Annotated in this window: 60 protein-coding genes, 1 tRNA gene, 1 pseudogene and 1 riboswitch (1 of these 63 only partly in view); of the genes and pseudogenes, 41 read left to right on the top strand and 21 right to left on the bottom strand. The window is 46.3% G+C overall.

The window, feature by feature from the left end; all coding sequences use genetic code 11:
* Nucleotides 1-81 precede the first annotated feature (81 nt).
* From QWY16_RS18415 to QWY16_RS18405, 3 genes are all read left to right on the top strand, one after another.
* Complete coding sequence (locus QWY16_RS18415; protein ID WP_300990690.1) at nt 82-639, top strand: cysteine hydrolase family protein; 558 nt, start codon at nt 82-84, stop codon at nt 637-639.
* Nucleotides 640-739: 100 nt separating this feature from the next.
* Nucleotides 740-1,480, top strand: a complete 741-nt coding sequence (locus QWY16_RS18410; RefSeq protein WP_300990689.1) for a class I SAM-dependent methyltransferase — start codon at nt 740-742, stop codon at nt 1,478-1,480.
* Nucleotides 1,481-1,547: 67 nt separating this feature from the next.
* The gene (locus QWY16_RS18405; RefSeq protein ID WP_300990688.1) at nt 1,548-2,708 is read left to right on the top strand and encodes a GNAT family N-acetyltransferase; all 1,161 of its coding nucleotides are present in this window, start codon (nt 1,548-1,550) and stop codon (nt 2,706-2,708) included.
* Between the two features lie 195 nt (nt 2,709-2,903).
* On the opposite strand, the gene QWY16_RS18400 is transcribed toward QWY16_RS18405, so the two are convergent.
* Nucleotides 2,904-4,205 (bottom strand): MFS transporter, encoded by a 1,302-nt coding sequence (locus tag QWY16_RS18400; protein ID WP_300990687.1) that lies wholly within the window; start codon nt 4,203-4,205, stop codon nt 2,904-2,906.
* A gap of 408 nt (nt 4,206-4,613) precedes the next feature.
* Here QWY16_RS18400 and QWY16_RS18395 point away from each other — a divergent pair, with 408 nt between their 5' ends.
* The 7 genes from QWY16_RS18395 (at nt 4,614) to QWY16_RS18365 (ending at nt 12,112) form a co-directional block, all read left to right on the top strand.
* Nucleotides 4,614-5,441: an undecaprenyl-diphosphate phosphatase gene (locus QWY16_RS18395; RefSeq protein ID WP_300990686.1), complete on the top strand. Its 828-nt coding sequence runs from the start codon at nt 4,614-4,616 to the stop codon at nt 5,439-5,441.
* 292 nt (nt 5,442-5,733) lie between these two features.
* On the top strand, nt 5,734-7,005 hold the full coding sequence (locus tag QWY16_RS18390) for an Nramp family divalent metal transporter (protein ID WP_300990685.1): 1,272 nt from the start codon (nt 5,734-5,736) through the stop codon (nt 7,003-7,005).
* 196 nt (nt 7,006-7,201) lie between these two features.
* Nucleotides 7,202-7,384, top strand: a riboswitch (cobalamin riboswitch).
* 156 nt (nt 7,385-7,540) lie between these two features.
* Nucleotides 7,541-8,026: an acyl-CoA thioesterase gene (locus QWY16_RS18385; protein ID WP_300990684.1), complete on the top strand. Its 486-nt coding sequence runs from the start codon at nt 7,541-7,543 to the stop codon at nt 8,024-8,026.
* Nucleotide 8,027: 1 nt separating this feature from the next.
* A complete protein-coding gene (locus QWY16_RS18380) occupies nt 8,028-10,310 on the top strand; it encodes a ribonucleoside-diphosphate reductase subunit alpha (RefSeq protein WP_300990683.1) in 2,283 nt (760 codons plus the stop codon).
* A 12-nt stretch (nt 10,311-10,322) separates the two neighbouring features.
* Nucleotides 10,323-11,369 carry a ribonucleotide-diphosphate reductase subunit beta gene (locus QWY16_RS18375; RefSeq protein WP_300990682.1) on the top strand — a complete coding sequence of 349 codons (1,047 nt, stop codon included), beginning with the start codon at nt 10,323-10,325 and terminating at the stop codon, nt 11,367-11,369.
* Nucleotides 11,350-11,820, top strand: a complete 471-nt coding sequence (locus tag QWY16_RS18370) for a flavodoxin domain-containing protein (protein ID WP_300990681.1) — start codon at nt 11,350-11,352, stop codon at nt 11,818-11,820. Before QWY16_RS18375 ends, QWY16_RS18370 begins: the two co-directional genes overlap by 20 nt.
* A gap of 46 nt (nt 11,821-11,866) precedes the next feature.
* Nucleotides 11,867-12,112, top strand: a complete 246-nt coding sequence (locus QWY16_RS18365; protein WP_300990680.1) for a hypothetical protein — start codon at nt 11,867-11,869, stop codon at nt 12,110-12,112.
* Between the two features lie 329 nt (nt 12,113-12,441).
* On the opposite strand, the gene QWY16_RS18360 is transcribed toward QWY16_RS18365, so the two are convergent.
* The 7 genes from QWY16_RS18360 to QWY16_RS18330 all read right to left on the bottom strand — a co-directional run bounded on the left by QWY16_RS18360 (nt 12,442) and on the right by QWY16_RS18330 (nt 18,618).
* The gene (locus tag QWY16_RS18360; protein WP_300990679.1) at nt 12,442-13,635 is read right to left on the bottom strand and encodes a thiolase family protein; all 1,194 of its coding nucleotides are present in this window, start codon (nt 13,633-13,635) and stop codon (nt 12,442-12,444) included.
* On the bottom strand, nt 13,632-14,771 hold the full coding sequence (locus QWY16_RS18355; RefSeq protein ID WP_300990678.1) for a muconate cycloisomerase family protein: 1,140 nt from the start codon (nt 14,769-14,771) through the stop codon (nt 13,632-13,634). Before QWY16_RS18355 ends, QWY16_RS18360 begins: the two co-directional genes overlap by 4 nt.
* Before the next feature lie 46 nt (nt 14,772-14,817).
* Nucleotides 14,818-15,462 (bottom strand): 3-oxoacid CoA-transferase subunit B, encoded by a 645-nt coding sequence (locus tag QWY16_RS18350; protein ID WP_300990677.1) that lies wholly within the window; start codon nt 15,460-15,462, stop codon nt 14,818-14,820.
* Nucleotides 15,459-16,145, bottom strand: a complete 687-nt coding sequence (locus tag QWY16_RS18345) for a CoA transferase subunit A (RefSeq protein ID WP_300990676.1) — start codon at nt 16,143-16,145, stop codon at nt 15,459-15,461. Before QWY16_RS18345 ends, QWY16_RS18350 begins: the two co-directional genes overlap by 4 nt.
* Before the next feature lie 20 nt (nt 16,146-16,165).
* On the bottom strand, nt 16,166-16,885 hold the full coding sequence (locus tag QWY16_RS18340; RefSeq protein ID WP_300990675.1) for a carboxymuconolactone decarboxylase family protein: 720 nt from the start codon (nt 16,883-16,885) through the stop codon (nt 16,166-16,168).
* A gap of 51 nt (nt 16,886-16,936) precedes the next feature.
* On the bottom strand, nt 16,937-17,770 hold the full coding sequence (locus tag QWY16_RS18335) for an alpha/beta fold hydrolase (protein ID WP_300990674.1): 834 nt from the start codon (nt 17,768-17,770) through the stop codon (nt 16,937-16,939).
* An 80-nt stretch (nt 17,771-17,850) separates the two neighbouring features.
* On the bottom strand, nt 17,851-18,618 hold the full coding sequence (locus tag QWY16_RS18330; RefSeq protein ID WP_300990673.1) for a dioxygenase family protein: 768 nt from the start codon (nt 18,616-18,618) through the stop codon (nt 17,851-17,853).
* A 198-nt stretch (nt 18,619-18,816) separates the two neighbouring features.
* Between QWY16_RS18330 and QWY16_RS18325 the strand changes: the two genes are divergently transcribed.
* Nucleotides 18,817-19,626, top strand: coding sequence for an IclR family transcriptional regulator (locus QWY16_RS18325; RefSeq protein WP_300990672.1), 810 nt, complete (start codon nt 18,817-18,819; stop codon nt 19,624-19,626).
* A gap of 37 nt (nt 19,627-19,663) precedes the next feature.
* Here the strand turns inward: QWY16_RS18325 and QWY16_RS18320 are convergent, their stop codons facing one another.
* Nucleotides 19,664-19,807 (bottom strand): hypothetical protein, encoded by a 144-nt coding sequence (locus QWY16_RS18320; RefSeq protein ID WP_300990671.1) that lies wholly within the window; start codon nt 19,805-19,807, stop codon nt 19,664-19,666.
* 401 nt (nt 19,808-20,208) lie between these two features.
* Here QWY16_RS18320 and QWY16_RS18315 point away from each other — a divergent pair, with 401 nt between their 5' ends.
* The 23 genes from QWY16_RS18315 to QWY16_RS18205 all read left to right on the top strand — a co-directional run bounded on the left by QWY16_RS18315 (nt 20,209) and on the right by QWY16_RS18205 (nt 39,452).
* Nucleotides 20,209-20,814: an anthranilate synthase component II gene (locus QWY16_RS18315; RefSeq protein WP_300990670.1), complete on the top strand. Its 606-nt coding sequence runs from the start codon at nt 20,209-20,211 to the stop codon at nt 20,812-20,814.
* Entirely contained in the window at nt 20,811-22,547 is a 1,737-nt protein-coding gene (pabB, locus tag QWY16_RS18310; RefSeq protein ID WP_300990669.1) for an aminodeoxychorismate synthase component I, read from the top strand. The genes QWY16_RS18315 and pabB overlap by 4 nt, the downstream gene beginning before the upstream one ends.
* A gap of 361 nt (nt 22,548-22,908) precedes the next feature.
* Nucleotides 22,909-23,106, top strand: a complete 198-nt coding sequence (locus QWY16_RS18305; RefSeq protein WP_300990668.1) for a hypothetical protein — start codon at nt 22,909-22,911, stop codon at nt 23,104-23,106.
* Between the two features lie 42 nt (nt 23,107-23,148).
* A complete protein-coding gene (locus tag QWY16_RS18300) occupies nt 23,149-23,565 on the top strand; it encodes a hypothetical protein (RefSeq protein WP_300990667.1) in 417 nt (138 codons plus the stop codon).
* 44 nt (nt 23,566-23,609) lie between these two features.
* The gene (locus tag QWY16_RS18295; protein WP_300990666.1) at nt 23,610-23,978 is read left to right on the top strand and encodes a GNAT family N-acetyltransferase; all 369 of its coding nucleotides are present in this window, start codon (nt 23,610-23,612) and stop codon (nt 23,976-23,978) included.
* Between the two features lie 137 nt (nt 23,979-24,115).
* Nucleotides 24,116-24,859 (top strand): SDR family NAD(P)-dependent oxidoreductase, encoded by a 744-nt coding sequence (locus tag QWY16_RS18290; protein ID WP_300990665.1) that lies wholly within the window; start codon nt 24,116-24,118, stop codon nt 24,857-24,859.
* Nucleotides 24,860-25,178: 319 nt separating this feature from the next.
* A complete protein-coding gene (locus tag QWY16_RS18285) occupies nt 25,179-25,916 on the top strand; it encodes an SDR family oxidoreductase (protein WP_300990664.1) in 738 nt (245 codons plus the stop codon).
* 156 nt (nt 25,917-26,072) lie between these two features.
* Nucleotides 26,073-26,834, top strand: coding sequence for a GntR family transcriptional regulator (locus QWY16_RS18280; RefSeq protein WP_367281347.1), 762 nt, complete (start codon nt 26,073-26,075; stop codon nt 26,832-26,834).
* 298 nt (nt 26,835-27,132) lie between these two features.
* Nucleotides 27,133-27,555 carry a phosphonate C-P lyase system protein PhnG gene (gene phnG / locus QWY16_RS18275; RefSeq protein ID WP_300990663.1) on the top strand — a complete coding sequence of 141 codons (423 nt, stop codon included), beginning with the start codon at nt 27,133-27,135 and terminating at the stop codon, nt 27,553-27,555.
* A gap of 36 nt (nt 27,556-27,591) precedes the next feature.
* Nucleotides 27,592-28,185: a phosphonate C-P lyase system protein PhnH gene (phnH, locus tag QWY16_RS18270; protein WP_300990662.1), complete on the top strand. Its 594-nt coding sequence runs from the start codon at nt 27,592-27,594 to the stop codon at nt 28,183-28,185.
* The gene (locus tag QWY16_RS18265) at nt 28,186-29,301 is read left to right on the top strand and encodes a carbon-phosphorus lyase complex subunit PhnI (protein WP_300990661.1); all 1,116 of its coding nucleotides are present in this window, start codon (nt 28,186-28,188) and stop codon (nt 29,299-29,301) included.
* Nucleotides 29,291-30,157, top strand: a complete 867-nt coding sequence (locus QWY16_RS18260; protein ID WP_300990660.1) for an alpha-D-ribose 1-methylphosphonate 5-phosphate C-P-lyase PhnJ — start codon at nt 29,291-29,293, stop codon at nt 30,155-30,157. The genes QWY16_RS18265 and QWY16_RS18260 overlap by 11 nt, the downstream gene beginning before the upstream one ends.
* A complete protein-coding gene (locus tag QWY16_RS18255; protein WP_300990659.1) occupies nt 30,150-30,989 on the top strand; it encodes an ATP-binding cassette domain-containing protein in 840 nt (279 codons plus the stop codon). Before QWY16_RS18260 ends, QWY16_RS18255 begins: the two co-directional genes overlap by 8 nt.
* Before the next feature lie 13 nt (nt 30,990-31,002).
* A complete protein-coding gene (gene phnM, locus QWY16_RS18250) occupies nt 31,003-32,184 on the top strand; it encodes a phosphonate metabolism protein PhnM (protein ID WP_300990658.1) in 1,182 nt (393 codons plus the stop codon).
* Between the two features lie 24 nt (nt 32,185-32,208).
* Entirely contained in the window at nt 32,209-32,937 is a 729-nt protein-coding gene (gene phnL / locus QWY16_RS18245; RefSeq protein WP_300990657.1) for a phosphonate C-P lyase system protein PhnL, read from the top strand.
* Nucleotides 32,927-33,742: a PHP domain-containing protein gene (locus tag QWY16_RS18240; RefSeq protein ID WP_300993521.1), complete on the top strand. Its 816-nt coding sequence runs from the start codon at nt 32,927-32,929 to the stop codon at nt 33,740-33,742. Before phnL ends, QWY16_RS18240 begins: the two co-directional genes overlap by 11 nt.
* A 103-nt stretch (nt 33,743-33,845) precedes the next feature.
* Nucleotides 33,846-34,889, top strand: coding sequence for a PhnD/SsuA/transferrin family substrate-binding protein (locus QWY16_RS18235; protein WP_300990656.1), 1,044 nt, complete (start codon nt 33,846-33,848; stop codon nt 34,887-34,889).
* Nucleotides 34,890-34,966: 77 nt separating this feature from the next.
* Nucleotides 34,967-35,749: a phosphonate ABC transporter ATP-binding protein gene (gene phnC / locus QWY16_RS18230; protein ID WP_300990655.1), complete on the top strand. Its 783-nt coding sequence runs from the start codon at nt 34,967-34,969 to the stop codon at nt 35,747-35,749.
* Between the two features lie 12 nt (nt 35,750-35,761).
* Nucleotides 35,762-36,550: a phosphonate ABC transporter, permease protein PhnE gene (gene phnE, locus QWY16_RS18225; protein ID WP_300990654.1), complete on the top strand. Its 789-nt coding sequence runs from the start codon at nt 35,762-35,764 to the stop codon at nt 36,548-36,550.
* Entirely contained in the window at nt 36,550-37,398 is an 849-nt protein-coding gene (locus QWY16_RS18220; protein WP_300990653.1) for an ABC transporter permease subunit, read from the top strand. Before phnE (QWY16_RS18225) ends, QWY16_RS18220 begins: the two co-directional genes overlap by 1 nt.
* 129 nt (nt 37,399-37,527) lie before the next feature.
* On the top strand, nt 37,528-38,226 hold the full coding sequence (locus QWY16_RS18215; RefSeq protein WP_300990652.1) for an aspartate/glutamate racemase family protein: 699 nt from the start codon (nt 37,528-37,530) through the stop codon (nt 38,224-38,226).
* 114 nt (nt 38,227-38,340) lie between these two features.
* Complete coding sequence (locus QWY16_RS18210) at nt 38,341-39,021, top strand: hypothetical protein (protein WP_300990651.1); 681 nt, start codon at nt 38,341-38,343, stop codon at nt 39,019-39,021.
* Nucleotides 39,022-39,248: 227 nt separating this feature from the next.
* A complete protein-coding gene (locus QWY16_RS18205) occupies nt 39,249-39,452 on the top strand; it encodes a thioredoxin family protein (protein ID WP_300990650.1) in 204 nt (67 codons plus the stop codon).
* 118 nt (nt 39,453-39,570) lie between these two features.
* On the opposite strand, the gene QWY16_RS18200 is transcribed toward QWY16_RS18205, so the two are convergent.
* Both QWY16_RS18200 and QWY16_RS18195 read right to left on the bottom strand, forming a co-directional pair.
* Complete coding sequence (locus QWY16_RS18200) at nt 39,571-40,389, bottom strand: squalene/phytoene synthase family protein (protein ID WP_300990649.1); 819 nt, start codon at nt 40,387-40,389, stop codon at nt 39,571-39,573.
* 174 nt (nt 40,390-40,563) lie between these two features.
* Nucleotides 40,564-40,920: a winged helix-turn-helix transcriptional regulator gene (locus QWY16_RS18195; protein WP_300990648.1), complete on the bottom strand. Its 357-nt coding sequence runs from the start codon at nt 40,918-40,920 to the stop codon at nt 40,564-40,566.
* Between the two features lie 135 nt (nt 40,921-41,055).
* Here QWY16_RS18195 and QWY16_RS18190 point away from each other — a divergent pair, with 135 nt between their 5' ends.
* Nucleotides 41,056-41,613, top strand: a complete 558-nt coding sequence (locus QWY16_RS18190) for an NADPH-dependent FMN reductase (RefSeq protein ID WP_300990647.1) — start codon at nt 41,056-41,058, stop codon at nt 41,611-41,613.
* A gap of 512 nt (nt 41,614-42,125) precedes the next feature.
* Here the strand turns inward: QWY16_RS18190 and QWY16_RS18185 are convergent.
* From QWY16_RS18185 to QWY16_RS18155, 7 genes are all read right to left on the bottom strand, one after another.
* Nucleotides 42,126-42,725 carry a polysaccharide deacetylase family protein gene (locus QWY16_RS18185; protein WP_300990646.1) on the bottom strand — a complete coding sequence of 200 codons (600 nt, stop codon included), beginning with the start codon at nt 42,723-42,725 and terminating at the stop codon, nt 42,126-42,128.
* Nucleotides 42,726-42,785: 60 nt separating this feature from the next.
* Nucleotides 42,786-43,556, bottom strand: coding sequence for a phosphonate ABC transporter ATP-binding protein (phnC, locus tag QWY16_RS18180; RefSeq protein WP_300990645.1), 771 nt, complete (start codon nt 43,554-43,556; stop codon nt 42,786-42,788).
* 14 nt (nt 43,557-43,570) lie between these two features.
* Entirely contained in the window at nt 43,571-44,326 is a 756-nt protein-coding gene (gene phnE / locus QWY16_RS18175; protein WP_300990644.1) for a phosphonate ABC transporter, permease protein PhnE, read from the bottom strand.
* A 12-nt stretch (nt 44,327-44,338) separates the two neighbouring features.
* A complete protein-coding gene (phnD, locus tag QWY16_RS18170; RefSeq protein WP_300990643.1) occupies nt 44,339-45,244 on the bottom strand; it encodes a phosphate/phosphite/phosphonate ABC transporter substrate-binding protein in 906 nt (301 codons plus the stop codon).
* Between the two features lie 70 nt (nt 45,245-45,314).
* Nucleotides 45,315-46,364: a selenide, water dikinase SelD gene (gene selD / locus QWY16_RS18165; RefSeq protein WP_300990642.1), complete on the bottom strand. Its 1,050-nt coding sequence runs from the start codon at nt 46,362-46,364 to the stop codon at nt 45,315-45,317.
* Nucleotides 46,365-46,421: 57 nt separating this feature from the next.
* Nucleotides 46,422-47,411 carry a glycosyltransferase family 4 protein gene (locus QWY16_RS18160; RefSeq protein WP_300990641.1) on the bottom strand — a complete coding sequence of 330 codons (990 nt, stop codon included), beginning with the start codon at nt 47,409-47,411 and terminating at the stop codon, nt 46,422-46,424.
* Nucleotides 47,412-47,594: 183 nt separating this feature from the next.
* Nucleotides 47,595-47,691 (bottom strand) — tRNA-Sec (locus tag QWY16_RS18155).
* A gap of 188 nt (nt 47,692-47,879) precedes the next feature.
* Here QWY16_RS18155 and selB point away from each other — a divergent pair.
* From selB to selA, 3 genes and pseudogenes are all read left to right on the top strand, one after another.
* Nucleotides 47,880-49,790 carry a selenocysteine-specific translation elongation factor gene (gene selB / locus QWY16_RS18150; RefSeq protein WP_300990640.1) on the top strand — a complete coding sequence of 637 codons (1,911 nt, stop codon included), beginning with the start codon at nt 47,880-47,882 and terminating at the stop codon, nt 49,788-49,790.
* Between the two features lie 76 nt (nt 49,791-49,866).
* Nucleotides 49,867-50,049, top strand: a pseudogene (locus tag QWY16_RS18145) (Rdx family protein); the annotation flags it as partial.
* 61 nt (nt 50,050-50,110) lie between these two features.
* A complete protein-coding gene (selA, locus tag QWY16_RS18140; protein ID WP_300990639.1) occupies nt 50,111-51,523 on the top strand; it encodes an L-seryl-tRNA(Sec) selenium transferase in 1,413 nt (470 codons plus the stop codon).
* 55 nt (nt 51,524-51,578) lie between these two features.
* Here the strand turns inward: selA and QWY16_RS18135 are convergent, their stop codons facing one another.
* Complete coding sequence (locus QWY16_RS18135; RefSeq protein ID WP_300990638.1) at nt 51,579-52,022, bottom strand: NUDIX hydrolase; 444 nt, start codon at nt 52,020-52,022, stop codon at nt 51,579-51,581.
* A 143-nt stretch (nt 52,023-52,165) separates the two neighbouring features.
* The gene (locus QWY16_RS18130; protein ID WP_300990637.1) at nt 52,166-53,203 is read right to left on the bottom strand and encodes a PTS sugar transporter subunit IIC; all 1,038 of its coding nucleotides are present in this window, start codon (nt 53,201-53,203) and stop codon (nt 52,166-52,168) included.
* 534 nt (nt 53,204-53,737) lie between these two features.
* Here QWY16_RS18130 and QWY16_RS18125 point away from each other — a divergent pair.
* Nucleotides 53,738-54,394, top strand: a complete 657-nt coding sequence (locus tag QWY16_RS18125; RefSeq protein ID WP_300990636.1) for a potassium channel family protein — start codon at nt 53,738-53,740, stop codon at nt 54,392-54,394.
* A 57-nt stretch (nt 54,395-54,451) separates the two neighbouring features.
* Here the strand turns inward: QWY16_RS18125 and QWY16_RS18120 are convergent, their stop codons facing one another.
* Complete coding sequence (locus QWY16_RS18120) at nt 54,452-54,787, bottom strand: SRPBCC domain-containing protein (RefSeq protein ID WP_300993519.1); 336 nt, start codon at nt 54,785-54,787, stop codon at nt 54,452-54,454.
* A 302-nt stretch (nt 54,788-55,089) separates the two neighbouring features.
* Here QWY16_RS18120 and QWY16_RS18115 point away from each other — a divergent pair, with 302 nt between their 5' ends.
* Nucleotides 55,090-55,749 carry a GntR family transcriptional regulator gene (locus QWY16_RS18115; protein WP_300990635.1) on the top strand — a complete coding sequence of 220 codons (660 nt, stop codon included), beginning with the start codon at nt 55,090-55,092 and terminating at the stop codon, nt 55,747-55,749.
* A protein-coding gene (locus QWY16_RS18110) for an MmgE/PrpD family protein (protein ID WP_300990634.1) crosses the window boundary here: on the top strand, nt 55,746-56,564 show its 5' portion. The gene runs 531 nt beyond the window's last position; only the first 819 of its 1,350 coding nucleotides appear in the window; the start codon lies at nt 55,746-55,748; its stop codon lies beyond the right edge, outside the window. The genes QWY16_RS18115 and QWY16_RS18110 overlap by 4 nt, the downstream gene beginning before the upstream one ends.

Here is a 56,564-nt window from a genome sequence, read left to right as displayed (position 1 = left end):
ATCCTGCTGCAGCCAACAAAAAGGATTTTGGCATTGAAAAGAAGAAAGGATAAAGCACTAAGCTTTTTAGGAGGAAGACAGATGGAAAATGAAAAAACCGCTTTGATTTTAGTCGATGTACAAAAAGCTTTTGACGATCCAGAATGGGGCCAGCGAAACAATCCGGAAGCAGAAGAAAATATGGAGAGAATTTTAAAAAGGTGGCGAGAAAAAGGTGGCTTCACAATCCATATTCAACACCAATCGGAAAATCCCGAGTCCCTCTTCCATCCGGCTAAAGAGAGTTTCGCTATAAAAAAATCGGTGCTGCCGGTTAATGATGAGCCGGTCATTACTAAAAAAGTGAACAGTGCATTTATCGGAACGGATCTGGAACAGCAATTGAAAGCGAACAGAATCACTGCTGTCATCATTGCCGGTTTAACCACGCCGCATTGTGTCTCCACCACGACGAGAATGAGCGGAAATCTGGGGTTTAACACCTACCTTGTTTCGGATGCCACGGCAGCATTCGCCATGACAGACCAAAACGGCGTTCACTATGACGCCGAAACGGTGCATGCCATTTCGCTGGCTACTTTGCACGAGGAATTCGCGACAGTTCTGACAACGGAACAATTAATAGAAAGGTTGGGCTAAATCAAGGTGAAATGAAGTTGGAAAGACGACAAAAGTGAACTTTTCCGTAAATCCTTTATGAACAGCTGCAAAGAAAAATAAGCTGAAGGAGCTTAATAAAATGACAGAACAAGAATTTTACGACAAAGTAGGCAAAACAAATGGGTGGGATTTCAGCAGCATCCAATGCCTTTCGGAAGGCATCGGCTGGGATTTTTATGAAGAGGTGGTGAAAAGGGCTTCAGTTTCAGACATTCTGCTCGATATCGGCACCGGAGGAGGAGAAAAGGTTCTGGACATCGCTTCTTCTTTTTCTTTGGTGATCGGCATCGACAATTCAAAGGAAATGGTTCAGACGGCCCGTGCTAATCTGGTGAAATCTTCTGCACAAAACGTCCGATTTTTCCAACAGCCAGCAGAAGATCTCCAGTTCCCGAATGGCTTTTTTGACATAGCATCAAGCAGGCATTGTTCGTTTGATTCCAGCCAAGTCGCCAAAGTATTGAAAAAAGGAGGCTGGTTCTTGACCCAGCAAGTCAGTGAAGGCGACAAATCAAACTTGAAGCAGGCATTCGGCCGTGGCCAATGTTTTGGAGAACAAGACGGAACCTTAAAAGAGAACTGCATAAAAGAGCTGCAGACAGCCGGTTTTTCCAAGGTTGAGGCCTATGATTACAATTCCGATGAATACTTCCGAACGCCGGAAGACTTAATTTTCCTTTTAACCCATACGCCGATCATCCCCGACTTTGGAGAACAAGAAGGCGACTTGGAATCTTTGAATGCCTTTATTGAAAATAACCGAACCGAAAAAGGAATCCGCACCAATTCCAAGCGGTTTTTGGTGATCGCGAAAAGATAAGTTGAACCAATCGTGGCTTTTACGGACAATAGGTTTCGCTGAAAGAAGCGGGGAAAGGAGTCGTCATATGAAAAAAGTCAACAAAGGGCGCTTTGCCTATTACATAGCAGAGCCCGCAGCGGGAAAAGGAACGGGATTGACTGTCATTTTCTATCACGGCTGGGGCACTTGCGCTAAAAATTATTTGGACTTAGCAGGGAAAATAGCTGAAGAAGGATATGTGGCCATTGTACCGGAGCTTGTATACCATGACACACGACATCCAGTGGAAAATCCTTTTCGGCAAGAAACCGTGCAAGAATACTTTTGGAAAACGATTTTCGAAAGCATTGATGAATTTGAAGAATTCATGCAAGAACTTGGCATTCTCGCATCGAAAACAATTGTTGCCGGCAATTCGATGGGCGGCTTTATCGCAGCCGGTATTATGGCACGGCATAAGCAGCTCGGCGGTTTAGCTAGCATCAACGGTTCCGGCTCTTTCCTGCTGATGGAAAGGGTTTTTCGGAAAAGAGACCGGCGGCCTGGCATAGCACTGGAGGCAGAGCGGTTATGGAAAAAATATGATCCGCTCGAACAGCAGATACCTACTGCGCCCGTCCTGCTTCTTCACGGAAAAGCGGATCAGACCATTCCAGTCGAAGGGCAAATGCATTATTATCAATACCTTACGGAAAAAAATGGATTTCAAAATGTACAGTTTAAATTATATGAAGGCGTGAATCACCAATTCACCGATGCAATGGCCGCGGATTTTTTGGCGTGGCTCGATAATCGGAACCAACATGAGCTGGTTTTGAAAGAACTGGTTTCTCCATGTATTTCCCAAGAAATAAAGGAATTATTGGGCTATGTGACTTCACTGGAAAAAATAGAATCCGAATACGTAAAATATTTGGATGCAGCTAACCGGAAGTTATATGGCTTTGAACTGGAAGGGGAAATTGTCAGCTGTCTGGGGGTAGAATTCCAAGACGGAAACCAGATTGAAATCAAACACATAGCGATTATGCCGGATGCAAGGGAGAAACTCATCGGCAGCTCTATGATCCAAGCGGTCTTCGACAAACATTCACCCTATGTCATGGTTGCGGAAACAGATCAAGATGCAGTGGGATTTTACCGAAAAAATGGTTTTACTATTGCAAGCCTCGGAGAAAAATATCCAGGCATCGAACGGTTTTGGTGTGAAAGAAAAATGGTAGTGGAACAAACGCCGATATCCTGACTTCCATTCGAATTGGTTAATTCCTGGTTTTTCTTACATTGAAAGAATTGCATTTTCAACATGCGACTGGTTTCACAGAGGGTTCGCTGAATTGTCAATTGGACCGGAACAAATGGAGTTCTGAATGCGTCAACTATATGTTGAATCGCTGCTTTGCGTTGCGGCAATTTTTAAGGGTTGATGTGAAAAACACCTTTACTTCAAAAGTAAAGGTGTAGCTTGTTCGGGAATCTTCAATTTTTCCTGCTGTTTTTGGCCGGTCTGCTTTACCGGTGGGCTCGCCGCTAAAGCAGCGAACATGCCCAGCACTGGGAAGAGCATGATTATCCACAAAATCCCGGTATAACCGCCGAACTGGTCGAACGCAATAGCAAGCGGCATCGGCCCCAATGCTGAACCGGTAACAATCATTGCGACTGAAATACCGCTGATGCTGCCGATATGCTTGCGGCCGAAGTAATTGGGCCATACAACTGCCATGACAATTCGCTCGATCCCCATGCTGACTCCCCAGATGATGCCGAAGACAATGGCGGCGGAAAGCGCGGAAGTGTTTTGCAGCAGCAGCAGCGACACAATTTCACCTGCAAATACGACTGCCAGCATATATTGCACTTTGATCTTTTCGAGGAGAATGCCGGTCAGGAAAGTGACCGGAAGACCAATGAGTGCCGTTAAACTTAATACACTTGCGGCTGCTTCAAGTGACAGGGATTTTTCAGAGAAAATCGAAACCAAATGGAACGTCAGGCCGGAATTGACAATCCCGGGAATTACAGCGCAGAGGAGAAGCAGCCAGAATGCTTTTGTTTTTGAAGCTTCTTTTACGGTCCAACTGGTTTCCACAATCGGCGTGCTATTTTTCCCGCCTTTTGCGGAGCTGCCGTTATCCGGCAGCAATCCCATGTCTTCCGGAGAGTTTTGGATGAGGAAGAAAGCAAGAGGAGTAAAGCAGACGACGATGATTACTCCAAGGATCAGCCACGAAGCGCGCCATCCGAAAGCATCGATTAGCCAAACATTTAATAACGGAAAAGCCGCGGAACTGACCAAGCCGCCAATTGCTGCAATGCTGATGGCTCGCCCTCTTTTTTTGACAAACCATTGAGGAATAAGCGAGCTTGAAATAAGGCCCATGGACCCCTGGCCGAGCAACCGGATGAAAAAGAAGCCGATAAACAGCATGACAAGACTGGTGACAAAACTATTGAAAAAACAAGCAACAGCCAGTGCCAGCGAAACAATGACCGCCATTTTTCTAGAGCCGTTTCTGTCAATCAGCCGGCCGATAAAAAACAGCAGAAACCCTGCTGCTAATGTGGCGGAGGAGTATACAGCAGTAACCGTTGAACGGCTCCAGCCGAATTCGCTTATATAGTAATCGATGAAAATCGCATTGGAATAGGTTTGTCCGGGACCTGAAAAAAACTGGGACAGCGCAGCAAGCGCGATGATTACCCAGCCGTAATGAAAAGAGTAGCCTGTCTGTTGTTTCATTGTGCATCTCCATTTTAAACCTCTAAATAAGGCCGTTTTATTGAAAGTGAAAGCCATAAATATATCAAAATCACAATTTATTATCATAACATAATTGAAATATATTAAAAGTATTTGATTTTATTTAAGATAAAGTAAAATGATTCAGAAATTTAATATTTTTAAATAACGTTCATATACTTCTTTAAAATATTTTTATAACATGCACATTTTGAGTTGCTCGATGTAAATGACTTTAAAAAAGTGTATGATTAAACAGATTAACCGTTTAAAATAATTATGAGTGAACACAGCGGCCTAGATTGGAAGCTTTGAGGCTTCCATATTTTTTCGGCAATTTTCCACCGGTTGCCTAGTTTCAGAGTTTATATACAACATTAATCATTTGATTTTAAAGGAGAAAAGAACATGCAGTTATGGGAATTAGTTGTTGCAATGATATTAGGGATTGTTGAAGGGCTGACAGAATTTGCTCCGGTTTCTTCAACGGGTCACATGATCATCGTCGATGACATTTGGCTACAGTCAAAAGAGCTGTACACAGAGCCGGTAGCGAATACATTTAAAGTAGTCATTCAATTAGGTTCGATTTTAGCGGTAGTCATCGTTTTTAAAGACCGATTTAAAGATTTGCTTGGACTGGATAGAAAAGCGACAGCAGGGAAAAAGCAGCGCCTTAGTTTAACAAAAGTGATTGTTGGATTAATCCCGGCCGGCGTACTGGGACTGTTATTTGAAGATTACATAGATGAGTATCTGTTTTCTGTAGAAACGGTTGTGATCGGACTTGTTGTTGGAGCGATTCTCATGTTGATCGCAGATTTTGTCACGAAAAAGAAACCTCATCATACTGAAACGGTTGATAAAATGACATACAAGCAAGCATTAGGTATGGGTCTTTTCCAATGTCTTGGACTATGGCCTGGATTCTCGCGTTCCGGTTCTACAATTTCCGGAGGTGTTTTGCTGAGAATGAGCCACCATTCTGCAGCTGACTTTACGTTCATCATGGCGGTGCCGATCATGCTTGGCGCCAGTGGGTTGTCGCTGATTAAAAACTGGCAATATTTCACCATGGACGCTTTGCCGTTCTTTACGGTCGGCTTTGTCAGTGCCTTCATCGTCGCGCTGGTCGTCGTTAAATTTTTCCTGAAGTTGATCGACAAAATCAAATTGGTGCCTTTTGCGATTTACCGCCTGGTGCTTGCAGCATTGATTTATATATTCTTTCTGTAAGGGCTGACGGACAACAGTCCTCTACGGCTCAAAAAAACCTAATCTTCTCTTTGAGAAGGTTAGGTTTTTTATTGCGAAAAAATTGAAGAAGCCCTCTCCTGTGGAGAGAAAGCTGCTCGCTTTTCCTTTCATATAAAATTTTTGAAAATTCTTTCAATTAAACACATAATTGTCTATAATGAATTCAATCAACCAACTGAATGTCTATTCATTACAAAAAGCCAACCAGTAGTATTTTCAGCTAAGGTATTTTTTATTTACTGAAAACTATAACGTATAGGGAGGTTTTTGAATGTCTACAGTTCAAAGCACTGAAAAATCAGCACCTGCTATACCACGTACGTTGAAAGAGAAAGCCAAAATGGTCGGGCCGGGATTTGTAACCGCTGCAACAGGAGTGGGAACCGGCGATTTGATTGCAGCTCTTGTCGCTGGGGCGGCTTTTGGCATGACGCTCGGATGGGCTATTCTGCTCGGTTCATTGTTCAAGTTTTATTTCACAGAAGGCATGGGACGCTGGCAGCTGGCCACAGGAAAGACCATTCTGGAAGGCTGGCATTCGCTTGGAAAGTGGGCAACGGGTTATTTCGGCGTCTATTCCATCATTTGGGGATTCAGTTACGGGGCAGCTGCGATGTCGACGAGCGCCATTATGATGGTAACGATGTTTCCCATTATGCCCCTATGGGCTTGGGCAGTCATTCATGGCTTAGCTGGACTTGCATTGGTGCTGTTCGGCCATTATGAACTTTTTGAAAAAGTGATGACGCTCATGGTCGGCCTCATGTTTGTCACGGTTGTCGGTTCAGCAGTAATTCTTCTGCCGGATATCGGAAATATCGTGAGCGGTTTTGTGCCGCGGACCGGCGGCAGTTCGCTGCTGCTAGTTTTAGGGCTGCTCGGCGGGGTAGGCGGAACGATTACGATGGCGTCATACGGCTATTGGATTCGTGAAAAGAATTGGGTGGGCAAAGCTTGGATTCCGATGATGAGAGTGGATTCCGCTACCGGGTACATCATTACCGCAATTTTCACCTTGTCTCTGCTAGTCGTCGGAGCGGAATTTTTATTCGGTACCGGCATTGAAATTAATGGAGAAGAAGGGTTAATAGCGTTATCCGGTTTATACAGCGAGCAGTTCGGTTCTTTTGCCCGCTGGCTGTTCTTGATTGGTGCCTGGTCTGCAGCGTTTTCATCTTTATTGGGTGTGTGGAACGGCGTGCCGTATCTGTTTGCGGACTTTGTCCGAATGGTAGGCAAAAAAGGTGCGGCGTCAGATGAACCGGTTTCTAAGAAAGATCCGGCATACCGTTTTTATCTTTTATGGCTGACATTTCCGCCGATGGTTCTGCTGTTTTTCGGCCAACCGGTGCTTCTTGTTATCTTATACGGTGCGCTGGGCGCTTTGTTCATGCCATTTCTGGCGATCAGCCTAATGCTTCTGCTCAATTCGAAACGGGTGGACCAAGGATTCAAGAATGGATGGGTCACCAATACCGTTTTAACAGCATGTGTCATTGTCTTTGTTTATTTGGGGGCCATTGAACTGCTTAAATTGTTTTAACTGAAAAACAGAATCTTGCCTCGAGTAGATTTTATAGATAGCGGTAAAGTAATTAAGAAGGCCCGAAAGCAGGAAAAGGTGCTGACGGGCTTTTTGCCATTCAGATTTGGAATATAGGCTTGTAAAAGGAAAAAATCTGGTTTATAGTTTATAAATACAGTATTTAGTAAATTGTATAAAAAACAACACTATATGTAGTGAAACCAATAACAATGGTGCCTGAAAAGGCTTAATAGGGAATCCGATGAAAAACCGGAGCTGTACCCGCAACTGTAAGTGCTGACGAACTATGGCAATCCACTGTCCAATCAATGGACGGGAAGGACATAGTGTAGGAAGACGCATGAGCCAGGAGACCTGCCATCGTTATAAGTTAATGACCTTCTCCGGGAGCTGGGAGGTATAACGAAGGTACTCTGCGCGGTGCAGCGGCTTTTTGCCTGTTTCCGCCTGATTATTTACGTTTATCCAACCCATCCTCTCGCCCGAGAAGATGGGTTTTTTGTTTGCCCAAATACCGACTGGAGGATGAAAGATGACACAGCAAATCACAGCAAGCAGATCGCGGACGATTCAGACTAAATTGGTGCTGCCGCCGGATACCAATCATATGGGAACGATTTTCGGCGGGACGGTGCTTAGCTATATCGACGAAATTGCCGCCATTACGGCCATGAAACACAGCGGAAAAGCCGTGGTGACTGCCTCAATTGATACGGTGAATTTCCTGTCGTCCGCACGGGTCGGCAATGTGCTGCTTCTGGAAGGGGTTGTGATTTCCACTGGGCGGACTTCGATGGAAGTTTATGTGAAAGCGGAATGCCAAAACATTGAAACAGGAGAGAAAACGTTGACGACGACCGCCATCCTGACAATGGTGGCAGTGAGCGAAGATGGAAAACCGACGCCGGTTCCCGGTGTAGTTCCGGAAACGGAAAATGAGAAGCAGCTGTTCCAAAGTGCGCAAGAGCGCAAACAGCGCCGCATGAAAATTAATGAATTTGCAAAGGAGCTGGTTTGAAATGAATTCAATAATTTATTCGAAAACAGATGCAGTCGCGAAAGCTTTATTGCGGGCGAGAGATGTCTATAAGTTGGAGACAGCCGATATGCTTGAGAAAGTGGAAAGCATGGAGTGGCCAGTTAAAGGGGAACAATCCCTGATTTATGCACTCAACCGCATCTCCATGGCGGAACCGGATTGGACATTCGTCGCAGCGGAACTTTATTTAAACAACTTATACGAAAAAGCTGCGAAAAATCGGGGTTTTCAGGCGGAACTGAAGTACGGAAATTTCTATGGGCTGGTGAAAACTCTTAGTGAAATCGGTATTTATTCAGGAGACTTGCTGAAGCGCTATTCGGAAGAAGAAATCGAAGTGCTCGGGAAAGAAATCAATGCGGAACGGGATCTTTTGTTTAATTACATCGGCTTGTTTTTACTGGCAGACCGCTATTTGGCGAAGGATTACGAAGGGAATTTGTATGAGCTGCCGCAGGAACGTTTTCTGGTCATTGCAATGACTTTGATGCAGAACGAACCAAAAAACAAGCGGCTGGATTTGGTGAAAGAAGCTTACTGGGCAATGAGCAATCTCTATATGACAGTTGCGACGCCGACGCTGTCCAATGCCGGCAAAAGTTTTGGACAGCTGTCGTCCTGCTTTATCGATACGGTGGATGATTCGCTTGACGGCATTTACTTGAACAACTGGGACATCGCGCGCCTCAGCAAAGACGGCGGCGGCATCGGCGTCTATTACGGAAAAGTGCGGGCGCTCGGATCCGACATCAAAAAGTTCAAAGGCAATTCGTCGGGCGTCATTCCGTGGATCCGTTTGGTCAACGACACAGCGGTCAGTGTCGACCAGCTCGGGCAGCGCCAAGGCGCCGTAGCGATTTACCTGGATGTGTTCCACAAAGACATCATGAACGGCTTCTTGGATTTGAAAACCAACAACGGCGACGAGCGCCGGAAAGCGCATGATATTTTCACAGGCGTGGCGATTCCGGATCTGTTCATGGAAAAACTGAAGGAAACCGACGGCAGCGGCCGCAGCACCGGTGAATGGCATACATTCTGTCCTCATCAGGTGAAACAGATTATGGGCTGGAAAGACGAGGCGGGGACGGCGCTTGGGTTGGAAGATTTCTATGACGAAACCGATGTGAAGCATTTCACGGAGAAATATGAAGAAGCGCTTGCCAATCCTTTATTGCCAAGGAAGACGTACCGGGCGATGGACATCATGGCGCGCATCATGGTGTCGCAGCTTGAAACCGGCACGCCGTATATGTTCTACCGCGACGAAGTCAATCGCCAGAACCCGAACAAGCACCTGCGCGGCAAAGGGCTTACGTCAATTTACTGCAGCAATTTGTGCAGCGAAATCGCTCAAAATATGTCAGCGACAACCATCAAGAAAGAATACACAGATGAAGACGGCAACCTTGTGATGATCCGCAAACCGGGCGATTTTGTCGTCTGCAACTTGTCGTCGATCAACTTGCCGCGCGCTGTGAAAGCGGATGTGCTCGAGCGGCTGATTCCGATCCAGATGCGCATGCTCGATAACGTCATCAACTTGAACACGATTTCCGTTGGTCAGGCCGATGCGACGAATAAAAAATATAGAGCAGTTGGTTCAGGAACTTTCGGATGGGCACATTTACTCGCGCTTGAAGGCATCCATTGGGAAACCGAGGAAGCTGTCATGTTCGCGGATAAATTGTACGAAGAAATTGCTTACCATACGATTCGCTCTTCGATGGAGCTCGCTAAGGAAAAAGGCGCTTACCGCGAATTTACCGGATCGGAATGGCAGACCGGTGAATATTTTGAACGCAAAAATTACACCAGCGAACGCTGGAATGAACTGCAAAAAGAAATCGCGGAAAACGGCGTCCGCAACGGTTGGATGATGGCAGTGGCGCCAAATTCATCAACTGCAAAAATCGGCGGCTCGACGGATGGCATCGACCCGCTGTATGCCGTTGAATACGCCGAAGAAAAGAAAAACTTCAAATTTAAAGTAACGGCACCGGACTTGGATCATAACACATACGATTACTACCGCCGCTCGCGCCACGTGCTCGACCAAAAGTGGAGCATCCGCCAGAACGCGGCCCGGCAGCGCCATATCGACCAGGCAATCAGCTTCAATTTCTATGTGCCGCATACCATCAAAGCGAAAGAATTACTGGGGCTGCATTTTGAGGCATGGCAGCAAGGCCTGAAGACGACGTACTACGTGCGCAGCACATCCCAAGCCGAAATCGAAGAATGCGAAGCATGCCAAAGCTAAGGAGGAATCATTATGTCGATACACGCACCATTACAGAAGATCAAACTGCTCAATCCCGAGCAGCCGAATAAATCCACCGGCATCCTGAACGGGGAATCGTCAGGGCTCTTGAACTGGAACGATATTGCCTATCCGCAGATGTATGATCTTTACCAGACGCTGCTGGCAAACTTCTGGAAGGCCCAGGAAATCAATATGCAGGACGACATCAAGCAATGGGACCACTTGACGGACGTTGAACGCGACGTCTTTCTGCGCATCAACACGCAGTTGGCGTCGCTCGACAGCCTGCAGACACCGACGATGAGCCAGGTCATGGACTATGTCACCGATTCCAGCTTCAAGGCGATTTTCGCCGTCATTTCCCAGCAGGAAGCGGTTCATAATGAATCGTATTCGTACATCCTGAGTTCACTTGTGTCCATCAGTGAACAAAATGCCCGCTTCAACCAGGCGAAAAGCGATCCGATTGTGCGAAAGCGCAATGAATTGATTTTGGATGCTTACGAAGCGTTCCGCCAGAACCCGACGCCGCAGACTTTATTCCGCTTGAGCGTCAATTCGATCAACCTTGAAGGCATTTATTTCTACGCCGGCTTTGCCTTTTTTTATCACCTGGCGCGCCAGCAGAAGATGCTCAAGACCAGCACGATGATCAGCTATATCCAGCGCGATGAAATGCAGCATGCGTATTTCATTTCCCAGTTTATCCGCATCATGCTGACGGAAAATCCAGAGTTGAATACGGAAGAAAATATCCAGTATGTATACGATGCGGTCGATCAGGCGGTGCAGCTGGAAAAGGAATGGGCGCATCATATTCTGGCGGATATCCCGGGGCTGGATCTGGTTGAGTTCGAAGGCTACGTGGAATACTTGGCCAATAAACGCCTGCGCCAGCTTGGACTTGATAATCTATACGAAGAACAAAGTAACCCGATGCCGTGGATTCAGGTGTTCGGCGATGACATGATGAATGACACGAAATCGGACTTTTTCGAGCAGAAATCCCGGACATATTCGAAGGTGTCGCAGTCGAATGGCTTTGACGAATTATGAACCGCGGATTGCCGTCGTCTATGCATCTGTCACTGGGAATACGAAAGCGGTGGCGGAGATTTTACAGGAAATCTGCGCTGCCAAGGAGCTGGAAGTGGAACTTTGGCCAGTAAACAGCTTTCCGCTTTCTGGACTCTCACGTTACGACGCGGTTTTTGTTGGCACGTACACGTGGGGCAGCGGCGAGATTCCAAAAGAAATGCGCGGCTTGTTTGGAGAGTTTGAGAGTTTGGAGCGTAAAGGCATAGTGACAGCAGTTTTCGGAACCGGCGACAGCTTTTTCGCAGAGTTCTGCGGAGCCGTCGACCGTTTCCGGGACATGCTGTATGTGCACACAGATTTGGCGGCTACCTTGAAAATCGAATTGGCGCCGCAGAATACTGATATTGCACGCTGTGAGAAATTGATTGCCAGCGTTATCAATAGGCTATCGAGGTTTTCCTGCAAATAGAAGGGTATAATCAGTAGGGGAAGATAACTACTGAGGAGGTACTTCGATGACAGTGAATAAATGGTGGAAGCTGAGTGCAGCAGTCTTTTTATCCGCAAGCATGCTAGCGGCATGTGGAGGAAACAGCGGAGACTCAGAGAACGAGACAGAATCCGAAGTGAATGAAAACGAAAATGAAGGAAATGAAAACGAGTCAGACGAGAACGAAGCCGATGAGGATGAAAATGAGTCGGATGAAAATGAAGCCGATGAAAATGAGAACGAACCGGATGAAGATGACGAGAACAATTAATGAAGTTGAATAAATAGTTTTAAAGCAGATCGGTTGTTTTCAACCGATCTGCTTTTTTGTTGAATAATGCCGTTTGAAAGTGGAGAAGTGGCGGGGGAATAAGATTTACTTGCTGAATATAGAACTTTATTTGCGATAAATGAGTTTTACTTGCGGAAAAGAAAGCATTACTTGCAATAAATGTTTTTAACTTGCGGAAAACAAGGATTTACTTGCGTTTCAACAATTTCTTTTCCTCTTTTTCACTTTTTCTGATACAGCAGAAACCCTTCCAATAAAAAACAGGATCCACTGTCAATCAGCAGATCCTGCGCTTCAATCTTAAAAAATTAAACTCTCAAATTCTCAACAACCGCTGCAATGCCCATACCGCCGGCAATGCACAGAGTCACGACACCGTATTTCTTGCCGGTGCGCTCCAGTTCATGTGTCAGCTTGGTCAACAGGATTGCGCCTGTTGCGCCGATCGGATGGCCCATTGCGATGGCGCCGCCGTTCGGGTTCACCCGGCTGCGGTCCGCACCAAGTTCATTGATGCAAGCGACTGACTGGGAAGCAAACGCTTCGTTCAGTTCAATGATGTCGATGTCTTCAATCTTCAAATCGACTTGCTTCAGCGCTTTGAATGTTGCATGGACAGGACCCATTCCCATGATTTCCGGGGAACAGCCGACCGCAGCTTGTGCAATAACACGTGCTTTCGGCTGGTAGCCGCGTTTCAACGCTTCGTCTTCAGACATAACCAGTAAAGCGGCAGCCCCGTCGTTGCGACCACTGGCGTTGCCAGCCGTTACCGTTCCGCCTTCTTTAAAGACCGGCTTCAGCGCCGCCAGTTTTTCCAAAGAAGTCTGGCGCGGGTGCTCGTCCGTTTTAAACTCAATCACACCTTTGCGCGTTTTCACCGGATAAGGGACGATTTGGGAATCGAACAAGCCTTTTTCAATGGCATTCGCTGCCCGTTCCTGGCTTTCCAGCGCAAATTCATCTTGTTCTTCACGCGAAATGCTGTATCTCTCAGCGACATTTTCAGCAGTGATGCCCATATTCAAATCGCCGTATGTTTCCACCGGCTGCGAACCGGGTTGGCTCGCCGTATTCGGGTCTTTCAATAACACATCGCCCGACTTTGTGCCGAAGCGGACATTGTTGACGTAATATGGCGCAGTACTCATTGACTCAGCGCCGCCTGCAATGATGATATCGCTCAGGCCGGTCTGGATTTGCTGGGCAGCGGAATTGACTGCCTGAACGCCTGAACCGCATTGGCGGTGCAAGGTATAGCCCGGCACTTCAACCGGAATTCCTGCGCGAAGCAAGGCAACGCGCGCCATGTTTGAGACATCCGCACTTTGCTTCGCCTGCCCCATGATCACTTCTTCTACAGAAGCGGGATCCAGCTCGGTACGGCGGAGCAATTCTTCAATCACGTGGGCGCCGATCAAATCGACGGTTTCATTGCCAATTGTGCCGCCCAGTTTTCCAATGGCAGTTCTGACAGAATCTACGATTACTACATTTTTCAATTCATCATCTCCTGTTTTCCGGAAAATTCTCTAGCGTAATGTTTTACTTTTTCCTTATCAATTTCCATGCCAAACCCTGGGCCGTCCGGAACAACTACTTCAAAATTCTCGAATTTGATTTCATTGACTGTGACATTGTCTTTGAATAGCAGGGGACCAAAAATTTCGGTGCCGAATTTCATATCGGAAATCGTTGAGTAGAGCTGGGCACATGCTGCTGTCCCGAGGCTTGACTCAATCATGGTGCCGCCGTATAAACCGAGGCCCGCCGCTTCTGCAATGCCGACTACTTTTTTCGTCTGCGTCATGCCGCCATGCTTGCATGGTTTCAAAGCGATTGAGTTGCCGGCGCGAGTTTTAGCGATCCGGAAGACATCCTGGATGCTTGTCGCCGCTTCATCTGCCATAATCGGCACGTTGAATTTGGCTGTCAGCCTGGCCATGCCCTCAAAATCCCAGGCTTGCAGCGGCTGTTCGACCATCGATACACCGCCAGCTTCAAGCGCCGCGATGCAATAGTTCGCAGTATCTTCATCCCATGCCTGATTGACGTCGACTGTCAGGCGCGCGGCATCGCCGAGTGCTTCTTTGATTTTGCGGACATGTTCGACGTTCTTGAAAGGATCGCCTTTGCCGATTTTCAATTTGAAGATATTATGGCGTTTCTGCTGAAGAAGTTCTTGCGCTTCTTCGATATCTTTTTCCGTATTGCCGCTGGCCAATGTCCAGGCAATCGGCAATGATTTATGGATCTGGCCGCCGAACAATTCGAAAGCGGGAATGCCTTTCGCTTTCGCCGCCAAATCGATAATGGCATTTTCCACAACGGTTTTGGCGAAATAATTGCCCCGGACGAGTTTTGACACATCATCCATTATTTTATCGAAATGAATCGGGTCCTGTCCGATGATCAAAGGGGTGATATACGTGTCGATATTCGCTTTGATGGCTTCCGGCGTCGATTCACCGTAGGAAGCGCCGCCAATCGTTGCCACTTCTGACCAGCCTTCACGGCCTTCTTCATCCGTCACGCGGCCGAGAACAATCGTCTGCACCGTAATGGTATGCATCGCCAGCTGATGGGGACGGATGGTCGGTAGGTCCAATATATAAACTTCAAAAGAACGTATCTTCATGCAAATAAACCTACTTTCTTTAGTTGATTCCGCATTAAAAGGGCCGTTATAGAGCGATAAACGAAGCTTCGGTTTTCTCTTTTACGTCTTCAAGCGTAACGCCTGGCATCAAATCTACCAGTTTCAATTGATTGCCGGCAACTTCAAATACCGCAAGTTCCGTAAAAATCATATCCACTTGGCGTGTTGATGTGATCGGATAAGTGCATTCTTTCAATAACTTGGAACTGCCGTCTTTAGACGTATGGTTCATCGTCACAAAGACTTTCTTTGCGCCGACAAGCAAATCCATCGCACCGCCGACGCCCATGATGTTCTTGCCGGGAACCGCCCAGTTGGCGATTACGCCGGTTTCATCGACTTGCAGCGCGCCGAGTATCGCGACATCGACATGTCCGCCGCGGATCATCGCAAACGAATCCGAACTGTTGAAGAATGAGGCGCCGACTGCTTCACCGACTGGCAATTTACCGGCATTGACGAGGTTCGGATCAATATCCGCTTCCTCGACATCTGTCACGCCAAGTAGGCCGTTTTCCGTGTGGAGATATATATTGTCCTCGGTCATGTATTCCGCAACCAGTGTTGGGATGCCGATTCCAAGGTTAACAGTGCAAGGGCCTTTCAATTCAAGGGCAACGCGTTTTGCAATCATATGCTGAGTTTCTGATTTGCTCATCTGGGATGTCATACGCTCACCACTCCTTCTTTTGTTAAAAGTTGCTGGGCTTTTACAATGATGTCGATATAGATGAAAGGCGTCACGACTTCTTCCGGATTCAACTCACCCGGCTCGACGATTTCATCCACTTCAACAATGACGGTTTTGGCAGCGGTCGCCATCAGCGGATTAAAGTTTCGTGCAGTTTTGTAGTAAACTAAATTCCCCAGTGTATCCGCCTTATGGGCACGGATCAAAGCGACGTCCGCACGGATCGCTTTTTCCAGAATATACTTCACTCCATCAATTTCACGTTCTTCTTTACCTTTAGCGAGGTCTGTACCGACACCTGTTGTCGTATAATATCCGCCAATTCCGGCGCCGCCTGCGCGCAAAGATTCCGCCAAGGTGCCTTGCGGCAGAAGCTCAAGTTCGATTTCGCCTTTTTGGTATTTGTCGCCGACATCACGGTTGCTGGTAAAATAAGAACCGATGCCTTTTTTGATTTTGTTTTGGTTCAATAAAATTCCGAGCCCTTTTCCGGACTCACCGAGGTTATTGCTGACAATCGTCAAATCTTTGACATCTTTTTCAGTTAAACCATCTATTAAAGTAAGGGGAGCACCGATCAATCCGAATCCTCCGACCAGAACTGTGTCTCCTGTTTTTACATATGATAATGCTTCTTGTATGTCATGCAGTATTTTTGACATCGTGTTCCTCCGTTCTGTGTTTATTTCACAGTTTTTAATGAATCACTCAGTTCAAACCAAGCTGGAATGCCGGCAGTCAAGATGCAGATATAGCCGATATCCGCCAAGTCGGCTTCTGAAGCTCCCGCGCTGCGTGCTTTTTCCATCCACGGTGCGGCACCGCTGCCGTCAAGTTCGACAATGAAGTTGCCGGCCATATTCAAATGCTTCAGCCGCGCAGAAATTCTGCCATCTGACAGAATCACAGAAGATATTTTTTCTGTGTCTCCTTGCTTGATTGCAGCCGCGACTTGTTCAAGGTATGAAGTGTCTTCTTCTGTCAGCCAGCCGATCATGGTGCCGAGCAGATCGTCAGCCGTTTCAGGAGTCACTTCCGGAAGAACGATGGTTTTGCCGCTCAATTCCAAAGCATACGGAACTGCTTCAAACGCTTTTTTCAGTGCCGCCTCGCCTTTATAAAGGTAAGCGGTAAGGAAAAATTCAATCAATTCGGGTACGGAATAGCCGAAATCGATGGCGCCTTTCGTATGGAACATCATGCTTCGTGAGTACAGGCGGGCAGCATTCATGCTGGCGATCAACGCGTCTTTTTCTTTGCGTGACAACGAACCGTCCTGCATGATTTCTCCGCGGATGCCCGTATATTTATCCAGGACTTCAGGGCTGTAATCGTGCATTTTCTGCACCCAGCCCGGAACGACGTCATAAACTTCTTTGAAATATTCTAATGCTTTGCTCATAATTTCACTCCTAGAAAAAATTATTTAAGTTTGCTGGATGTGCAGCAGTGTTTAGATTTTATTCAGAAAAGCATCCATCTCTTTTTGAATATCATCCCGTTGTTCAAATACCATCGTGTAATGATTGCAATCAGAAACGACTGTTTTGATTTGATTGATTGAATCTTGCGTTTCTTTGTAATCGTCCAAATAGAACAGTGGCGGCATGGAGCCGATGTTCCCTTCGGCATATACAAGCAATGTCGGGCACTCAATATCCTTGCCGATCTGTGCCGGATCAAATGTATAGAAGCTTTCGAAATCAGCGACAATCCGTGACTCATCGGCTTTGTTTTCCCAATGGTCGCCGGCTGGTCCGACTTCGTATTCAGCCGTTTCCTGCAAAACATCCGTCCATTCAATTCCGAGGTTCGCATAGATTTTCCTGATTTCTTCTGCATAATGTTCCTTAGAGTCGAAATGGCGGCTGATGCGGCCAAGAGAAGGCTGGATAATGCCGCGCTGGTGTTCTGAAGTCTTAGCGGCTCCGTCCAATAAAATCAGTGCTTTTATGGATTTCAAGCGGCTTGCGACAATTGCGGAGATGAATCCGCCCATCGAATAGCCCAGCAAAATCGGGTTTTCGAGCTTGAGTTCTTTAATCAGTCCGAGTATATCTTCTGCATGTTTGAAAATGGAAGTATCGGGATCGGTTTCCGCACTGTTTCCGCGCCCCCGAAGGTCCACAGCGATAAAACGGTATTCGCCTTTCAGCTTTTCCGCGTAATAATGCATGTTTTTATGAGTGCCAGTCAGTCCGTGAATCGCGATGATCGGACCTTTTTCTCCTGGATAATCAGCTACTTGAATATCATTTCCATTGACGTTCACTTTATACAATTCCATCTATTCCACCCCAATTCAAAAATTAGCAGTACCATAAGAAGAAGCTGCCAAGATTTCCTCGACAGCCATAGGATTATTACTTATTCAGTTCTCATGACAAAGTTCAGAGATGCTTCCTTGTGGTCGCCTTTATCGATCAATTTTGTCAGCAAAGTAGAACGCACGCCGCCGGCAACATCTGTTTCCAGCCATTCGTCACCTTCGAAGAATACTTGTGTGATCAATGTTTCATGGCCTTCGTGTTCAAATTTGATATGGATATGTGCAGGACGGTAAGCATGGTACCCGGCTGCGAAAGTAAACTCGCCAGTCGGCCCGCTAGTCGGGATCTGGTAAGGGATCGGCACGATTGAATGCACTTCGAAATCGCCGTTTTCATCTGTATGGAACTGGCCGCGGAGGTTGAAGTCCGGTGCAGTTGAATCAAAGTTTGAATACAAGCCATCTGCATCGTCCTGCCACCATTCCACTTTCGTGTTCTTAAGAGGTCCAGTTACGGAACTGACATTTCCGAAGAATACCAGCTTATCACCTGGTTCGTTTTCGCGCTGCGGTATAACGAATGGTGCTTCTTCAAGCATTGGTGGGTTTTCTACGTAATATGGCCCAAGAAGAGAAGGTTCAGTACCTGGAGAATTTTTGTATTTCGCTTCCAGTACATGGGTTTCTACAAATACGTCCAAGAACAAAGGGATTTCTCCGCTGCGTCCAAGGCGGTCAGCCCATTTTACAAAGTTTGTGTACTCTTCGTGATTGAATTGCTGCTCATCCAAAAAGTTTTTAAGGTGTTTCACAAAGCCTTCATAGGCTGATAGTACACGTTCGTTTTTCACTGCTTTTTCTGTCATGCGGATTCCCCCTAATAGATAGTATGGTAATGCAAGGTTGGTTTTTATTCATTTTGAAATCAAGTAATGTAAACGCATTCATGAATCATAAAAAAACAGAAAGGGCAAAACGTTTGCAATGCCAATAAGATTATTGTACGATATACGTACAATAATTCGTTATTCGTACAATTTCATCTTACACAGGAGGTAAAGCAATTGTCAACAAAAGAGTTAGACAATTTTAAAAAATCGGGTGACCACATTCAGTCGCTGGAGCGGGGACTGCAAGTCATACAAGCTTTTTCCCAGCACAATTCTTCGATGACGGTCAGCGATGCAGCCAAAAAAACAGGGCTTAGCAGACCTGCAGCCCGGAGAATCCTATTGACGCTTGAAGCTTTAGGCTTTGCGGAATCGAAAAATGGAAGCTATTCATTAACTGCCCGGACTTTATCATTGGGATATGCCTACTTGTCTTCCAATAACAGCTGGAGCATTGCGCATCCTTTTCTGAAGAACTTTGTAGATCAGACAGGGGAATCGTGTTCCATTTCGATATTGGACGACATGCATATCCTATACGTAGCCCGTGTATCAACGAAACGCATCATGTCAATCAACCTGGGCGTCGGCTCGCGGCTTCCAGCTTATGCGACCTCAATGGGGCATGTACTTCTCGCCAATTTGCCGCAGAAAGAGCTGGAAGCTTATCTGGAAAAAATGGACTTCGAAAAATACACCGACAAAACCATCACAGATAAGGAAGAGCTCCTTAAAGTACTGGAAGAAGTGCGTCAGAAAAATTGGGGCGGTGTAGATCAGCAGTTTGAAGAAGGGCTGCGTTCCATCGCGGTGCCAATCCGGAACGCACACGGAAAAGTCATCGCCGCCATGAACTGTTCCGTGCATGCCGGCCGCATCAGTGAAGACGTATTGCGCGAAGAATTCCTTCCGCTGCTGCAAGAAGCAGCGGAACAAATCGGCCAAGCGCTTGCAGCGGCTAATAGCTCGTCTTATGAACACTAATTAAAATAAAATAAGCCCAGCCATGGTATGGCTGGGCTTACAAACTGTAGATAAAGTTGCTTGAAATGAATAAGACGGTATTAACCCCAACCGGTCCGGCCACTTCGCTTTCCGTGGGCACGGCCTCAGCCGCTTCCTTCGCTTCGCTCAGTCCAGGGTCTTCGGCTCGTGCTGGTCCCACAGGAGTCTCGTGGCCGGATCGGTTGGGGGTGTCGCGTTACTTCAAGGAATCCCTTCCAGCCAGGATGCTGCTTTTCAAGCGAGTGAGGAGAAGCGGTATCCGGTTTTCACTTCACTTCAGGTTCCGCAGCGGAAACCGGCGTCTCCTGCGGCGCGAGCCCGCGGAAAGCGTCCGGTTGAAGCGCAGGAACCGAGGAGAGAACCTTGTTTTTGATAGTTATTCACTTGGTTGAACGTATATTCTTTTGTCTACAAGCTCAAAGCCCAGCCATGGTATGGCTGGGCTTATTTTGCAGAAAATCAGCAGGAGAGATGCGGTTTTTATTGCGTAAATCACACAGCTGCAGCGCAACCAAGTATAATAAAAACCAACTAATAGATTTCGAATAAAGAGGTGCACCTATGATCGTCATCATCGATAACCAAGATTCGTTTACTTATAATCTGGTCCATTACCTGGAACAGTTCGATTCTGACGTTGCTGTCTTTCAAAATGAACAAATCACGGCCCAAGAAGTAAAAGGACTATCTCCTGATTTGATTGTCTTGTCACCAGGACCGGGCCGTCCTGTACAGTCAGGGGCAACCAAGGAAATTCTGCTTTCGCTCAGCTGTGATTTTCCGATTTTAGGTGTTTGCCTCGGCCATCAGACCATTGTTGAACATTTTGGCGGCCGCATCATCAAAGGAAAACAGCCGATGCATGGAAAAGTTTCATTAATGGCGCATAACGGCAAAGGTATATTTGAGGGAATTGCTTCTCCGGCAAACGTGACGCGCTATCATTCCTTGATTGCGGATAAAGCGGCAATGCCGGATTGCCTTCAGGTCACTGCTGAAACAGAAGACGGTGTAGTTATGGGGGTACAGCATAAAATACTGCCGGTAACCGGGATCCAATTTCATCCGGAATCGATTTTAACAACCGATGGATTTCAGATGCTGAAAAATTGCTATGAAGATGCACGGGCATGGAAGAGCAAACAGGCAAGGAGGATGGCGCAATGACAAACCCTTACCTAATGTTTGAGTTTCAAAATGACAGCGGCAAAGTTGAGCCGATTGCATTCCAAAATCCGATAAAAGTGCTGGAGACAGTCAAGATAGAAGAAGTGTCCGCAATCATGGAAAGTGTGGAACAGGCTGTCCAAGAAGGCTTTTATGCAGCCGGTTATGTAGCTTACGAAGCAGCACCTGCGTTTCACCCGGAAATGAAGGTACAGGCAGGAGCAAAAATGCCGCTTGTCTGGTTCGGTATTTTTGAGCAGCCTGTTTCTCCTGAACAAGAGCTTCAAGAAGAGCCGTACCAAGTGTCGGACTGGAAAATCGCCAGTTCAATAGAGCAGTACAAAAACGGCATAGAGCGGATTAAAGACGCCATTGAAGAAGGACATACGTATCAAGTGAATTATACCGACAGGCTCCATGCAAACTTTACCGGAAGCGACCGGTCGTTTTATCGCCAATTAGCGAGAAATCAGCAAGCCGGCTACAGCGCTTATTTGAACTTGGGCAAGTACCGGATCCTTTCCGCTTCCCCTGAATTGTTCTTCCGGGTGAAAGATGGAAAACTGACGACCAAACCGATGAAAGGCACAGCGCCAAGAGGCCGGAATACATCAGAGGATGAAGCAAACACGGACCGGCTGCTGGCTTCTGAAAAAGAACGGGCAGAAAATCTAATGATCGTCGATTTGCTTCGCAATGACCTCAGCCGACTGGCCAAACCGGGAACCGTCACTGCTGCAAAACTGTTCGAGGTGGAGACGTATCCGACAGTTCTTCAGCTGACATCAACTGTGGAAGCGGAACTGGATTCTGAGGCAACAGTGCTGGCCTGGTTCCAGGCATTATTTCCATGTGGTTCCATCACCGGAGCTCCAAAAATCAGCACCATGAAAACAATCGCAGCACTCGAGCATTCCCCTCGAGAAGTGTATTGCGGGGCAATCGGCTTTATCACGCCTGAAAAAAATGCGGTCTTCAATGTTCCTATCCGAACAGTCATCGTTGATGCAGAAGAGAAAACCGCCCATTACGGAGTTGGCGGAGGCATAACATGGGACTCGACTTCGGAAGGCGAGTATCAGGAACTGTATACAAAAGCGCAAGTGCTGACAGCAAGGCGGCCAGATTTTGATCTGTTGGAGTCACTAAAACTGGAAGATGGAAAGTATCCGCTGCTGTCTTATCATTTAAATCGGCTGAAGGATTCTTCCCATTATTTTAATTTCCCGGGAAATAGCGGCCAAGTCGAGCGAGCGCTGGAGAGTTTAGCGAAAGAGCATCCGAAGGGCATTTTTAAAGTAAGGCTGTTGATGGATAAAGCAGGGACTGTTTCCGGAGAAGCCCAAGAAACGGCGCCAATAGAGGAACCGGTCAACTGTGTGCTGGCGGCTTCTCCGATAAACAGCACGAATCCTTTCCTATTCCATAAAACCACTTATAGAAAAATGTACGATGAGCAAAAAAGTAGTGGAAATCATATTTTTTCAGTATTATTATGGAATGAAAAAGAAGAGCTGACCGAATTTACAATCGGCAATGCAGTGTTTGAAAAAGCAGGGAAGTTCTTTACGCCTCCAGTAAGCTGTGGCTTATTACCGGGAACATTCCGGCAATATTTGCTGGACCGGGAGGAAATCGAAGAAAAAGTAATTCATAAAAAAGATTTACGGGATTTCGAAGCAGTGTGGTTTATCAATAGTGTCAGAGGCTGGCTGAGGGTTGAAATTCATTGAAAAAAAAGTTTGCGTTGGCTGCCTGCATTTCTGCTCATTGGTTTAGCCCAAAATAGAGGCGGGTATAATAAAGTATCTGCATTTCCGGAAATCATTTTTTTATCAATATGTTAAATTTGGGAGAATGAAGTAGGCCAAAAGATTTTACATTTACACGAGCGCGCTGTAGGATGTAAGTAATCAGAAAACACTAGCGTTTCTGGGCTGAATAAAACTTAAAAGCTGTGCGCTTATTTATAAAAAAATTAAATACACATGGTTGGATGTTTCAGACGATAGAGCTGAAAACAACGCCGAAAAGAATTGAACCATTCTTTTCGGCGTTTTTTGTATGTTTTAACCGGTAAAAGGAGCGGAATGAATGAAGTATTTTATTGATCACAACAAAAAAAGCATTCATCAGCAAAAGTTTGCGGGGGATCGCTGTGGTTTTGTAGGCACGCCGATTACAAGCAGGGAATTTACGAACTGCCCCAATTACGTAAAGCAGCTTATACAAGAGAAAAATTACAAAGATTGTTCTCATTGTGTATCTGTTCAAACGACTTTATTCGGTTAAAAACGAAGCAGCATTAAATAAAGACGGAAGGGGAGAATTAAGATGGAGCGATTGGAACAAGTGGCGGAAAAAGTGGGCATGCTGATGAAATCGGAAGTCGAGCTGCAGCATGGGGGATGTATCGTCAATAAGAAGAGAACACTGGTGATTCATGCTAATACTTCATTCTTCAGCTGCACCTTGGATTTGGATATTTCTTTTACTAATCTAAAAGAAGATGGCACAGCCCACAACAAAGCGGAAATCTACCTGCTGCCTGAAGAATTTCCATGCTTCTCCTTCAATTTTAGAGAGTACCCGATTCCATTGCCGACAGACTTTCAACAGCGTTTGATATCAAATCCGAATATTGTCTGTGTGCACCTGGAATCGAAAGAGCGCCCTGAGGATTTTGCGGAGCGCCTTTCAGCGGCATTGGAAGTCATTGAGCAACTGGATGGGAAAGTTTATATGAATTGAAAAATAACACGGACAAGAAATAAGAATGAAGCGAGGATGGGCTTATGTTAGTCAGATACAAGAAATCATGCCAAAAGATTGCGATGGGTTTATTGTCCTTCATGCCACAAGAGAGAAACCTGAAAAGTTTATGCCAGACCATCACACGTTATGCGGAAGATCCGGATTGGCAATTGTACTTGCTGAAAAATGAGGAAGACTATATAGGACTGATCGGAGTGGAAGTGGCCGATACTTATTTCACAGTCCATCATATTTCAGTGCTTCCGTCATTCCGAGGCGAAGGGCTAGGCCGGAAAATGATTGAGAAAATACAGGTGCTGATGCAGGACCGGGAAATGCGCAGCACAAAAGAAACAGAAGCTTTGCTTAACCATTGCTTAGAAAAGGTGCAAACTAAATTGATTGGATGAAATTGCGGAAACAGGATTTTCTATAGGGAACAAACTGGAAATCCTTTTATATATTAATGATTAAGATATTAGAATTTTCTGATATCAATTGCTATAATTGTTTGGAGAAGTATATCCAATACAAGGAGGCAATTTAAATGGAATTGACAGGGAAAGTGGCAGTGGTCACTGGCGCTGCATCAGGCATCGGCTTAGCTGCTGCTAAAGCGCTGCTGGACAAAGGAGCTAAAGTAGTCGTCGCTGACATTAATGTGGAAGGCGGAGAAGCGGCTGCCAAGCAATTTAAAGGCACTGGAGCAGAGGTTGTATTTATTGAATTCGACGCTTCCCAAGAAGATTCCGTTGCCAACCTTGTAGCAGAAACTGTCAAACAGTTTGGCCGGATTGATATTATGGTCAATAATGCAGGAGTTCGCGCACTCAGTGAAACGCATGAGCTTTCTTACGAAGATTACCGGAAAGTAATTTCGGTCAATCAAGACGGGGTCTTTTTTGGATCAAAACACGCCATCCGCGAAATGCTGAAAACCGGAGGCGGTGTCATTGTCAATACGGCATCCATATTGGGAAGCGTGGGAGAAGCGAATGCTTTTGCGGTTACCGCTTCTAAAGGCGCCGTCAATTTAATGACAAAATCGTTGGCCCTCAAATATGCAGACAAAAACATTCGCGTAAATGCGGTAAGCCCTGGCTATATTGAGACGGGGATGTCAAATCGAAATACCTTAAAACCCGAACTTTATGCCAAAGCAGTAGCGAAACATCCGATTGGACGCTTAGGGCGCCCGGAAGAAGTGGCGCATGCGATCATCTTCCTGTGTGAAAATGATTTTGTAACAGGCAGCACGGTAATGGTTGACGGTGGATATACAGCACAATAATTGCAAAGTGAATCTAATTTTTAAAAAGCAGACGGCTGGAATTCAGCTGTTTGCTTTTTTATGGTTTCTTCCTTGAGATAAAGCCCGCATGCCGGCAGAAGATTGAACAAAGCAGGAAAATAGAAAGTGTGCGGCGAAGGAAACAATATAGAACTTAAACTACTGCCAGACAATCCTGAAAAGATGCTGAACAAAGGGAAAATATGCGGCTACAGAACAAAGTGAAAAATTTACTTAATGAAGACTTTCTTTATCCTTGTTGGCTGTTAAGACGGGATAGAACTGCAAAATCGCTGGGTACTTATGAAGGAGGAAACCTATGTCTACTGTTAAAGGAAAAGTCATTGTCATTACAGGTGCTTCAAGTGGAATCGGTGAAGCTACAGCAAAAAAGTTTGCACGCGAAGGCAGTAAAGTCGTGCTCGCTGCAAGGCGCGAAAACCGGCTTCAGAAGCTGAAAGAAGCGATTGAGCTAGAAGGCGGTGAAGCGGTAATTAAAGTGACGGACGTTACTTCCTACCAGGAAGTTGAGGAACTGGCGGAATTTGCAATCGATACATTCGGGCAAATCGACGTCATGTTCAACAACGCGGGGCTCATGCCCTTGTCGTTCATGGACAAGCTGAAAATAGATGAATGGGACCGCATGGTTGATGTGAATGTAAAAGGCGTGCTGTACGGCATCGCGGCTGTCCTGCCGCATATGCAGGAGCGCAACAGCGGCCATATTATCACCACCGCTTCTGTTGCAGGACACGGGGTATTTCCTTCTGGAACAGTTTATTGCGGTACGAAATTCGCAGCCCGCATCTTTATGGAAGGCTTGAGCAAAGAACTGGCACAAACCAATATCAAGACTACCAGCATTTCACCGGGAGTCGTTCAGACAGAGCTGGCGTCTTTTATTACCGACCCCGACATCAAGCCGAGATTCGAAGATCCGAATATTCCTTCACTGACGAGTGAAGATGTGGCAAACGCCGTTTATTATGCAGCCTCACAGCCGGAAGGCGTAGCGGTCAACGAAGTGATTGTCCGGCCGACCCATCAGGGATAAGCAATTAGAGGAGGGACTTCGGTTCCTCCTTTTTTGTGTGAAGTTTTATAGAGGGAATCTCATTTCTGCAATATAACAAGTGCTTATTGAGCGAGGTGGAAATCAATTTATTGCTTCTATAAAAAGAGGCTTATCCTATAATGCGATAGCAATGGTATTATAACTAGTAAAAGAAAGCTGCCAGCAAAAGGAGGAGCTATCATCTCTGAAGATAAAGAAACATTAATACTGGATGATTTAATGCAGAAAATCACCTCTAAAGCTTTTAAATCCGGTGAAAAATTGCCTTCGGAAAATGAGCTTGCCGAAAAATATGGGGTACCCCGCATGACTGTTCGAAATGCTTTGTTAAAGCTCGAGGAACGGGGCTATATTTATTCGAAGCAAGGCAAAGGACGGTATTTGAAAGAAGAGTCGTTGCAAATCCAATTGCACTTAACGGCTAAAACGAGCTTTACGGAAAAAATGAAACAAGCAGGCTATAATTTGGAGACGCGCAACATCAATTGCGAAAAAATCGGTTTTGACGCACGGATCTATAGAATTTTAAATGCGCCGGAAAACGGTACAGTTTATAAAATTTCCCGTCTGCGGCTGCTTGACGGCGAGCCGATTGCCATCCACAGTTCATATGTCAATGAAGCGATGTTTCCGGACATCGGGGAAGATGGCCGTCAAATCGGTTCCATGTTCGCCTATTATCGAAAGCTTGGCTATACGGAATTTGCCAGCCGAAAGTCTCTTTTAAGCATTACTTTCCCGTCTTCAAAAGAACAGCAGCTCCTGTCCTGTAAAAGCCTGGTGCCGCTCATTGTAGTGGAAAGTGATTGTGTCGATGCCAAGGAAGGGAATATATTAGAGCATACGAAAATCCTATACCGCAGTGATAAGTTTAAATACGATATCACAATGGATTAAGCCAAGCAGGCGACAGAGTTTCTCTGTCGCCTGCTTTTTTCTTTTTTAAAAAGTAGAGATTTCTAGCTTCCACTTTTCTTATTGTCCAGACTTCAGCGCCCAGATTCTAGAGTCATAAGCCAACCCAGCTGTGTGGCAAAGACCGCCACTTCGCTGGTCTGTCTTATGCCCGTCGAATCTACCCCGGCGCTTCCACTTTTCTTATTGTGAAGATGCTTTACACAAGCTTTACCGTACCTTAAAACACAGCAACTTGGCGACAAGTTACGATGAGTTTACAGCGAAGGAGGCAGCGAATATGAAAAGACGCAGAAGAACTGAAATTCTGATTCAAGGAAATGAGCAGCTGGCCAGGGGATTTGCAGAAACGATTGCAAAGAAATATGAATGCCGGGAAATCTCTGCTCCGCAATATGGAATGACCATGATTAAAATGAGGGAATCGGCAAAAAACTCCCTGTTCTATATCGGTGAAGTTCTTGTCACCGAAGCGAAAGTGGAAATCGGCGGCCAGATTGGCATCGGCATCGTCGCAGGCATGAAAGAAGAGCTGGCCCGGAACCTTGCAATTATTGACGCTGCTTATAAAGCGGATTTGCCTGAAACAGCCGAATGGCAGCACCCTCTATTGGAAATGGAAAAAGACATAGCGCAAGCAAAATCGCGTGAACAGGCAGAGCTGTTTGAGACGAAAGTCAGTTTTGAAACAATGGAAGTTTAATCCGACAAACTACATTACAAGTTCAGGAGAGATAAAATGGCGATTGATCAAATACACGATTTGCAGCAAGTTTACCGAAAAATTTTACATAGCATGTCACGGCCAGGCACCATTTCCGTTCTGGAGGAAGCAAAACAGCTGGACTATGAGCTGCCTTGCAAAAAATCAACGATGCTGTGTGCAATGACAGTACTGGATGCGGAAGTCACGTTCCACATCTTACCGGGAAATCAGCAAAAGCTGATCGAGAAAATTTCTGAATATACTTCAGCTAGATATGCACCGATTGAAGAAGCAGATTTTGTTATCATTCTAAAAAACGCCAGCAAAGAAGATGTGCTTCAGGCAATGCGGCAATGCAAGATTGGCAGCCTGATCGATCCCCAGCTATCTTCAACATGGATTATCGAAAGCGAAGGGCTGGCTGAAGAAGGAAACTTGAGTTTATCAGGACCGGGCATCGAAAGCCATGCCAGCCTCCATGCCGGAATGCTGGAGTCTTTTTGGAAAGCCCGCAGCAGCCGGATCAAGGAATATCCGATGGGCATCGACTTGATCTTTGTGGATGACGATTCTGGTATTGTCTGCATTCCCCGGACAACTCGAGTAATTATGACGGAGGTGGAGTAAATGGGCTATGTACCTGTAAAGGGCGGTACTCATGCAATTGAAGCTTCCATTAACCGCTTGAAATATGAGCGCCTGAAAGACGAAGAGATATTGGAGATTAAAGTGATTCTATCTTCCATGCGTGGCATGATCGACCAGGTAATGTCAGAAGCGAGCTTGTATTCGCCTGAATTGGCTGCGCTGGCGATTAAACAGGCAGAAGGCAGCATGGAAGAAGCCGTATTTTTGATGCGTGCCCACCGTTCCACTTTGCCGCGCCAATATTATAGCCGGACAGTCGAGACGGAATCGATGTTTGTCGAACGGAGAATTTCTGCAAGCTTCAAGGATATTCCGGGCGGCCAGCTCCTTGGAGCAACGCATGACTATACTCACCGTTTGCTCGATTTCGATCTGCTGGAAGAAGAACCAGGAGAAATCCGCAGATGGCTGACCGATTACAAAAAACAATTGGAAAGCGCAGAAACGGCTCAGGAAGTGGTTTATTTTCCGAAAGTGGTCGATTACCTACGAGAAGAAGGCTTGTTTGAAATTTATGAAAAAAACGATGCCGCACCGGATGATGTTACCAAGAAAAGTTTGCAATTTCCGTCCAGCCGCAGTGCAAGGCTGCAAATCCTGACACGCGGCCAGACTGGAGCAGTCACGGCACTTGGCTATGCATCACTTCGAGGATACGGCCAAGTCCATCCGAATGTCGGAGAAGTACGTGTCGGCAGAATGCCGATTTACGTGGACCATCCGAATGAAGCAGAACAGGACCACGGCGACGAATTTTACATCGGTGACATCCGTATCACCGAAGTGGAATCGTTTGTGCCGGTAAAAGTGAAAAACGACCGCAATGAAGACGACTTGGAGTTCGAAATCGGCTACGGCATTTGTTACGGGCAAAACGAGACAAAAGCCATTGCCATGAGTATTCTGGATCAATGTCTGGAGCATACAGAAGCTGATTTCCCGACCCATGATGAAGAATTTGTCTTATTGCACATCGATTCAGTAGAATCTACCGGATTTATCTCCCATTTGAAAATGCCACATTACGTGACATTCCAATCCAAGCTCGACAGTATCCGGCAAGTGAAGAAAGGAGTGCAGCCGATTGAAAGCTAATACACATTTCGCCTTTTTTGATGAAGGCTCAAAAAAAGAAATCCGCCGTGCCACTTTAAAGGCCGTCGCTATTCCCGGCTACCAGGTGCCGTTTGCTTCAAGAGAGATGCCAATCGCACGCGGCTGGGGAACTGGAGGGCTTCAGCTGACACTTTCATTAATTGGCAAAACGGATGTTTTAAAAGTGATTGACCAGGGAGCCGATGAATCCGTCAACGCCGTCAGCATTAAAAAGCTGGTCCAGGAAACAACCGGAGTCGAAGTGACGGAACAAACCGAAAAAGCGGACTTGATCCAGTCACGCCATCGCATTCCGGAAGTTCCATTGACCAAAGACCAGATTTTGGTGCTGCAAGTGCCGATGCCGGAACCTCTCCGGCCGGTCGAAGCCCGAGAATATATGACAAAGCGGATGCATTCCGAAGACGATTACAGTGGAGCATGGCTCATGCTGTTTGAACAGATTATGAAATACGGAAAAACCGCAACAGCGGCAGACCATCCGGTTTATGTCAATGGGCGCTATGTGATGGCTCCGAGCCCGATTCCACGCTTTGACAACCCGAAAATGCATCAGTCGGAGGCGTTGATTCTGCTTGGTGCTGGACGCGAGAAAAAAATCTATGCCGTTCCTCCGTACACAGATGTTGCATCGCTCGCTTTCGAGGATTATCCATTCCAAATAGAATCGTTTGAAGGTATACAGTGCTATCTTTGTGGCGCTCAAGATGTGTTCATGGATGAACTGGTGGACCCGGAAACCGGCCAAACCACTCATCAATGCAATGACACCAGTTTCTGCATGGAGCAACTGAACAATAACAAGAAAGCCGAGGTGGAAAGCGCCTATGCCTGAAACACCGATTTTACAAGTGCGGAATCTGCGCAAACAATTCGGTCCGGGATGTTCCCGCTGCGCCACTTTAGACGCTGGCCAATTAGAGAAAAACTATTGCACATCCTGCGGGACGGTTTATGCTGTACGCGATGTGTCACTGGATTTATATGCCGGTGAAATCCTGGGGGTTGTCGGGGAAAGCGGCAGCGGCAAGTCAACGATGATGCAATGCCTTTATTTCGACACTGACGTAACGTCAGGAGAGGCATATATCAATGTGCCGCATCTTGCAGGTAAAAATGTCTTTGGTTTATCTTCCCAGCAAAAACGCGCCATCCGTAACCACGATTTCGGCATGGTATACCAGAATCCGATCCATGGACTGAAAATGGATTTCTCCTCTATCGGGAATATCGCCGAAAAGCTGATTGCCGCCGGCAGCCGCCGCGTAGGGGAGATGGAAGAAACGGGTAAGAGGCTGTTGGAAAATGTCCACATTCCGCTTCATCGCATGAAAGAAGAACCGCGAAATTTCTCGGGCGGCATGCAGCAGCGCGTACAAATTGCGAAGGCTCTATCGAACAATCCGCCCATCTTGTTTTTGGATGAAGTGACTACCGGGCTTGATCTGTCAGTGCAAGCCAACGTTCTGGACTTGATCAAGAATATCCAGCGGGATTTAGGTATCAGCATGGTTGTGGTTTCCCATGATCTGGCTGTGATCCGAATGCTTGCAGACCGCACTGTGGTCATGCTGAATGGCGAAATTATTGAACAAGGGCTGACGGACCAAGTGCTGGAAGATCCGCAGCATCCGTATACGCAACAATTGGTGTATTCATTACTTTAGGAGGTTCGGTACTTTGTATATTATCCATAATGGGAAAATCATAACGGAAACCACAATTTTAGAAGGCCACGCCGTCGTGGTGGAAGGCGAGACGATTCAAGAGATCATTCTTGAACAGCAAGTGAGAAACTATCCGCATGCCCAATTGATTGATGCCAACGGAGGTTTTATTTCACCGGGTTTTATCGATATCCACTCCGATTATATTGAAACGATCGCCTCTCCCCGGCCAACCAGCATGATGGATTTTGACATCAGCCTGCGGGAAGCGGAAAAAATCCTGATCAGCCACGGCATCACGACGATGTTCCATTCGCTGTCATTTTACAAAGAAGATGTATTTTCCCATAAACCGATGCGCAATCCCCATAATATCCAGCGCATGGTGGACGCCATCGATGCGACGCATAACCGGCTGCACCTGATCCGCCACCGGCTCCATGCCCGTTTTGAAATCGACAATATCGACGAAGTCGGCCAGCTGGTAAAAAATATCGAAGACGGCAAGGTCCATTTGCTGTCGTTCATGGACCATACGCCCGGGCAGGGACAATACCGCAATCTGGAAGTCTACCGGGATACTTTAAAAGGATACCGCGATATTTCCGATGCAGACGTCAATGTTCTGATTGCCGAGCGCCAAAGTACGGAGTATCTGACAACTGAAAAAATCAAGGAAGTGGCGGACATCGCTTTGGCAAAAGGCATTGCTGTAGCGTCCCATGATGACGATGATTTCAAGAAACTGGATTTGGTGAAGAGCTTCGGAACCACAATCAGTGAGTTTCCAATCACGCTGAAAGTGGCGATGAAAGCGAAACAGCTCGGACTCTACACCATTGCAGGCGCACCTAACGTCATGCTTGGCGGATCGCATTCCGGGAACTTGTCAGCAGCGGAAGCCATCGGGCACGGCTGCATGGACATCCTGTGCAGCGATTATTATCCGTCTGCCTTGCTGCATGCCGTTTTTGACCTTCATGAGAAATATGGCAACGATTTGCATGACATGTTCATGATGGTTACGTTGAACCCGGCAAAAGCGGTTCAGTTGGACCATGAACTGGGATCAATAACTGTCGGCAAGAAAGCCGATATCCTGGTGATTGAACGCATGGAAGACGGCTATCCGATGCTGACCGCAACAATGGTCAACGGTACGCTGATCACGACCACCAATTACCGTGTGAAATAACTCAAAGCGAGAGGAGGCAATACCATGTCAATGTTGGAAATAGCAGGATTCGGCAAGAGATTCACCATCCATCATTTGAATAAAACCATGCCGGCCATCGAAAACATCTCCTTTTCATTAGAGTCCGGCGAATTTATCGGCATCGTCGGCAAAAGCGGCAGCGGGAAATCCACCATTCTGAAAAGCATTTACCGCACTTATTTGCCGGATACCGGGCGGATCCTTTACAACTCTGAAGAGTTTGGGTTAGTTGATCTCTCTCAAATATCTGAAAGGCAGATGCTGTATTTGCGCAAATACGAAATCGGCTACGTCTCCCAGTTTTTGAATGTCATGCCAAGAACAACATGCCGCCAGCTGGTGGTAAACGCCTTGCTTGAGATGGGTGAAAGTGAGGAACTGGCCGAGCTGGAAGCAGAAAAAGCGCTGACTCATTTTGAACTGGATCCAAAGCTCTGGGACAGCTACCCGAATACGTTTTCCGGCGGAGAAAAGCTGCGCTTGAACATCGCCATGGCAACGGTCAAGAAACCGCGGTTATTGCTGCTTGATGAGCCAACGGCAAGCCTTGACCAGCAATCGAAGATCAAAGTGCGGGAAATCATTGAAAAGCTTAAGAGAAACGGCACGACACTGGTAGGGATTTTCCATGATATCGAGTTCATGGAAGGGCTGTGCGACAAAGTATACGATATGCAGTCAAGAACATTGACAGTGGCCGAAGAAAAAGTGGGTGTTGGCGCTGAAAGCTGACCTTCACGTTCATAGCCATTATTCCGACGGTTCAGATTCAGTCGCGGATGTATTGCAGCGGGCAAAAGCTTCCGGCGTAAAAACGATCAGTTTTGTTGACCATGATACAGTAGCTGGCTGGCCTGTAGTCAAAGTGCTGGCATCCGGATACGGGATTAAAGCGATTCCGGGAATTGAGATATCGGCATACGACTTTAAGCGGAACCGGAAAGTGCATATTCTCGGCTATAACTACAATCCAGAAGCCAAGCATATAAAACCGCTTTGCGACAAGTTATCAGAAAAGCGCCACCGCCATTCGCTTTGGCAAATCGAACAGATCAAAGCGGCCGGATTCGAACTGGATCTGGAAGCAATCCTCGTTTCGGCTCTTCCATCAAGAACCGTCTACAAACAGCACATCATGAAAGAGCTGACTGCTGCGGAATATTCTTCTAGTGAATATCAGCAGCTTTACAAGCGCTTGTTTAAAGGGCAGGGCCCTGCGGCAGGCGATATTGAATATATCGATGCACTGGAAGCGGTAAAGGCAATCAAGGCGGACGACGGGCTTGCTGTTGTAGCCCATCCCGGCCAGCTCGATTCCTACGAGCTGATTCCGGAGCTTATGGAGGCAGGCCTTGGCGGCATTGAACGCAACCATCCGGATCATTCAGCGGAAGACCACCAGAAAGTGGAAAAGCTCGCTGAGGAATATGGGCTGGTGCTGACCGGCGGAACGGATTACCACGGGGCATTTGGTGCGCCAATCGATGTAGGGGATATTGTGAGTCCCATAGCTGTAAATAGTTTTAAGAATCTATGAAGTTCCTGTAAATTATGATTCTTCCGCCCTGGATTATGTTCTAATGAAACAAGCGAAGCAGGAGCGCCTGCTCATATCAGTTAAAAAGGAGAATTAACTAACCATGAAGAAGAAAAATTCGGTAATGGCAATGTTTTTGGGAGCGGCTTTACTGTTGTCTGCATGTTCGGATGGAAGTGCAGAAGCAGGGAAAACAGAAGTGGATGATGTTATCAAAGTGGTGTGGTATCCAAACGAATCAGGTACAGACATGAAGTCTTCCCGTGACGAGATTGGCCGGGTCATTGAAGAAGCGACTGGTAAAGAAGTGGAACATCAATTGACAACGGATTACGCCATTGCCATTGAAACGCTGGTCAACAACAATGCGGACTTGGCATTTATGGGTGCACAAGGCTATATCGAAGCGAAAAACGGCAACGATGCGGTTGAACCATTGGTCGTGCCTACCGGTGAATCCGGAACTTTGGACGACGCTATTTATCACAGCTGGCTCGCTGTTAATGTCGACGATCAGGACAAGTTTAAAGCTGATGGAGAATTTTCATTGGATGCCTTGGAACAGAAAAGCATGTCTTTCGTGTCGAATAGTTCAACATCAGGATTTGTAGTTCCTTCTTCTACAATCATTGAGCATTTTTCAAAGAAATCAGGCTATGAAGATTTGAAACCGGAAGATTTAATGGAAGGCGGACCGCTCTTCTCTCAAGTACTGTTTGGAAACTCGCATCAAGGATCGGCAGTCAACCTGTTGAATGATAGTTCTGAAGTGGCGGCATTCTGTGACACTTGCGTAGAAAACTACGTCGAAGTGGCAGAAGGCGAACCCAATACAGTAGGATCAGTTTACAAAGTGAAAGACGATGCAGCAGAGCCTTTCAATACGGTTACTGGCAGCGAATTCGCCCTAATGGGAGTTACTCCGGTATTGAATGCACCATTCGCAGCTAATATGGAAGTTCTTGGGCAGCAAGACTACGACAAATTAAAAGAAGTGCTCACTTCAGATGAAATCGCCAATAATGAAAAGATTTTTGTCCCTGAAGATTCTGGTGAACCAGGTCTATTCTTCAAATCAGCAAAAGAACGCTTTGCGCCGGTTGAAGATGAGTGGTTCAATCCAATCCGTGAACTTTCAAAAGAATAGCCATGGGTAACAAAGGATGCGGCTGTAGCGCTATGTGCTTTGTATGACTGAATTTGCTGAAAAAGGAGCGGATGAAAATGTCTTTATTGCAAATCGAAAATCTTGGTAAATCCTATAATTCCGAAACAAAAGTGCTGCAGAACCTGAACTTCGAAGTGGAATCAGGAGAATTCTTATCGGTCATTGGCCCTTCCGGGGCAGGGAAATCTACACTTCTCCGCTGCATCAACCGGATGGTTGAGATTGATGAAGGAAAAATCTTTTTTGATGGCCAGGATATAAGGGCTTTGAACAAAAAGGAATTGCGGAAACTACGCACGAATATCGGCATGATTTTTCAGCATTACAATTTGGTGCCGCGTTTATCAGTCATTGAAAATGTCCTGCACGGACGCTTCGGCTACAAAACCACGCTGCAAGGCATCTTCGGGAAATTCACCGAACAGGAAAAAGAACATGCCTTCTTTCTGCTGGAAAAACTGGGGATTGAAGAACATGCCTATAAGCGCTGCGATCAGTTGAGCGGTGGCCAACAGCAGCGGGTCGGCATTGCACGTTCACTGATTCAGGAGCCCAAAATCGTTTTATGCGATGAACCGATTGCATCGCTTGATCCAAACGCTTCGAAAGTCATTATGGACCATTTAAAATCGATTACACAAGAACTGGGCATTACGTGTATTGTCAACTTACACCAAGTAGACGTGGCGCGAAACTATTCCGACCGTATAATCGGTTTGAACAAAGGCGGCATTGTTTTTGACGGACCAAGCAAGCTGTTGCAAACACATCACACGGACGCCATCTACGGAACGAAAACCCAAACTATTCCGGAAATCAGGGAACTGGTTACGGTGTAAGGAGCAATGACAGTGAATGAAAAACATATGAAAACCAGCCGGAAAGGGCAGACCATTCTTTTTATCCTGTTGATCATCGGAATGACCATTGCTTCTTCCGCAATCACCGGCTTTAATATCGTTCACGGCATTGCGACCTTGCCTGAAGCATTGGGCTGGATTTTCTCCAATCTATTTATTACACAGGAATCACTGGAACGATTGCCGACAATTTTAGACAAACTGATTGAAACCATTCTGATGTCTGTAGCTGCAACGACAACAGGAACCATTGTCGCGTTTTTCTTAGGGCTGATGGGCTCTAAGAGCACGGGAACGAACAAAGCCATCGGCGTATTTGCACGTTTCGTCGCTTCTGTCTCACGGAATATTCCGGTAGTTGCTTGGGCTTTAATTTTGCTGTTGTCCTTTGGGCAAAACTCGGTTACCGGGTACTTGGCATTGTTTGTGGGATCGGTTGGATTTCTGACACGGGCGTTCATCGAATCGATTGATGAGACCAGCCAAAGTGCAGTAGAAGCGCTGCGGGCAACGGGAGCTACTTACTTCCAGATTGTTTTTAAAGCCGTGCTTCCTCAATGTTTGCCCCAGATGATCAGCTGGATTTTGTTCATGATTGAAACCAATATCCGGAATGCGACGCTGGTAGGGATTTTAACAGGCACCGGCATCGGTTATACGTTCGATCTGTACTATAAAACGCTCAACTACAATGCGGTTGCCCTTGTTACTTTCAGCATTGTGCTGGCAGTCATCTTGATTGAACTGATATCAAACCATATCCGGAAGGTGATTCTGTAATGGAAGCAAGCACATACATAAAACGAACAGCGGATGGCCGAATTTCCATCAAATCCGGCAGCCCTTCAGAAAAGCTGATTGCCTGGACAATAGCAGCACTCGCAGCTTTAACGGTTTTGGCTTTTTTGTTCTTTGACTATACGGGCCTGGATTTGGCAAAAGCGATCCCGGAAACGATCTATAACTTAAAAACGATGTTCCTTGAACCCGCACTCACCCATTTCACATGGGGAGAGGCATTCTATCAAGTCGGCATCACGCTGGGCCTCGCCTTTTTGTCCACCATCCTGGGAGCGGGAATCGCTTTTTTCCTGGCTTTGATGGCGGCTACGAACTTATCGAAAGCCTGGGTTTCAAAATCGGTGCGAATTGTGGTGGCGTTTATCCGGGCAGTGCCGACAGTCCTATGGGTGCTGATTTTTGCCATTGCCGCAGGACTTGGCAGTGAAGCGGCAGTGCTCGGTATGCTGTTCCATTCCATCGCTTACTTGGTAAAAGCCTTTTCGGAAGCTTTTGAAGAAGTGGACAAAGGCATTATCGAAGCACTTCGAGCAACGGGTGCTAACTGGTGGCATATTGTCGTGCACGCTGTTCTGCCTTCGACTTTTACTTATCTATTGTCCTGGACTTTCCTTCGCTTTGAAATCAACTTTTCAGTCGCTGTGGCAATGGGGGCCGCCGCAGGAGCAGGGGGAATTGGTTTTGAATTGTTCATGGCATCAGGGTTTTATTTTGACTTGCGTGAAGTCGGAATGATTACGTATATGATCCTCATTTTCGCGATTGTCCTGGAAATCATCTCCACCCGCCTAAAGGGCCGATATTTTCCTGCAGCTGCAAAAAACTGATTTCAGAAGCTTTCCATTTCTGTGGAAGGCTTTTTTGATTGCATGAAAACAGAAAAGAGATTAAAGCAGTTGGGATAATGGGTATAGTAGGGGTTAAATGGATTTTGATTATCAAAGGAGAGACGCCTTATGCGAAAATTAGGCCTTATTGGAGGGACAGGTCCGGAATCGACTGTCGATTATTATCAGGCGATTATCGCCAAGTATCAGGAAAAGACAGGGAATAATGAAGAACTGCCCGAATTCCTGATCAATAGCATCAATATGTATAAAATTTTTGAGCTGCTGGAAAAAGGGAAGACAGAAGATCTCACCGATTATTTGGCATTGGCTGTGCTAGCCCTCGAAAAAGCGGGAGCTGAGTACGCGGTATTGACCGCTAATACGGCACATATCGTATTTGAGGAAGTGCAGAAAGAAGTCGGGATTCCGCTAATCAGCATTGTAGAAGAAACAGCCCGTACCGCTGACAAAATGAAGTTGGAGAAAATTGGTCTGCTGGGCACTAAATTCACGATGGAAAATGATTTTTTTCCGCAAATATTTGCTGCTGCCCAAAAAGAAATCGTGGTGCCGAATCAGCAGGAGCAGGATTTCATTCATGAGAAAATCGTAGAAGAACTGGAAAAAGGAATCGTTGAACCTGAAACGAAAGACGCGTTTCTAAAAATTGTGTCCAGGATGGCAGAGCAGAACGGTATCCAGGGAGTCATACTCGGCTGCACGGAACTGCCGATGCTGATCAAACCGGAAGATTCGGCTATTCCGCAGATGAATACAACAGAAATCCATGTGGAAGCGATTGTCGAAGCGATGCTGAGAGAATAAGGCAATTGCGGGAGCTGACCGAGATGTCTGCTCTTTGAAAAAGTTCTTTTTGCTGTAACCAATTATTTCCTGGAAGCGTCTACTCCATAAAGCGTAATCAATGGAGGCAAATCTATGAAAAGACTAGTAATCCTGGCATTGGTTTGCCTCAGTTTAGCGGCTTGCCAATCACATACGGTCATCGATTGGGTGGACTTTATTCAATTTGAAGGCAAGCATTACACTTCGGTAGACTCTGCAGTCATCAACGAGGAGAGCGGTATTGGAAAAAAGACAGGGGAAGTAAATTTTAAAGTGGCAGATAACATCAGCAACCCCAATTATCAAGTCAAAAACGGCGATGCGGCTTTTTGGGAAAAAGGCACCGATCTTTTTAAAGTCAACGGCTTGCCGGAGTTGCTGGCTGTAGCAGATGAGCATGAAGTGAATGGCTATCGCCTATACGTGGAAGAACAGGCAGGGAAAGACTTTCCGCACCATTTCAAAGACGTGGATTTGGAGCGGGTAAAGAGTATCGAAATTTACACAGGAGAAAATGTCCCGGAACTGTTAAACCGCATTACCGGTGCAGGAGAACTTGAAGAATTTAAAAGACTTTTGACTGAAGCTTATATACCTCCGCCGCCGGAAGGAAAGGCGGAGCAACAGGACCCGGATATCTATCAAATGGTATTATACACCGATGCAAAATTGGCCCATTCCTTTTATCTTTACAAAGAAAACGAGCAATGGCTATGGCATCCATGGGATCAGCAGTTTCTGCCGGATGAGATTGGGAAATTGATCAAGCCTTAAGCCAATAAAATTTGGGGAAAGATTTTCTGCTGCCATCCCGAGAGCAGATAGTTTGATGGGAAAAACGCCAGCCTTTACACTGGACAAGTACCGATAAAGAGCTACTAAGAGGGGGATTGAATATGGTTAAATCCATTACCACAGAAGAATATAATACACTGGTGAAAAACGCCAATAAACCGTTTGTCCTTGATTTTACAGCAGACTGGTGACCAAGCTGCCGTTTTTTGGGGCCGGTGGTCTCAAGCGTAGCTGAACAACTTGATTCAGTTGATTTTTATAAGGTGGACGTCGATAAAGCGCCGGAACTGGTTAAACAATTCGGTGTCCAAAGCCTCCCGACTTTAATTTTGATTAAAGACGGCAAGGAAGCAAATCGCTCGCTCGGATTTATTCCGGAAGAACCGATAAAAGAATTCGCCCAATCTTAATGCAAAAAAGGACCCTTTTAAAAGGGCCCTCAAACTGTAGGCAGACTCGAGAAATGGGAGTTGTCTACGGTTTTTTTAATTTCTGAAGGATTTTAAGAAACCCTCTTGTTTTTACCTGCTAATCCACCTGAATTTCTTCTACGGTTTGTTCCACTTCTGCACGTGTTATTTTTTCACGTCCGTCTTTCATCGCTTTTAAGGATTTATGGGCCAATGCCAGTGGTAGACGGCAGAACAATAGAATACTTCGCTTAGTGAGCGACTTCATATAGTCATCTGCTTTCGCTAAGTTTTCATCCGCATAGTCAAATAATTCTGCTCGGGTCCAGCCATCCGGAACGAAACTTACCCCGCGTTCCTCTAAATCTTCCTGCTCATTGCGCAGAATATTGACAGCCTGCAGTCCGCGTCCATAACCGATGGCAAGGTCCCGGTCTGTTTTGACGCCGGCACATAGCTCCCATAATTCTGAAAGCATAACTCCAACAAGCCCTGCTACATAATATGTATAGTCATCTAAATCATCACGTGTATGGATTTGCCAGTTGGCTTTTGCCCATTTCGCCATGCCAAAGGCCATTTCACTAGCCGAGTCCATAACGATTTCGAGCGTGTTCTCTGGGCACGCCTCTATCCACTCACCCAGACGAAGCGTCACTTCAGGCATTGCCTCTTTTAACGGCTCCAGAATCTGTAAATATTTCTCTTCATTGAAAGGATGTTTGAACAGTTCACTCAATTGCATGAGGATTGAATATTTTACCTCGTTGGCTGTTTCTTCATGATCTTCGATTTCATCAATTGCCCGAAAGATTAAATAAGCGGATGCAACCGAATGCTTTAAGTCTTTTTGTAAAAAAGTGATCGGGATATAAAATGTGCGGCTTGTTTCTTTTAATACACGAATTGCTTCCTTCGGGAACTTCTTTTCATTCATATGATTCATCTCCTCTATCTTTACTTGTTGATATTCCGCAAAACAGCTCCATATCTAAGTATACAATCATCAAAAAGCGCTCTCAATGACCTTCTCTTTTCTAGAAATTTTCTCCAGCGGAAGCCCTGCCCAAAGCGGGCGAAGCGGAAATAAATGTTATCCTTCTTAATCCAACTAATCCAGCTTATCCAGCTTTTTCAGGTTTTCAATATGCTGCAGATGATTTTTTCCCCAGTCATGTAAAGTGTTCATAAGAGGTTCAATCGTTTTGCCGTACTCAGTTAATGAGTATTCTACTTTTGGCGGAACTTGCGGATACACAACACGCTTGATCAAGTCTTGCGCTTCTAATTCACGCAGATGAAGCGTCAGCATTCTTTGTGTAATATCAGGTATGCGTTTTTTCAGCTCATTGAACCGAAGGGTGCCTTCTGCTAATAAATGCTGCAGAATAATGGGTTTCCATTTCCCGAGAAGGGTATTGAGGGAACTTACTACCTGACATTGTTCGGGATTGATTTTTTCTTTCAACTACTTCACTTCCTTCTAAGTACCTTTTTTGATACTATGAAACATTTTTGTGCCTACTTACATTAACGCTATATATACATCATAATGTAATTGGAACCATTTTTCATTATAACTAACTAAAGGACGTGGACGGAAATGAAAGTAGTGGCAATTGTAGGCAGTGTTCGTGAAGATTCTTATAATAAAAAATTGGCGAAGTACGTACAAAAAAGATACGCAGACAAATTTGATCTGGAGATTTTAGATCTATCGGGTTTGCCTTTATACAACCAAGATATCGAAAACAACCCGCCGGAAGCAGTAACGGATTTCAAATTAAGAGTCAAAGCTGCAGACGCTGTACTTTGGGTCACACCTGAATATAACGCAACAATTCCCGGTGTACTTGGCAACGCCATTGACTGGTTATCGCGCGTTGAAAAAGTGATGATCGGCAAGCCGTCTTGGATTATGGGAGCTTCAATGGGGAACCTTGGCACAGTAAAAGCACAGGCCCATTTACGCGACATTTTGTTTGCAGCAGGGCTGCAGTCTCCAGTTCTTATGGCCAATGAAGTATATGTCGGCGCCGTTCATACAAAAATGGACGAAGCAGGAGATATTACGGATGAAGCAACTATCGCATTTTTAGACTTAGTGGCTGCCAACTTCCAGCAGTGGATGGAACAAACGGCAAAAACTCAATACGCGTGAATTTAAAAGGTTTTTATAGATTATACTTTATGCTTATTACATAAAGATCTTAAATCAATACGGTAAAACAAAAAGAGGTATTGGAATGAGTTCATTCCAATACCTCAGGCTGTCGAGAAACTCTCGATAGCCTTTTCTCATTTCGCTCCAGGTGGGACGCTTTCCGCGGACATGGCTTCAGTCTCCTCGTCGCTTCGCTCCTGCGGGGCCTTCAGCTCATGTTATTTCCGCAGGAGTCGCCCACCTTCCGCTGCATTCAGTTTCCTTTTATCGCTATTAGAGATTCTCTACAAGAGTGACTGTTTAAGAAAGCTCTCTCTAGTGGCTTCCTGCTATCGAGATATGGAGCCAAACAGCGAAGACGCCTGCGGGAAAGCGAGACAGCCGAGACCCTGCAGGAGCGCAGCGACGAAGCGGCTTGGCGCTCGCCCGCGGCAAGCGCAGCTGTTTGGCGGAATATCGGTTAAGGGATGATAACTAATACAATTTCAACTATTCCAAAACCTCTTTTTCTATTCAGCTGGAAATTCGCTGAAGCTATAGCCTTTTTCCCGGATCGCTTTGATCAGGTCCGGCAGAATATCCGCGGTATGCTGCAGTTCATGGAGCAGGATAACGGCGCCGTCTTCGAGATTATCCCGGACAGTGCACACTATTTGCTGAGGGCTTTTTTTCAGCTCCCAGTCCATGGAAGCCACTCTCCACATCACCGTCTTCACATCTAGCGCTTTTGCTGCTTGAAGAGTGTCCTCATTAAACTGGCCAAACGGCGGGCGGAAATACTTCACATCAGAACCAGTCACTTGTTCAATTTTTGCGATGCTGTTTTTGATATCCTGATACTGCTCTTCAAAAGAAAGATTCACTAAGTTCAGATGTTTGGTCGTATGTGAACCGATTTGATGGCCTTCTTCGAGAACCCGTTTCCAGGGTCTTGCTGAATACAAGATGCGCGTTTGCCAAAAGAAAGCGGCAGGGACGTTTTCCTGTTTCAGCACATCCAGAATTTGCGGCAATGCCCGGCTGGGGCCATCGTCAAATGTAAGGACGACGGATTTTTCTCCAGCTTTCGGATTAACGGTTACAATATCGGGGTTAGAAGAGCCGTACACGACTCTGGAACTATCAACTGCTCAGGGGCTTTTAATCATGCTGATCTTCTCCTTGTGAATTCAGATTTCAGCGCCGAAGAAATAATCCTGGGATTTTGATTCGTAGGTTTCCCGGTATTCGGCTTCCATAAAATTCTCAGGAAGGCCATCAAAAATAACTTTTCCGTCTTTTAAAGCAATGATGCGAGTAGCATAGCGCTTGGCAAGTTCAATGTCATGCACATTGATGACCGTCAGCAAACCGAGGCGCGCGTGCATTTCTTTCAGCAAAGTGAAAATATGGTTCGACGTGCCCGGATCAAGACTTGCCACCGGTTCATCACCGAGCAGCACACGCGGCTGTTGAACCAGGGCGCGCGCTATGCCGACACGCTGCTTCTGCCCGCCGCTCAGCTGCTCTACCCGGCGATCCACCATTTCGGACAACCCGACTTCCGCAATGACGCTTTTCGCAAAGTCCAATTCTTCCGCTGTAAACCAGCCAATCAGGTTTTTAAAAGAAGAGCGGTAACCGAATGTGCCGGTCAGCACGTTCTGCAGAACGCTGAGCCGGGGAATCAAATTGAAATGCTGAAAGATCATGCCCATTTCCCGCCTGATTTTACGAAGTCCATCCTCACTGGCGTTCGTAATGGTTTTGCCATCCAGATAAATTTCGCCGGATGTGGGTTTTTGCAAGCCATTGATGCAGCGGATAAATGTGGATTTACCGGCGCCGCTTTTTCCCAGTACGCAGATAAAATCGTCTTTCTGGAGTGACAAATTTACATCAGAAAGAGATTCTGCAGTGTTTCCATCATAAAGGACAGATAAATTTTTTATATCAATCATGGAGCCTGCCTCCTTCATATAATCCGTTTCCGGACATAGCTGGCTAAAAAGTCGATGATAATCACCATGATCATGATGATCAATACATCAAGCGAAACGGATGAGTACTGGAACGTTTTAAAGTCATTGAACAAGCGCTGCCCGATTCCGCCTCCACCGATAAATCCTAAAACAAGCGAAGTCCGGATGGCCACTTCGAAGCGGTAGAAAAATTGGGACAGGACGTTCGGCCAAATCTGCGGCAGAATGCTGAACAGGTTGGCAATCCAGGTTTTCGATCCAACGGCTTTCATCGCTTCCTGCGGTCCCGGGTCGGCCGCTTCGATCAATTCAGAGATCAATTTGCCAAATACCCCGACATTATGGAACATGATGGCAATCACTGCCGGAAAAGGACCAAGCCCGAGTGTCGTCAGCAAAATCAAACCGAAGACAATTTCCGGAATGGAACGGACAAAGCTCAGCACGATTCTTGAAGACTGGAACAGAAACGGCGAAGGGGATGTGTTCCGGGCCGCGATAAAGCTGATCGGCAAAGCGATCACGAGACTGAGGAAACTGCCCAAAAAGGCCATTGCCAAAGTTTCAAGCGTATCCTGCACCATGTCCGGCAGCAAAGAAAAGTCCATAGGGAACCATTGCGACAGAAAATCGATCATGTTGCGGAAATCCTTGAATTTCGACAGATCGAATTCAGTCAGCCTCATGCTGAGAAAGACGAATATGATCAATATAGCCAATGTCAGTAAATTGCTTTTTTTAAACCACACCCAAAATCAACTCTATTCTTTAATGATTCCCTGTTTGATTGCTGCTTGTCTGATGCTTTCATAATCTTCGTTTTTTGCTTCTGTAAAGCCGCTTGCCCCAAAAGCGTCAAGGATTTCCGGATCATCGATCGCCAGGAAAGCCTGCTGCAGTTTTTCGATCGTGTCTTGATCGGTGCTTTCGAGAACAGCCCAAGGATACTGGAAAAGTTCTTCCGATTCCCAAATGATTTTCAACTGGGAATCATCGATTTTTCCTGCTTCAACCAATTGGTTGTAGATGGCGCTGTCGATTGCACCTGCATGGACTTGTTTGTTCTGGACAGCCAAAGCGGTTGCATCATGCGATCCGGTATAGCGCACAGAATTGAATTGATGGTCATCTTCCGACTTATAGACACCGCGGTCCTGCAATTCAATAGAAGGGATCAAAGAACCGGAAGTTGAATTGGGGTCGCCGAACGCAAAATCGACTTCTTTGGAATCTTTCAGCATGTCTTCTATGGAAGTCCACGGGTTGTCTTTGTGGGTGATGATATACGAGTGATAGAACGGTTCACCGTCAACCAGTTGGGTGATAATCGCTTTTGCACCGCTGTTTTCCTGTGCAATGACAAAAGTCAAAGGCCCCAAATAAGACATATCGATTTGGTCATAATTCATCGCTTCAACGACGCCGTTATAATCAGGGTAGACTTCAATTTCCACTTCGCGTCCAAGTTCATCGCTCAGAATGGTTTGCAATTTGTCCATAGCCCCTTGCATAGCGCCTTCTGTTTGGGCAGGAATAACCCCGATGGTAAAGGTATCTTGTTCTGCTTCACCGCCGGAAGTCGGATTTTCTTCTTCTGAATTGCTTCCGCATGCAGCCAATAATAGTGTCAGGACCAAGAGGATCGCTGCTATTTTCAAGTTTTTCAATGGTGGCACCTCGCTTTAAGTTTTTATTTTTTCCATTATGTAAAACAAGGACTCAAGCAGAGTCCTTGTTTTAGATGACGTGGATTCTTCCAGCGTTTTCGCTGGTCACTTTTCCGATAATTGAAGACTGTACATTTCTTGCTTGCAAATCGCGAAGCAATTCTTCCGCTTCATCTTCCGGAACGGAGATCAATAACCCGCCGGATGTCACGGCATCACAAAGAATCAATTGATCCAGCTTGCTGATGCTGCTGTCATAATCGATATCTGCAGCCAGCCAGCTGTGGTTTTTATACGTGCCGCCGGGGATGACATGCTTTTCAGCGAGCTCTTTCGCTTTTGACAGAACAGGAACGTCTTTATTGGAGATGATGATGCCAACGTTGCCGCCTTTAGCGATTTCCATCGTGTGGCCAAGCAAGCCGAACCCTGTGATATCGGTACAAGCATTGACCGAATAATTTTCCATGACTTCAGCTGCATCTTTGTTCAAGGCCGCCATGACGGCCATGACTTCGTTCAAATCCTCAGTTTCCAGAATGCCTTGTTTGATGGCAGTCGTTAAAATGCCGACGCCGATCGGTTTCGTTAAGATAAGGCGGTCACCCGGTTTTGCACCGGCATTCGAGCGGATACGGCCGGGATGGATGGTTCCTGTGACAGACAATCCGAACTTCGGCTCCTGGTCATCAATGGAATGCCCTCCGACCAGGGTGGCGCCGGACTCTTTCACTTTATCGGAAGCACCGGCCAAAATTTCAGCCAGGATGCTTTTGTCCAGAGTGTTGATCGGGAAAGCGACAATGTTCATAACGGTTAGCGGCTTGCCGCCCATCGCATAGACATCGCTGAGTGAATTGGCAGCACCGATTTGCCCGAACATATAAGGATCATCCACAATAGGCGTGAAGAAATCCAAAGTCTGGACAAGCGCGACTTCATCGCTGATTTTATAAACTCCTGCATCATCGGCTGTATCCAGCCCGACAAGGAGGTTTGGGTCTTCTACATTTCTCGGTAAATGACGCAGAACCTGCGCCAGGTCCTCAGGACCAATTTTGCAGCCTCAACCACCTTTAGATGATAAAGACGTTAACCTAACCATATCTTTTTCAGTCATTTGGAATCCCTCCTATTAATCAAATAAATCTTTGCGGCAGCACAGAAAAAGCTGAGCTTACTGCAATAGGCTCTTGTAGATCTTCAGCAAAGCTTCCGCTTCACGGATGCTGGAATGCTGTTCAGCGGCATACTGTTTCGCTCGCTGTCCGAGCCGCTGCCTTGCTTCATCATCATTTATCAGCTGTTCCGCATAGTCAAGAAATTCCTGTTCGTCATTGTACAGATACCCCGTGCTGCCATTTTCAACCATGCCGCTATTTCCTTGCACATTTGACACCAGGACGGGCAAACCATAGCTCATCGCTTCCAAAATGGCAGCGGGCTGGCCTTCCGACAGGGACGTATTGAGCACGGCGTCCGCTTGTTGGTAAACTGCCCCCATTTCGGAGTGGGGCAGTTCGCCGATACAGCAGACCCAGCCGGAATGCCGCTCAACCAAATCCAGCACAATTTCCGCTTCCGCTTCTTCAATGACAGGTCCAACAAGCCAGAGCCGGAGATGAGGATACTTTTTATGCAGCTTGCCGAGTGCTGAAATAGCGGAAGGGATATTCTTCACTTTTCTGATTCCGGCAGGCAGCACATATAAAAAAGTACCGGCTTCTTTTTCCAGCGGCAGACCAGACGGGGGAAATCCAGTCGCTCCTTGTGCAATCGGAAAAACCTTATATTCAAACTCTGGAGCTTCCTTCAGCAGGATGGTTTTTGCAGCTTCGTCAAAGACGTGAATTGCTTTTGCCTCTCTTAAAACAGAAAGAACGCCTCCACGCTTTTGCGGATGGAATAAATCGACGTTTAAATCTGTGCCGGTCATGGTGACAATATAAGGATCCGGGCGCTCCGCCAGTTTCTGCATAAACTGATAAAAGTAAAAGGTGTGGAAACCATGGACCAAATCACCAAACGGCAGAGGCTTGACTTCTTCGGTTGTTGAGACAATCTCTGTCTGAACGCCCAACTTCTCTAAATGAGCGGCAATCCTCCGGACCGTCACGGTATTGCCGCGCGGCTGCGGAAAGTTAGGCGCTGCCAATATAATCTTCATGGGTTTCAATCCTTTGGCAACTCTGGTAGGCAGAGGGTTTTGGCAACACGCTGGAGAAAAACGAATCTCTTTTTAATTATCATGAACCTAGTGGAATTTGTCACTTATCGTGCCTGAAACCGCGGGATTATTTTTCAAGAAAAAAAAGGCTGCCTATCAGGCACCCTTTGCGAATTGTATGTATGGCGGGATTGTGTGGGAATCGAACCCACCGAGCCTGGCACGCAGGCCCCTCAGGGTTTTGAAGACCCAGGAAGACACCAGTCACCCATCCAACCCCATTATAGCTGGTTCTGTATAAGTCTATAGTGAAAAAAGGGGAAGTGCAAGAAAGGTGCTTTATAATTTGGAACAGAAGCAATTAAAAAGAATGGCAGTATTTAGGGGAATTAATGCCATTCGCTTGAAACCCTACTTCGTGAAGATTAAAGTAGAGGTACTAACGATCTTAGAAAGCGTGTGAGCGGAATGGACAATACTTATTTTACGATTGGAATGGCCGGGCATATTGACCATGGCAAGACGACATTGACAAAAAAGCTGACGAATGTCGATACGGACCGTTTAAAGGAAGAAAAAGAACGCGGCATTTCAATTGAATTGGGGTATGCGCCGCTTCAGACGGAAGATGGTACCCATGTATCAATTGTAGATGTTCCAGGACACGAGCGCTTTATCCGCCAAATGATTGCCGGAGTGGCGGGAATCGATTTGGTGGTTCTGGTGGTGGCCGCGGACGAAGGGGTGATGCCGCAGACCGAAGAACATCTGGAGATTCTTCAGTTTCTCGGCATCGAGCATTGCATCGTCGCCATCTCTAAGATTGACCGGGTTGATGAAGAAATGCTCGAACTGGTAGCAGATGACATCCAGGAACGCCTCGAAGGCACAATTTTTGACGGCGCTCCGTGTGTCTTGGTGGATAGCTTATCCGGCAAAGGCATCGGTGAATTAAAAGAAACGATTTTCAGCGAATTGAAAAAAGTGAAGTTCCGTGATGCCTACGGTTCGTTCCGGCTGCCGATTGATCAGGTTTTTACGGTGCAGGGGCAAGGTACGGTCATACGGGGAACGATATACGAGGGGATTGTCCAGCAGGGCAGCCAGCTGACACTGCTTCCAAAAGGACATAAAGTAAAGGCTCGGCAAATTCAAGTTCACCATCAGGAACAGCTTCAGGCAAGAGCGGGGCAGCGGACAGCGATTAACCTGGGTGGCATTGACAAAGCAGACGTAACCAGGGGTGATGTGCTCGTGGCGTCAGACCATTTTATGGTGACCGATACAATTGATGTGGCGCTTCAGCTGATTGACAAGGATTTTTCGCCGCTCAAGCAGCGGGCGCCTGTGAAAGTCCATGTAGGAACTTCTGAAGTAATGGGCAAAATCGTCTTTTTTGACCGCAACGAACTTGCAGCGACAAAAGACGAAGTGCTGTGCCAGATTCGGCTGGAAGAGGAAATTGTGGTGCGGCGCGGCGACCGCTTTATTTTGAGGCGGCCGACTCCGGTGAAAACGCTGGGCGGCGGCTGGGTCATCCAGCCGAAAGGCGCCAAATACCGGTTCGGTGAAGAAACGATGGCGATGCTGCGTGCTATAAAAGAAGGGACGCCGCAGGATTTAATAGAAGATGTTTTGGACAAGCACATCGTGCTGGATGTTCAACAACTGATCCAGCAGACCTCGCTTGATGGTCATGTGCTGCAGGAAACCCTCTTGAAAGGGCTGGAACAAGGGCGCTTGCTGGAAGTATCTCCTGGAAAATACAGCCTGGCAAAAACATATGCAAAAATAACAGACGAAATGTCGGAACGGCTCGCCAGCTATCATGAAGAATTTCCGATGAGGACAGGCATGAGCAAAGCAGAACTCATGCAGTCGCTCAGCGGTGCTTATCCGAAATTGTTCATTGAATACAGCTTAAATGCTTTGACCGGGCAAGAGAAGTTCAAAAAAATCGAGCAATTTATCGCACTGGATTCTTTTGAACCACATTTGCCGAAGAAGTGGAAGACCCGGATGGAAGGCATTATTGCTTCATTGGAAAAGGATGGCCTGCAAGTGAAGAAATGGAATGAATACTTTGAAGGGACTCCAGTGCCGAAAAATGACATCCCCGAATTGACGCTTTATCTGCTGAACACCAGGCAGGCTTACCGGCTGCTCGAAGATACGCTGATTCACCATAATGCATTTGAACAGGCGTTAGCCAAACTGCAAAGCGGGACGGATGAAGCATTCGGATTAAAAGAAGCAAAAGAGGCGCTCGATGTCTCGAGAAAATACTTGATTCCGTTTCTGGAATTGCTGGATGGGCTGAATCTTACCATCCGCCTGGAAGAACAGCGCCATTGGACGGCTGAAGTAAAATTAAAATAATAAAGAGCTGAGAGGAGGAAGGATCATGGGCTACAAAATTTCAATCGAATTTTGCATGCAGTGAAACTATGCCCCAAGAGCCGCAAGTTTTGCGGAACAGTTGTTTAATCATTTTAAATCGGACATTGCTTCGCTCGAACTGATTCCAAGCTCAGGAGGAGCTTTCGAAGTAACGGTAGACGGAAAGAAAGTCCATTCTAAGCTTGCCACCAGAAAACACCCGGACATCAACGAGATCATCCGGCTCATAGAAAAATAGAGATTGCGGAAAGCTTGCCTGCGGAAACCGCGGAGTTCCGCAAGCAGATAGGGGAATTGAGATGAAACAATATTTGCGCCAGCTGCCGCCGGTACATGAATTGCAGAAAGATAAACGCTTTGAAGAGTTCCGCGAAGAGTTTCACTTGACCGCTGAACAGGCAACGAAGTTTATTCAGCAGGAACTTCGTGATTTGCGCGAAGAAGTGCTGAGTGGCCAGTTGCCTTTTTCGCCGTCTCATCAAAATTTCACCAATATGATTTTTGGGAATGCCGCCCATAAGGCAAGTCAGTGGAATGAAGATCGCTTAATGCGTGTCATCAACGGAACCGGTACCATTCTGCATACTAATCTAGGGCGTTCAAGATTGAGTGAACGGGCGGTTGCCCATATCACAAAAGCTGCACGCAATTACTCAAATCTGGAATACCGGATTTCAGAAGGCAAGCGCGGATCCCGGCATGAAATCATCGAAGATCTTCTGAAAGAAGCTACGGGCGCTGAAGCTGCTATGGTTGTCAACAATAACGCTGCGGCAGTGTTCTTGGTATTAAGTGCATTAGCTAAACACAAAGAAGTCATTGTCTCCCGCGGGCAACTTGTTGAAATCGGAGGTTCTTTCCGGATTTCTTCCATTATGGAAGAAAGCGGAGCTAAACTTGTAGAAGTAGGGACAACCAATAAAACGCATTTATTTGATTATGAAAAGGCATTGAATGAAGAAACAGCGATGATTATGAAAGTCCATACCAGCAATTTTCTGATGGTGGGCTTCACTGAGACGGTGGAAACCGAAAAGCTTGTTAAACTGAAGAACGATCACGATGGAGTAGTGTTTTACGAAGATCTTGGAAGCGGTGCATTATATGATTTTAAAAAATATGGCATTGGTAATGAACCGCTTGTCCGGGAAGTGATTGCTTCAGGCGCAGATGTAGTTTCATTCAGCGGCGATAAACTGCTTGGCGGACCTCAGGCAGGCATCATCGCCGGGAAAAAGGAAGTGATTGACCGCTTGAAAAACCATCAATTGGCGCGGGTGCTGAGAGTCGATAAATTGACTTTTGCTGCTTTAGAAGAAACATTGAAGGCCTATGTGATCGGTGAAGGAGCAGCAATGGAATTGCCGACTGTCCGTGACGTAATCCGGCCGGTTGAAGATATCCGACAGCAAGCGGAAAAGTTCATTTCTGAAATAGAGTCGCAGACTGAAATGTACAAACTTGATTTAAAAGAAAGCACATCGCAAATCGGCGGCGGTACGATGCCGGGGGTAGAATTGCCGACATTCATGGCCAGCGTGACCCATGTCAAGTTGTCTGCGCAGGAACTTGCAGAAAAGATGAGGAGCTGCCGGCCGGCAATCATCGCCAGAATTCAAGGCGAACGGGTCTGCATCGACTTCCGGACGATTGAAGAGGGCGAAATGCCCGAAGTGGTAAAAGGCTTGATGGAGATTGAACAGGGAGAATGACAATCTGGATTCTATAAAAAAGCAGGAAGCCTTTTATGCTTCCTGCTTTTTCTGATTACAGCTGCTTTTTCAAGCTTTCCTTGACTGCCCAAATATGATGCTCATGGAAAAGCAGTTGATCCGCTTCACTGACAGGAATCCATTTAAGCAAATGGTCTTCTTCAATGGGTTCCTGCACTTTTTTGCCTATTTCAGAAAGGTAAAAATAGCCGTCACTAAGCATGGCGATGTTGGTTCTGCTGGAATAATAAAGTTGCTGGGCATTGCCGATATAAGGGCCGACCACTAATTCATATCCCGTCTCTTCCAGCATTTCGCGCTTGAGGCATTCTTCGGGCGATTCATTGTCTTCAAGGCCGCCGCCAGGAAGGAAATACGAGCCGCGCGTTAATTGCACAGTCGCCACTTGGTTTTTTTGCGGACTGAAAATAACGGCATAAACCCCTTTTCTAAGCTGATAATCAATGCCTTCTATTTTTTCACCGAATATTTTTTGCATGATGATTCTCCTTTGTATGGCCTGGCTGTCGGAAGGGAATGGAGTTTATGGCTTTATACATGATTCGCTGCAAGACGGCGGCATTCCTTTTTAGGATAGAGAAAAAATAGAAAAAGAGGCCGAAATGGGCCTCATTTTCAGAATCAGTCAAAATTCAATTTATAGTCTTCGGCTTTAATCATTTTCAGCTTGCGGGCGAATACGTAAATCAACGCGACATTCAAAAGAATTGGCAAAACCAAGAACGTGCTGAGCATCACCGTGATATTGCGGGCGTTCCATCCGCCTTCAGCAAGGTTCATGTAATTCAGCGGTCCAACAAGGCCTGATAAACCGAACCCCGCGCTGTATGGAGTGCCCTGGATATTCAGTACGCCGGCAAGCGCGCCGAGAATGGCAGCGGTAATCAGCATCGGAAAAGCGATTTTCGGTTTCATCAAGAAATTCTTCATCTGAATTTTAGGCGAACCAAGGACGTGTGCAAGCGCTGTTCCAAGAGAATTTGCTTTATAACTGGTGATGGCAAGCCCGACTCCGGCTGCCACAATTCCAAGGTTGGCTGCCCCGGCGCCAATGCCTGACAGCATGATGACTGTAGCGACGCCTACCGTAGAAATTGGCAACAGGATGATCACACAGAAAATCATGGCGATGATGGCGCCCATCAGCACAGGCTGAAGCGTCGTAATATGATCGATAATCTGCCCTAGGAACCCCGTGGACTTTTGCATATAAGGCAGCAGCAAGTACCCCGCCATACCCGGAATCAGGATGCTGAGAGTTGGCATCAGAAGAATGGCATAAGCTTTTAGCTTATCGCCAAGAAACTGAACGAACAGCACTGCCAGCGCCGCAGTAATGCCGATATTAAGAACAATCCCGATGCCGTTCAGCGTCATCACGCCTTCAGCGGTTTTCACAATAACACCGCTGCCGACCATGGAAGCAATGCCGACACTGGCGGTTTGAATAGGTGTCAGTTTAAACGTGATTCCCACCATGACTCCGATCAATACCGGCAGCAGGCTCATCGTGAATATCGTGATATCCAATAGATGCTGGAAAGGAGGATAATATGGGATCAGCAGCTTTAAAATTTCCCCTAATAATGCATTCGGTATTAAAGCGACGACAACTCCGATACTCATGCCGTTCAACAACTTACTGATAAACTCTTTCATAATTACCTCTCCTGTCCATTTTGGGTTGAAAAATTATATAAGAATAACTATAGAAACTATTCTGACAAAAATCAAGATAAACTTTAACGATTTAACACGTTGATGCGTGAAAGTATAGTTGATTCAAGCGTATTCTTAGCTGGCCTGCACCTTTTGCTATATGTTTGCGTTGGTATTGTAAAATAAAGAAATGGAGCATGTTGGCAAAACTTTAGCCGGAACTGTAACACCTATTGAAGAAGACTTTATTAGAACAGAGACGCTTGAGCAGTAATTGCAAAATAAGATGGACGGAATTTTCGCCAGATAATAGATCTGTCGGAACTCAAAGGGGATTCGGCGCAATTCAAACCATATTCGTCGGAACTCATAGCCAATTGGTTGCAACTCGCTGCGAAAAGGTCGCAACTCAAGCGGCCACCAGAAAAAGTCTGCTTGATTTCATTGATTTAAAATGAAACGCTTCACCTCCTGAAAGCAGGAGGCTATACTGTATGCAAAGAGTTTTCATTGTTGCAGAAAAGAGGGAACGTCATGAAAAAACAAGTCGTGGTAATCGGGCTGGGCAGATTCGGCACCAGCGTTTGCAAAGAACTTTACCGGCTGGGCCATGAAGTGCTGGCGATTGATACAAAAGTGGACCGGGTGGATGGCATAAGGGATTATTCGTCCCATGCCGTTGTCGCTAATGCCACGGACGAAAGTGAGCTGAAGTCGCTCGGCGTACGGAACTTCGATCATGCGATTGTGGCGATTGGAGATAACTTGCAAGCAAGCGTTTTGTGCACACTCATGCTGAAAGAAATCGGGATTGCGAAGGTCTGGGTCAAAGCGCGGGATTTGCAGCACCAGAAGATATTGGAGAAAGTAGGCGCCGATAAAGTCATCCAGCCCGAAAACGAGATGGGAATTCGGGTTGCACAGCATATGAATTCTGAAAAAATCATCGATTATATCGACTTATCCAATAAATACAGCATCATTGAACTGGTCGCATCTGCAAAAGTAGCTGATAAAACCTTAAACCAATTAAATATCCGCGAAAAATACAAATGCATCGTATTAGCGATCAAACGCGTGGAAGAAGTGAATATTGCCCCGCTTCCAAATGATCAAATTGAGCTTGGGGACATACTGGTTGTCATGGGCCACAGAGATGATTTGAAGAGGCTGGAAGACAGAGGCATCTAAATACAGCAAATTGAAAAAGCAGCTGTTCCAAATGGGACGGCTGCTTTTTGTCTGCGCTTAAATATTCGGAAGTTCCCGCCCTTCTGCAAAAGCCTTTAAATTCTCAAGGCTGAGCTGAAAGCCGTCCATGTTGACGGTCACGCGGGTGCCGGCGTTTTCTGGGCGCAGATCAAAGATGAAATGGAGCTGGTCGTCATCTGCAGTATAGGAAAAGCGGCTGTGCGGCACGACTTCCGTGATTGTAAAGCTCATGTCCACATGTTCGCCTTCTTCCAGCTGGTTGTGCTCACTCGGCATCAGCGTAAACAGCGCCTTGCAGCCGACTTCGAGCTCCGGTATCCTCCACACCGAACCAGGTGCATACCAGGCCGAAAAATTCTCGTCATTTGCCAGCGCCGTTCAGACAGTTTCAGGGTCGGCTTCAATAAAAACCGAGCGGGTTTCATCGTTCATCTCTTCAACCTCCTCGTTTTTCTTTTATCGTATTGAATAAAAGACCAATAAACAAGCGGAGAAAACAGGTTTCTGCATTAAAGTGCTGTTGAATTGCAACGCCGAAAGGACGATGAGTCACTCATTAATGAATAATTGGTATACAATATAGCATATCTTAATTTAAAATTGACGAAATATACTTATTTATCTATACTTTATTAAAAAATGGTATACCATCTTAAAAAGACAGGAGCCAATCCATGATTCATATTACTGAAGTAAAAAAGAACTCTGTCTATGATTATCTGTATAACGCCATCCGCACAGGGGACATCAAACCAGGGCAGACGCTGACGGAAAGAGAGCTGGCAGAGAAGATTGGCGTGAGCCGGACACCGGTCCGGGAAGCGATCCGGAAACTTGAAGAGCAGGGACTGGTGACGCATGTGCCACATAAAGGCGTGAAAGTCGCCACGCTGACGATGGAAAAAGTGGCGCAGCTGTATGAAGTGAGGGAAGTGCTGGAGGGACTGGCGGCTCGGACGCTTTCCCAAATCCAGACACCGGAAATCATCGATGAGTTAAACAGCTACGTCGCAAAGGCGGAAAAAGAAGCGGCCGCCAACAATATCAAAGAATTGGCCGACATCAATTCGGAATTCCATCTGGCGCTGACACGGCTGTCTGAAAACTTTTATCTGGAAGCCATCATGACAATGCTGCAGACGCAAATCGGCTTGATGATGTCGACGTCTTTGTCTCAAGCCGGACGTCCGCTGCGAAATGTGGAAGAACATAAGATGATGATTAGTGCAATCCAATCGGGGGATGGGGATGTTGCGGAAAGCATGGCGAGGTTCCATGTGCGAAAAGCGAAAGAAAACGCGTTTAAAAAAATAGCAGAGGGTGGAAACGGATGATGGAAACGAAAACATTGGTGCAAAATGTATTGAAGACAAAAATGAGCAACATTCCGGAAGAAGTAAAGCTCCATGGCAAAAGAAGCTTGTTCAACTGGATGGGCGTGGCGATTGGTGCATCAAAGCATCCATCGGTCGATATGGTGCTTGGGCTGAAAGAAGACATCAATTCTTCTGAACAGGTATCCATTTTCGGCCGTACGGAAAAAGTCGATCTGCTGCTCGGCAGCTTGATCAATGGCATGTCTTCGCATATTTTTGACTATGACGATACACATCTTGATACCATTCACCATCCGAGCGGCCCGGTTGCTCCGGTCGTGCTGGCACTTGCAGAGAAACTGAACCTGACAGGCGAGCAGGTCCTTCACGCTTTTATTCTCGGCTGCGAGGCGGAACTGCGCATTGCGAATGCAGTATATCCAAGCCACTACCATCTTGGCTACCACATCACGAGCTCTACGGGTGTTTTTGGGGCGGCTATTGCAGCGGGAATCCTGCTGGAACTGGACGAAGAACAGCTGACGTGGGCGCTTGGCATCGCCGGGACGCAGTCATTCGGCCTTCGGGAAATGTTCGGCACGATGACCAAACCGTTCCATCCGGGGAAAGCGGCGCAAAATGGCTTGATGGCGGCCATGCTTGCCAAAAAGAACTTCACGAGTTCAACAGAAGTGCTGGAAGCGAAACGCGGATTTGCCAATGTCCTAGCGCCTGAACATGATTTGTCAAAAGTGAACATCAAATGGGGAGAGCAATGGGAGCTGCTGAAGAACGCTTTTAAACCCTACGCATGCGGCATAGTTCTGCACCCG

Origin of the sequence: Planococcus shenhongbingii (assembly GCF_030413635.1) — a bacterium.
GTDB classification, from domain to species: Bacteria; Bacillota; Bacilli; order Bacillales_A; family Planococcaceae; genus Planococcus; species Planococcus shenhongbingii.
This window is presented reverse-complemented; position numbering and strand designations above follow the sequence as displayed.

What these genes read in the sequence shown, in the direction of transcription:
- phnL (WP_300990657.1), top strand. Translation starts at nt 32,209, where the DNA reads ATGTCAATGTTGGAAATAGCAGGATTCGGCAAGAGATTCACCATCCAT.
- QWY16_RS18125 (WP_300990636.1), top strand. Translation starts at nt 53,738, where the DNA reads ATGAAAAAACAAGTCGTGGTAATCGGGCTGGGCAGATTCGGCACCAGC.
- QWY16_RS18210 (WP_300990651.1), top strand. Translation starts at nt 38,341, where the DNA reads ATGAAAAGACTAGTAATCCTGGCATTGGTTTGCCTCAGTTTAGCGGCT.
- QWY16_RS18335 (WP_300990674.1), bottom strand. Translation starts at nt 17,770, where the DNA reads ATGGAATTGTATAAAGTGAACGTCAATGGAAATGATATTCAAGTAGCT.
- QWY16_RS18160 (WP_300990641.1), bottom strand. Translation starts at nt 47,411, where the DNA reads ATGAAGATTATATTGGCAGCGCCTAACTTTCCGCAGCCGCGCGGCAAT.
- QWY16_RS18290 (WP_300990665.1), top strand. Translation starts at nt 24,116, where the DNA reads ATGGAATTGACAGGGAAAGTGGCAGTGGTCACTGGCGCTGCATCAGGC.
- QWY16_RS18340 (WP_300990675.1), bottom strand. Translation starts at nt 16,885, where the DNA reads ATGAGCAAAGCATTAGAATATTTCAAAGAAGTTTATGACGTCGTTCCG.
- pabB (WP_300990669.1), top strand. Translation starts at nt 20,811, where the DNA reads ATGACAAACCCTTACCTAATGTTTGAGTTTCAAAATGACAGCGGCAAA.
- QWY16_RS18265 (WP_300990661.1), top strand. Translation starts at nt 28,186, where the DNA reads ATGGGCTATGTACCTGTAAAGGGCGGTACTCATGCAATTGAAGCTTCC.
- QWY16_RS18300 (WP_300990667.1), top strand. Translation starts at nt 23,149, where the DNA reads ATGGAGCGATTGGAACAAGTGGCGGAAAAAGTGGGCATGCTGATGAAA.
- QWY16_RS18190 (WP_300990647.1), top strand. Translation starts at nt 41,056, where the DNA reads ATGAAAGTAGTGGCAATTGTAGGCAGTGTTCGTGAAGATTCTTATAAT.
- QWY16_RS18395 (WP_300990686.1), top strand. Translation starts at nt 4,614, where the DNA reads ATGCAGTTATGGGAATTAGTTGTTGCAATGATATTAGGGATTGTTGAA.
- phnC (WP_300990645.1), bottom strand. Translation starts at nt 43,556, where the DNA reads ATGATTGATATAAAAAATTTATCTGTCCTTTATGATGGAAACACTGCA.
- QWY16_RS18285 (WP_300990664.1), top strand. Translation starts at nt 25,179, where the DNA reads ATGTCTACTGTTAAAGGAAAAGTCATTGTCATTACAGGTGCTTCAAGT.
- QWY16_RS18220 (WP_300990653.1), top strand. Translation starts at nt 36,550, where the DNA reads ATGGAAGCAAGCACATACATAAAACGAACAGCGGATGGCCGAATTTCC.
- phnG (WP_300990663.1), top strand. Translation starts at nt 27,133, where the DNA reads ATGAAAAGACGCAGAAGAACTGAAATTCTGATTCAAGGAAATGAGCAG.
- QWY16_RS18305 (WP_300990668.1), top strand. Translation starts at nt 22,909, where the DNA reads ATGAAGTATTTTATTGATCACAACAAAAAAAGCATTCATCAGCAAAAG.
- QWY16_RS18400 (WP_300990687.1), bottom strand. Translation starts at nt 4,205, where the DNA reads ATGAAACAACAGACAGGCTACTCTTTTCATTACGGCTGGGTAATCATC.
- QWY16_RS18215 (WP_300990652.1), top strand. Translation starts at nt 37,528, where the DNA reads ATGCGAAAATTAGGCCTTATTGGAGGGACAGGTCCGGAATCGACTGTC.
- QWY16_RS18365 (WP_300990680.1), top strand. Translation starts at nt 11,867, where the DNA reads ATGACAGTGAATAAATGGTGGAAGCTGAGTGCAGCAGTCTTTTTATCC.
- QWY16_RS18390 (WP_300990685.1), top strand. Translation starts at nt 5,734, where the DNA reads ATGTCTACAGTTCAAAGCACTGAAAAATCAGCACCTGCTATACCACGT.
- QWY16_RS18415 (WP_300990690.1), top strand. Translation starts at nt 82, where the DNA reads ATGGAAAATGAAAAAACCGCTTTGATTTTAGTCGATGTACAAAAAGCT.
- QWY16_RS18345 (WP_300990676.1), bottom strand. Translation starts at nt 16,145, where the DNA reads ATGTCAAAAATACTGCATGACATACAAGAAGCATTATCATATGTAAAA.
- QWY16_RS18115 (WP_300990635.1), top strand. Translation starts at nt 55,090, where the DNA reads ATGATTCATATTACTGAAGTAAAAAAGAACTCTGTCTATGATTATCTG.
- QWY16_RS18295 (WP_300990666.1), top strand. Translation starts at nt 23,610, where the DNA reads ATGTTAGTCAGATACAAGAAATCATGCCAAAAGATTGCGATGGGTTTA.
- QWY16_RS18370 (WP_300990681.1), top strand. Translation starts at nt 11,350, where the DNA reads ATGGCTTTGACGAATTATGAACCGCGGATTGCCGTCGTCTATGCATCT.
- QWY16_RS18235 (WP_300990656.1), top strand. Translation starts at nt 33,846, where the DNA reads ATGAAGAAGAAAAATTCGGTAATGGCAATGTTTTTGGGAGCGGCTTTA.
- QWY16_RS18330 (WP_300990673.1), bottom strand. Translation starts at nt 18,618, where the DNA reads ATGACAGAAAAAGCAGTGAAAAACGAACGTGTACTATCAGCCTATGAA.
- QWY16_RS18405 (WP_300990688.1), top strand. Translation starts at nt 1,548, where the DNA reads ATGAAAAAAGTCAACAAAGGGCGCTTTGCCTATTACATAGCAGAGCCC.
- QWY16_RS18385 (WP_300990684.1), top strand. Translation starts at nt 7,541, where the DNA reads ATGACACAGCAAATCACAGCAAGCAGATCGCGGACGATTCAGACTAAA.
- QWY16_RS18355 (WP_300990678.1), bottom strand. Translation starts at nt 14,771, where the DNA reads ATGAAGATACGTTCTTTTGAAGTTTATATATTGGACCTACCGACCATC.
- QWY16_RS18200 (WP_300990649.1), bottom strand. Translation starts at nt 40,389, where the DNA reads ATGAATGAAAAGAAGTTCCCGAAGGAAGCAATTCGTGTATTAAAAGAA.
- phnC (WP_300990655.1), top strand. Translation starts at nt 34,967, where the DNA reads ATGTCTTTATTGCAAATCGAAAATCTTGGTAAATCCTATAATTCCGAA.
- QWY16_RS18135 (WP_300990638.1), bottom strand. Translation starts at nt 52,022, where the DNA reads ATGCAAAAAATATTCGGTGAAAAAATAGAAGGCATTGATTATCAGCTT.
- selB (WP_300990640.1), top strand. Translation starts at nt 47,880, where the DNA reads ATGGACAATACTTATTTTACGATTGGAATGGCCGGGCATATTGACCAT.
- QWY16_RS18375 (WP_300990682.1), top strand. Translation starts at nt 10,323, where the DNA reads ATGTCGATACACGCACCATTACAGAAGATCAAACTGCTCAATCCCGAG.
- selA (WP_300990639.1), top strand. Translation starts at nt 50,111, where the DNA reads ATGAAACAATATTTGCGCCAGCTGCCGCCGGTACATGAATTGCAGAAA.
- QWY16_RS18410 (WP_300990689.1), top strand. Translation starts at nt 740, where the DNA reads ATGACAGAACAAGAATTTTACGACAAAGTAGGCAAAACAAATGGGTGG.
- QWY16_RS18315 (WP_300990670.1), top strand. Translation starts at nt 20,209, where the DNA reads ATGATCGTCATCATCGATAACCAAGATTCGTTTACTTATAATCTGGTC.
- QWY16_RS18130 (WP_300990637.1), bottom strand. Translation starts at nt 53,203, where the DNA reads ATGAAAGAGTTTATCAGTAAGTTGTTGAACGGCATGAGTATCGGAGTT.
- QWY16_RS18350 (WP_300990677.1), bottom strand. Translation starts at nt 15,462, where the DNA reads ATGACATCCCAGATGAGCAAATCAGAAACTCAGCATATGATTGCAAAA.
- QWY16_RS18380 (WP_300990683.1), top strand. Translation starts at nt 8,028, where the DNA reads ATGAATTCAATAATTTATTCGAAAACAGATGCAGTCGCGAAAGCTTTA.
- phnH (WP_300990662.1), top strand. Translation starts at nt 27,592, where the DNA reads ATGGCGATTGATCAAATACACGATTTGCAGCAAGTTTACCGAAAAATT.
- QWY16_RS18255 (WP_300990659.1), top strand. Translation starts at nt 30,150, where the DNA reads ATGCCTGAAACACCGATTTTACAAGTGCGGAATCTGCGCAAACAATTC.